51 protein-coding genes, 1 pseudogene and 2 riboswitches (1 of these 54 only partly in view) are annotated in these 56,574 nt (G+C 72.0%); of the genes and pseudogenes, 32 read left to right on the top strand and 20 right to left on the bottom strand.

The window, feature by feature from the left end; genetic code table 11:
* Window positions 1–150 precede the first annotated feature (150 nt).
* The 3 genes from ACFWP3_RS12640 to ACFWP3_RS12650 are packed head-to-tail and all read right to left on the bottom strand — an operon-like array spanning window position 151 to window position 4,306.
* Window positions 151–1,365 carry a hypothetical protein gene (locus tag ACFWP3_RS12640; protein WP_384219470.1) on the bottom strand — a complete coding sequence of 405 codons (1,215 nt, stop codon included), beginning with the start codon at window positions 1,363–1,365 and terminating at the stop codon, window positions 151–153.
* Complete coding sequence (locus tag ACFWP3_RS12645; protein WP_384219471.1) at window positions 1,362–3,101, bottom strand: lipopolysaccharide biosynthesis protein; 1,740 nt, start codon at window positions 3,099–3,101, stop codon at window positions 1,362–1,364. Before ACFWP3_RS12645 ends, ACFWP3_RS12640 begins: the two co-directional genes overlap by 4 nt.
* Complete coding sequence (locus ACFWP3_RS12650) at window positions 3,098–4,306, bottom strand: glycosyltransferase family 4 protein (RefSeq protein ID WP_384219637.1); 1,209 nt, start codon at window positions 4,304–4,306, stop codon at window positions 3,098–3,100. The genes ACFWP3_RS12645 and ACFWP3_RS12650 overlap by 4 nt, the downstream gene beginning before the upstream one ends.
* A 172-nt stretch (window positions 4,307–4,478) precedes the next feature.
* Between ACFWP3_RS12650 and ACFWP3_RS12655 the strand changes: the two genes are divergently transcribed.
* Window positions 4,479–4,967: an adenylyltransferase/cytidyltransferase family protein gene (locus ACFWP3_RS12655; RefSeq protein WP_384219473.1), complete on the top strand. Its 489-nt coding sequence runs from the start codon at window positions 4,479–4,481 to the stop codon at window positions 4,965–4,967.
* Here the strand turns inward: ACFWP3_RS12655 and ACFWP3_RS12660 are convergent.
* Together ACFWP3_RS12660 and ACFWP3_RS12665 are read right to left on the bottom strand one after the other, a co-directional pair.
* A complete protein-coding gene (locus ACFWP3_RS12660; RefSeq protein ID WP_384219475.1) occupies window positions 4,948–5,670 on the bottom strand; it encodes a CDP-alcohol phosphatidyltransferase family protein in 723 nt (240 codons plus the stop codon). The two genes, ACFWP3_RS12655 and ACFWP3_RS12660, sit on opposite strands and share 20 nt — an antisense overlap.
* A gap of 32 nt (window positions 5,671–5,702) precedes the next feature.
* On the bottom strand, window positions 5,703–6,902 hold the full coding sequence (locus tag ACFWP3_RS12665; protein WP_384219477.1) for an MFS transporter: 1,200 nt from the start codon (window positions 6,900–6,902) through the stop codon (window positions 5,703–5,705).
* 72 nt (window positions 6,903–6,974) lie between these two features.
* On the opposite strand from ACFWP3_RS12665, the gene ACFWP3_RS12670 reads away from it, so the two are divergent.
* Entirely contained in the window at window positions 6,975–7,469 is a 495-nt protein-coding gene (locus tag ACFWP3_RS12670) for a MarR family winged helix-turn-helix transcriptional regulator (RefSeq protein WP_384219479.1), read from the top strand.
* A 25-nt stretch (window positions 7,470–7,494) separates the two neighbouring features.
* Here ACFWP3_RS12670 and glgX read toward each other — a convergent pair whose 3' ends face one another.
* Complete coding sequence (glgX, locus tag ACFWP3_RS12675) at window positions 7,495–9,816, bottom strand: glycogen debranching protein GlgX (RefSeq protein WP_384219482.1); 2,322 nt, start codon at window positions 9,814–9,816, stop codon at window positions 7,495–7,497.
* 179 nt (window positions 9,817–9,995) lie between these two features.
* On the opposite strand from glgX, the gene ACFWP3_RS12680 reads away from it, so the two are divergent.
* The 8 genes and pseudogenes from ACFWP3_RS12680 to ACFWP3_RS12715 all read left to right on the top strand — a co-directional run bounded on the left by ACFWP3_RS12680 (window position 9,996) and on the right by ACFWP3_RS12715 (window position 19,710).
* Complete coding sequence (locus tag ACFWP3_RS12680; RefSeq protein ID WP_384219639.1) at window positions 9,996–11,216, top strand: Ig-like domain-containing protein; 1,221 nt, start codon at window positions 9,996–9,998, stop codon at window positions 11,214–11,216.
* Window positions 11,217–11,342: 126 nt separating this feature from the next.
* Window positions 11,343–13,553, top strand: a complete 2,211-nt coding sequence (locus ACFWP3_RS12685) for a choice-of-anchor A family protein (protein ID WP_384219484.1) — start codon at window positions 11,343–11,345, stop codon at window positions 13,551–13,553.
* Between the two features lie 442 nt (window positions 13,554–13,995).
* Window positions 13,996–14,400: pseudogene (locus ACFWP3_RS12690) on the top strand (L,D-transpeptidase); the annotation flags it as partial.
* 141 nt (window positions 14,401–14,541) lie between these two features.
* Entirely contained in the window at window positions 14,542–15,771 is a 1,230-nt protein-coding gene (locus ACFWP3_RS12695; protein ID WP_384219487.1) for an Ig-like domain-containing protein, read from the top strand.
* A gap of 86 nt (window positions 15,772–15,857) precedes the next feature.
* Complete coding sequence (locus ACFWP3_RS12700) at window positions 15,858–16,625, top strand: enoyl-CoA hydratase/isomerase family protein (RefSeq protein ID WP_384219490.1); 768 nt, start codon at window positions 15,858–15,860, stop codon at window positions 16,623–16,625.
* A gap of 226 nt (window positions 16,626–16,851) precedes the next feature.
* On the top strand, window positions 16,852–17,364 hold the full coding sequence (locus ACFWP3_RS12705; protein WP_384219492.1) for an ATP-binding protein: 513 nt from the start codon (window positions 16,852–16,854) through the stop codon (window positions 17,362–17,364).
* Between the two features lie 364 nt (window positions 17,365–17,728).
* The gene (locus ACFWP3_RS12710; protein WP_384219494.1) at window positions 17,729–18,526 is read left to right on the top strand and encodes a polysaccharide deacetylase family protein; all 798 of its coding nucleotides are present in this window, start codon (window positions 17,729–17,731) and stop codon (window positions 18,524–18,526) included.
* Window positions 18,523–19,710, top strand: coding sequence for a YncE family protein (locus tag ACFWP3_RS12715; RefSeq protein ID WP_384219496.1), 1,188 nt, complete (start codon window positions 18,523–18,525; stop codon window positions 19,708–19,710). The genes ACFWP3_RS12710 and ACFWP3_RS12715 overlap by 4 nt, the downstream gene beginning before the upstream one ends.
* Here the strand turns inward: ACFWP3_RS12715 and ACFWP3_RS12720 are convergent.
* A complete protein-coding gene (locus tag ACFWP3_RS12720) occupies window positions 19,707–19,904 on the bottom strand; it encodes a hypothetical protein (RefSeq protein ID WP_384219498.1) in 198 nt (65 codons plus the stop codon). The genes ACFWP3_RS12715 and ACFWP3_RS12720 overlap by 4 nt on opposite strands.
* 207 nt (window positions 19,905–20,111) lie before the next feature.
* On the opposite strand from ACFWP3_RS12720, the gene ACFWP3_RS12725 reads away from it, so the two are divergent.
* Window positions 20,112–20,324: an EF-hand domain-containing protein gene (locus ACFWP3_RS12725; RefSeq protein WP_069922031.1), complete on the top strand. Its 213-nt coding sequence runs from the start codon at window positions 20,112–20,114 to the stop codon at window positions 20,322–20,324.
* 43 nt (window positions 20,325–20,367) lie between these two features.
* Here ACFWP3_RS12725 and ACFWP3_RS12730 read toward each other — a convergent pair whose 3' ends face one another.
* The 6 genes from ACFWP3_RS12730 to ACFWP3_RS12755 all read right to left on the bottom strand — a co-directional run bounded on the left by ACFWP3_RS12730 (window position 20,368) and on the right by ACFWP3_RS12755 (window position 24,508).
* Window positions 20,368–20,928 (bottom strand): PadR family transcriptional regulator, encoded by a 561-nt coding sequence (locus ACFWP3_RS12730; RefSeq protein ID WP_384219500.1) that lies wholly within the window; start codon window positions 20,926–20,928, stop codon window positions 20,368–20,370.
* A 55-nt stretch (window positions 20,929–20,983) separates the two neighbouring features.
* Window positions 20,984–21,805 carry an energy-coupling factor ABC transporter ATP-binding protein gene (locus tag ACFWP3_RS12735; RefSeq protein ID WP_384219503.1) on the bottom strand — a complete coding sequence of 274 codons (822 nt, stop codon included), beginning with the start codon at window positions 21,803–21,805 and terminating at the stop codon, window positions 20,984–20,986.
* Window positions 21,802–22,551 (bottom strand): cobalt ECF transporter T component CbiQ, encoded by a 750-nt coding sequence (gene cbiQ / locus ACFWP3_RS12740; RefSeq protein WP_384219505.1) that lies wholly within the window; start codon window positions 22,549–22,551, stop codon window positions 21,802–21,804. Before cbiQ ends, ACFWP3_RS12735 begins: the two co-directional genes overlap by 4 nt.
* Before the next feature lie 3 nt (window positions 22,552–22,554).
* On the bottom strand, window positions 22,555–22,920 hold the full coding sequence (locus tag ACFWP3_RS12745) for an energy-coupling factor ABC transporter substrate-binding protein (RefSeq protein ID WP_384219507.1): 366 nt from the start codon (window positions 22,918–22,920) through the stop codon (window positions 22,555–22,557).
* Window positions 22,920–23,615: an energy-coupling factor ABC transporter permease gene (locus ACFWP3_RS12750; protein ID WP_384219510.1), complete on the bottom strand. Its 696-nt coding sequence runs from the start codon at window positions 23,613–23,615 to the stop codon at window positions 22,920–22,922. Before ACFWP3_RS12750 ends, ACFWP3_RS12745 begins: the two co-directional genes overlap by 1 nt.
* A 28-nt stretch (window positions 23,616–23,643) precedes the next feature.
* Window positions 23,644–23,871, bottom strand: a riboswitch (cobalamin riboswitch).
* A 109-nt stretch (window positions 23,872–23,980) separates the two neighbouring features.
* Window positions 23,981–24,508 (bottom strand): hypothetical protein, encoded by a 528-nt coding sequence (locus tag ACFWP3_RS12755; RefSeq protein WP_384219512.1) that lies wholly within the window; start codon window positions 24,506–24,508, stop codon window positions 23,981–23,983.
* A gap of 171 nt (window positions 24,509–24,679) precedes the next feature.
* Here ACFWP3_RS12755 and ACFWP3_RS12760 point away from each other — a divergent pair, with 171 nt between their 5' ends.
* Entirely contained in the window at window positions 24,680–25,306 is a 627-nt protein-coding gene (locus ACFWP3_RS12760; RefSeq protein ID WP_384219515.1) for a hypothetical protein, read from the top strand.
* Window positions 25,307–25,411: 105 nt separating this feature from the next.
* Here ACFWP3_RS12760 and ACFWP3_RS12765 read toward each other — a convergent pair whose 3' ends face one another.
* The 5 genes from ACFWP3_RS12765 to gcvT all read right to left on the bottom strand — a co-directional run bounded on the left by ACFWP3_RS12765 (window position 25,412) and on the right by gcvT (window position 31,618).
* On the bottom strand, window positions 25,412–26,794 hold the full coding sequence (locus tag ACFWP3_RS12765; protein WP_384219517.1) for an L-serine ammonia-lyase: 1,383 nt from the start codon (window positions 26,792–26,794) through the stop codon (window positions 25,412–25,414).
* 140 nt (window positions 26,795–26,934) lie between these two features.
* Window positions 26,935–28,596, bottom strand: a complete 1,662-nt coding sequence (locus tag ACFWP3_RS12770) for an APC family permease (protein WP_384219519.1) — start codon at window positions 28,594–28,596, stop codon at window positions 26,935–26,937.
* A 168-nt stretch (window positions 28,597–28,764) separates the two neighbouring features.
* Window positions 28,765–30,021, bottom strand: a complete 1,257-nt coding sequence (gene glyA, locus ACFWP3_RS12775; protein WP_384219521.1) for a serine hydroxymethyltransferase — start codon at window positions 30,019–30,021, stop codon at window positions 28,765–28,767.
* 14 nt (window positions 30,022–30,035) lie between these two features.
* Window positions 30,036–30,416 (bottom strand): glycine cleavage system protein GcvH, encoded by a 381-nt coding sequence (gcvH, locus tag ACFWP3_RS12780; RefSeq protein WP_384219523.1) that lies wholly within the window; start codon window positions 30,414–30,416, stop codon window positions 30,036–30,038.
* An 86-nt stretch (window positions 30,417–30,502) separates the two neighbouring features.
* Window positions 30,503–31,618: a glycine cleavage system aminomethyltransferase GcvT gene (gcvT, locus tag ACFWP3_RS12785; protein WP_384219525.1), complete on the bottom strand. Its 1,116-nt coding sequence runs from the start codon at window positions 31,616–31,618 to the stop codon at window positions 30,503–30,505.
* Between the two features lie 161 nt (window positions 31,619–31,779).
* A riboswitch (glycine riboswitch) is annotated at window positions 31,780–31,883 on the bottom strand.
* A gap of 223 nt (window positions 31,884–32,106) precedes the next feature.
* Here gcvT and ACFWP3_RS12790 point away from each other — a divergent pair.
* The 11 genes from ACFWP3_RS12790 to ACFWP3_RS12840 all read left to right on the top strand — a co-directional run bounded on the left by ACFWP3_RS12790 (window position 32,107) and on the right by ACFWP3_RS12840 (window position 44,271).
* Window positions 32,107–32,763 carry an AAA family ATPase gene (locus ACFWP3_RS12790; protein WP_384219642.1) on the top strand — a complete coding sequence of 219 codons (657 nt, stop codon included), beginning with the start codon at window positions 32,107–32,109 and terminating at the stop codon, window positions 32,761–32,763.
* A 363-nt stretch (window positions 32,764–33,126) separates the two neighbouring features.
* Window positions 33,127–33,873, top strand: a complete 747-nt coding sequence (locus ACFWP3_RS12795; protein ID WP_384219528.1) for an enhanced serine sensitivity protein SseB — start codon at window positions 33,127–33,129, stop codon at window positions 33,871–33,873.
* A 54-nt stretch (window positions 33,874–33,927) separates the two neighbouring features.
* On the top strand, window positions 33,928–34,668 hold the full coding sequence (locus ACFWP3_RS12800) for an enhanced serine sensitivity protein SseB C-terminal domain-containing protein (protein WP_384219530.1): 741 nt from the start codon (window positions 33,928–33,930) through the stop codon (window positions 34,666–34,668).
* A 453-nt stretch (window positions 34,669–35,121) separates the two neighbouring features.
* On the top strand, window positions 35,122–36,117 hold the full coding sequence (locus tag ACFWP3_RS12805) for an ABC transporter permease (protein WP_384219533.1): 996 nt from the start codon (window positions 35,122–35,124) through the stop codon (window positions 36,115–36,117).
* A 73-nt stretch (window positions 36,118–36,190) separates the two neighbouring features.
* Entirely contained in the window at window positions 36,191–37,966 is a 1,776-nt protein-coding gene (locus tag ACFWP3_RS12810; protein ID WP_384219535.1) for an ABC transporter substrate-binding protein, read from the top strand.
* Window positions 37,967–38,118: 152 nt separating this feature from the next.
* Entirely contained in the window at window positions 38,119–39,117 is a 999-nt protein-coding gene (locus ACFWP3_RS12815) for an ABC transporter permease (RefSeq protein ID WP_384219537.1), read from the top strand.
* Window positions 39,114–40,211, top strand: coding sequence for an ABC transporter ATP-binding protein (locus ACFWP3_RS12820; RefSeq protein WP_384219540.1), 1,098 nt, complete (start codon window positions 39,114–39,116; stop codon window positions 40,209–40,211). Before ACFWP3_RS12815 ends, ACFWP3_RS12820 begins: the two co-directional genes overlap by 4 nt.
* On the top strand, window positions 40,208–41,338 hold the full coding sequence (locus ACFWP3_RS12825) for an ABC transporter ATP-binding protein (protein ID WP_384219542.1): 1,131 nt from the start codon (window positions 40,208–40,210) through the stop codon (window positions 41,336–41,338). Before ACFWP3_RS12820 ends, ACFWP3_RS12825 begins: the two co-directional genes overlap by 4 nt.
* A 163-nt stretch (window positions 41,339–41,501) precedes the next feature.
* A complete protein-coding gene (locus ACFWP3_RS12830) occupies window positions 41,502–42,158 on the top strand; it encodes a trimeric intracellular cation channel family protein (protein WP_384219545.1) in 657 nt (218 codons plus the stop codon).
* 47 nt (window positions 42,159–42,205) lie between these two features.
* Entirely contained in the window at window positions 42,206–43,060 is an 855-nt protein-coding gene (locus ACFWP3_RS12835) for a thioesterase family protein (protein ID WP_384219547.1), read from the top strand.
* A gap of 47 nt (window positions 43,061–43,107) precedes the next feature.
* On the top strand, window positions 43,108–44,271 hold the full coding sequence (locus ACFWP3_RS12840) for a cysteine desulfurase family protein (RefSeq protein WP_384219549.1): 1,164 nt from the start codon (window positions 43,108–43,110) through the stop codon (window positions 44,269–44,271).
* Window positions 44,272–44,330: 59 nt separating this feature from the next.
* On the opposite strand, the gene ACFWP3_RS12845 is transcribed toward ACFWP3_RS12840, so the two are convergent.
* Window positions 44,331–45,002 (bottom strand): N-acetylmuramoyl-L-alanine amidase, encoded by a 672-nt coding sequence (locus ACFWP3_RS12845; RefSeq protein WP_384219552.1) that lies wholly within the window; start codon window positions 45,000–45,002, stop codon window positions 44,331–44,333.
* 68 nt (window positions 45,003–45,070) lie between these two features.
* Between ACFWP3_RS12845 and mnmA the strand changes: the two genes are divergently transcribed.
* Window positions 45,071–46,204, top strand: a complete 1,134-nt coding sequence (mnmA, locus tag ACFWP3_RS12850; RefSeq protein WP_384219554.1) for a tRNA 2-thiouridine(34) synthase MnmA — start codon at window positions 45,071–45,073, stop codon at window positions 46,202–46,204.
* Between the two features lie 35 nt (window positions 46,205–46,239).
* On the opposite strand, the gene ACFWP3_RS12855 is transcribed toward mnmA, so the two are convergent.
* Window positions 46,240–47,169, bottom strand: a complete 930-nt coding sequence (locus tag ACFWP3_RS12855) for an NADP-dependent oxidoreductase (RefSeq protein ID WP_384219556.1) — start codon at window positions 47,167–47,169, stop codon at window positions 46,240–46,242.
* A gap of 123 nt (window positions 47,170–47,292) precedes the next feature.
* Between ACFWP3_RS12855 and ACFWP3_RS12860 the strand changes: the two genes are divergently transcribed.
* The 8 genes from ACFWP3_RS12860 to gatA form a co-directional block, all read left to right on the top strand.
* Window positions 47,293–48,258, top strand: coding sequence for a GlxA family transcriptional regulator (locus ACFWP3_RS12860; protein WP_384219559.1), 966 nt, complete (start codon window positions 47,293–47,295; stop codon window positions 48,256–48,258).
* Between the two features lie 88 nt (window positions 48,259–48,346).
* The gene (locus ACFWP3_RS12865; protein ID WP_384219561.1) at window positions 48,347–48,691 is read left to right on the top strand and encodes a DUF1330 domain-containing protein; all 345 of its coding nucleotides are present in this window, start codon (window positions 48,347–48,349) and stop codon (window positions 48,689–48,691) included.
* A gap of 77 nt (window positions 48,692–48,768) precedes the next feature.
* On the top strand, window positions 48,769–49,458 hold the full coding sequence (locus tag ACFWP3_RS12870; RefSeq protein WP_384219563.1) for an SDR family oxidoreductase: 690 nt from the start codon (window positions 48,769–48,771) through the stop codon (window positions 49,456–49,458).
* A complete protein-coding gene (locus ACFWP3_RS12875; protein ID WP_384219566.1) occupies window positions 49,455–50,438 on the top strand; it encodes a methionine synthase in 984 nt (327 codons plus the stop codon). The genes ACFWP3_RS12870 and ACFWP3_RS12875 overlap by 4 nt, the downstream gene beginning before the upstream one ends.
* Before the next feature lie 30 nt (window positions 50,439–50,468).
* Window positions 50,469–52,670, top strand: coding sequence for an NAD-dependent DNA ligase LigA (gene ligA / locus ACFWP3_RS12880; protein WP_384219568.1), 2,202 nt, complete (start codon window positions 50,469–50,471; stop codon window positions 52,668–52,670).
* Between the two features lie 398 nt (window positions 52,671–53,068).
* Window positions 53,069–55,249 carry a putative bifunctional diguanylate cyclase/phosphodiesterase gene (locus ACFWP3_RS12885; RefSeq protein WP_384219570.1) on the top strand — a complete coding sequence of 727 codons (2,181 nt, stop codon included), beginning with the start codon at window positions 53,069–53,071 and terminating at the stop codon, window positions 55,247–55,249.
* A gap of 647 nt (window positions 55,250–55,896) precedes the next feature.
* Complete coding sequence (gatC, locus tag ACFWP3_RS12890; protein WP_030010586.1) at window positions 55,897–56,193, top strand: Asp-tRNA(Asn)/Glu-tRNA(Gln) amidotransferase subunit GatC; 297 nt, start codon at window positions 55,897–55,899, stop codon at window positions 56,191–56,193.
* Window positions 56,194–56,198: 5 nt separating this feature from the next.
* Window positions 56,199–56,574, top strand: partial view of an Asp-tRNA(Asn)/Glu-tRNA(Gln) amidotransferase subunit GatA gene (gene gatA, locus ACFWP3_RS12895; RefSeq protein ID WP_384219573.1) — the 5' end (the start) only. The gene runs 1,118 nt beyond the window's last position; only the first 376 of its 1,494 coding nucleotides appear in the window; its start codon is at window positions 56,199–56,201; its stop codon lies off the right edge, out of view.

Consider the following 56,574-nt stretch of genomic DNA (forward strand, 5'->3'; position numbering starts at 1 on the left):
GGGCTGGATTTGGCTGGTGCTGTCTGCCAGGTGCGAGTCGAAAACGCCCAAAGGGCCAAGGCCGAGCTCATCCCGCCTTGCCGGGCACACCCAGCCTCGCCGGCGTTTGAGGCGCGGGGTCTGGGGCGGAGCCCCAGGGGTTGTGGCGGGTCAGGCGGCCGGGACCGGGAGCGGGGTCGGGAGGGTGGCGGCTCGGTGCCAGGCGGCCGTGGCTTTGAGGGCTGAGCCGGCCGCGAGGCCCCAGGCCGCGCCGAGCGGGCCCCACACCGCGTACCCGCCGAGCAGCAAGGCCACGGACAGCAGAGAGAAGACCACCTGCACCGACAGCGTGGCCTTCGGGGCCAGGACGCGCAGCGTCAGCAGGCCGGCCGTGCCCAGGCCCATCACCGCGTACTGCGCCCCCGTCGCCGGCAGCAGCGCCGCCGCCGAGGCCCAGGTGTCGCCCAGCAGTTCGCGGCCCAGCCGGTCCGGCAGCAGGGCCAGGACCGTCGCCCAGCCCGCGCCGACCGCCGCCAGCAGCAGGCCCAGCGAGGCCGTTGCCCGTACCACCGCGCGCCGGCCCCCGCCGAGCCGCGACAGCACCGGCGGCGCGAACGAGTTCGCCGAGTTGAACAGCACGTTCAGCGGCCCGAACAGGGTCGTGGCCCCCCGCAGCGCGCCCACGGCCAGCGGCGTCGCGAAGACGCCGAGGCCCAGCACCGCGAGCTGGCTGGAGCCGTTGCCCACCGCGAACTCGACCACGAACCGCTGCCCCAGGTGCCCGCGCCGCAGGTAGGGCCGCAGGTCCGCCCGCGCGCCGCGTACGTACGGCCGCAGCAGCCACAGGCCCAGCCCCAGCGCGGGCAGCGCGGACAGGCCCCACACGAGCACCAGCCGCCCCGCCGAAGCCCCGGAAGGCTGCACCGCCAGCGCCGCGACCACGCACACCAGCCGCAGCGCGTCGGCGGCCAGCGCCCGCTCGGGGGCGCGCAGCGCCGAGAAGCAGTAGCGCAGCCCGTCCTGTACGAGCACCAACGGCAGTACGAGGCCCAGCGCGAGGAAGGCCGTACCGCCGGCCCCGCCGAGCAGCAGGCCCAGCACCGCGAGCACCGCGCCGACGGCCCCCGAGGCGGCCGCGGTGAAGCCCACGGCCGACCGGCAGGCCGCGCCGAGCCGTTCGCCGGCCTTCTCCAGGACCAGGCTCTGGCCGACGTAGGCCATGCTCAGTCCCAGCAGGACGGTGAACGTCACGTACACCATCGAGAAGGCGGCGAACCCGGCCGCCGACGACAGCCGGGCGGCCAGCACCAGCACCAGGATGTTGGTGGCGCTGGAGGCGGCCTGGTCCAGGACCGAGGAGACGGCGGCGAGTTTGCCCCGGCTCATCTCCGGCCCATGCGGACGGTGCGCAGTGCGACCGTGTCGGTGCCGTCGCCCGGGATGTGCTGTTCCGGCTCGGCCGCCTCGCGGGTCAGCGGCTGCGGTGCGGCCGGTGACGGAGCGGGTGCGGGCGAGGGGGCGGTGGCGCCCTTGCCCTTGCCGCGGCCGCGCTTCTCGCCGGGCAGCGGGGCGTGCAGCACCGCGCCGAGGACCGTCCCGCCGGCTCCGCTGATCAGTTCGCGGATCCGGGACAGGTCGGAGCGGTGGACGGCGCGCGGGTCGCAGACGACCAGGACGCCGTCCACGCGGTCGACGAGGGCGAGGGCGTCGGCGTACGAGAGCACCGGCGGCGCGAGCACGACGACGGTGGAGTTGGGGGAGTCGGCCTCGGAGATCAGCCGGGTGGCGCGGGCGGACGTCAGGGCGCGCGGCACGTTGCGCGCGCGCTCGCCCGGGATCAGGTCGAAGGAGCCGGACTCCCCGGCGTCCACGACGAGCTGGCGTCCGTCGGGCCACTCGGAGTCCGCGTGGCGCCCGCCGCCCTTCGGGCTGCCCGGGGTCTGGCTCCAGCGCGGCCGGCCGCCCGCGTCGGTCGGCAGCTGGCTGGCCAGTACGGGGGTGCGCAGGTCGGCCTCGATGAGCAGGACGTCCTTGCCGGTCTCCGCGAAGGAGGCGCCGAGGTTCACGGCCACCGCGGCGGCGGTCTCGCTGCTGCCGCGCGGGGCGACGACGAGCAGCCGGCGCCGGTCGGCGAAGCGGGCGTCGTAGGCGAGCCGGAAGGCCACCGACCGGTACTCCTCCGCGAGCCGCGGATCGGCCTCGCCCGCGGCGAGCAGCGGCCCGCCGCCGGTCCGGTCGCGGGGCAGGTAGCCGAGGACCGGCGCGCGCAGGGCCCGGGCCACGTCGCCCTCGGAGCGCGGCGCCGGGTCGAAGACGAGCCGGACCCAGGCGGCCAGCAGGCCGAGCGCGAGGCCCACGGCCGCGCCGAGCGCGAGCGACATCACGATGCCGGGGCCGTCGGCCCCGGGGGGCGCGGTCGCGGCGCTGGTGACCCGGCCCGGGGACATGTCCAGGGCCTCGAGCTTGGCGATGTTGCTGTTGAGCGTGTTGACCTTGCTCTGCAGGTCGGTCTTGGAGGAGTAGGCGGCGTCGCGGCCGGGGCCCGCCGGCATCGAGTTGATCTGCTTGACCAGCTCGTCGAGCTGCTTGGCCACCGGATCGCGCTGGTCCTGGTAGCCCTTGACCATCTTGTCGCGGGTGACGTCGAGGGCTTCCTGCCGCTTGAGCAGGTACGCCTCGGTCATCGCGTTGGCGCGCTTGGCGGCCTCCTTGGGGGAGGACGCGGTGTAGGTGAAGCGGAGCACCATCGACTGCGGCGGGTTGGTCACCTGGAGCCCGCTGCGCAGGGCGGCGAAGCCGGAGGCGGAGACACCGAGCTTCTTCGCCGCCTCGTTGGCTGTGGAGGAGCTGAGCGCGACCTGGCGCTCCGAGCCGATGTTGATCGCCTTGTCGGGGGCGAGGCTCGGGTTGAAGGGGTCGTCGGTGGGCGCGCGCAGCACCACGTCGGCCGTCGCGACGTAGGTGTCGGCGGTGGAGACGCCGAGGTAGACGCCGCCCAGCAGGCCTATCCCGATGCCCGCGCCGAGCAGCCGGCGGTAGCGCAGGAGCTGCCGGAACTGGTCGCGGAGGAGATCGGGTTCGTCCTCGGCCGGTGCCGCTGCCGGGCGGTTCGTCTCGATCACGGCCGGGGACCCCCAAGTGCTTCGTCCATCAGTGCGTCGATGCGGGCCAGGCCCGCTTCACGGCTCAGGTGCGCCGCCACGTGGCGGGGCCCGGCCGCTCCCAGTGCGTCCGCGCCCTCGGGGTCCTCGGCCAGGACCCGTACGGCCTTCAGCAGGGCTTCGGGGTCCTCGGGCTGTACGAGCACCCCTGCTCCCGAGCGCTCCACCTCCTGGGCGGTCCCGCCCTCCGCCGCCACGGAGGCGACGACGGGCCGGCCGGCCCGGAAGTAGGAGGTGAGCTTCGAGGGAACGCTCATGTCCATGACGGCGGCGTGCTGCGTGACCGCGAGTACGTCCGCCGCCGCGAGGATATCCGGGAACTCGCCGTCAGCGGCAGGGGGGATGATGTCCAGATTCGGTACATCGGCTGACAGTTCGGCGAGGGCCGAGCGCTGGCTGCCGTCACCCATCAGGACGAAGCGGACACGGGGGTCGAGCCGGGCGGCCGCCACGAGCACTTCGAGGCCCTGCTTGAGGCCCATGTTCCCGGAGTGCAGGACGACCGTCTGGTCCGGGGCCCAGCCGAGGTGGCGGCGGGTCTCGCCGCGCGGCTTGGTGGGCTCGGCCACGTGGGACCAGTTGGGGACCAGGCGGATCCTGGCCGGGTCCACGCCCATGCCGACGACCCGGTCCACGAAGGTCTCGTGGATGACTCCGACGAGGGTGGCCCGCTTCAGCGCGTACGCCTCGGCGCGGCCGGCGATCGCGGCCGCCTTGTCGCCGCCGCTGATCCCGCTCTGCGCGGCGGCGGCGCCCATCAGGTCCTGGACGACCGGGACGTACGGCACCTTCCAGCGGGCCGCGAGCCGGGCGGCCAGCACCCCGCCGGCCAGGCTGGGCATCTGGGCCATGACCGCGTCCGGCTTCGGCATCCGGGGCGGGGCCGCGGCGCCGTGCAGCAGAATCGATCCTTCGAACAGGGCCCGCTTCACGGCGGTCTGGACCTGCGGCACGGTGTGCGCACGCCGGTGCACGGTGACACCCGCGCGCTGTTCCGTGCGCCGGAGCGCCCCTTTGTACTCCGGCTCGAGCGACCACGCCGGGTAGTGTGGCATTCCCGCGAGGACATGGGTCTCGTGGCCGAGATCAGTCGCCCAGTGTTCCGCGATCTGGGTGGCGTACGGCCCGATTCCCGCGTGTTCGGGCGCGTAGTTGGTGGAGACCAGCAGCAGGCGCCGGTGACCGGATATGGACACTGAGCGTCCCCTTCTCCCCTGGATGATGCGCACGTCACCCTATTCGTTCACCCGCGTGCTGCGGAACGTGCACGCTATTGTCTGCTAATCCGCCACACCGGGGGGTGTGGCCGCTGGGGGGTAACAGATGACGGAGCGGGATATGTCCGAACTTGGCGCGCCCGCGCGCAGGCCGTACCGAGTCGGCTATGCGCCGGGTGCGTACGATCTGTTCCATATCGGTCATCTCAATATCCTTCGGCACGCCCGCAGTCAGTGCGACTACCTGGTGGCCGGAGTCGTCTCCGACGAGATGGCCGAACTGGCCAAGGGGCGCCGCCCGATGATCCCGCTCGTCGAACGGCTGGAGATCGTCCGCAGCGTGAAGTACGTCGACGCGGCCTTCGTCGAGACGGTCCCGGACAAGGTCGAGACGTGGAAGCAGGTGCGCTTCGACGTGATCTTCAAGGGCGACGACTGGCGGGGCACACCCAAGGGCGACAAGCTCGAGAAGGACTTCGCGACCCACGGCGTGGACGTCGTGTACTTCCCGTACACCGTGCACACCTCCAGCACCCAGCTGCGCCGGGCGCTGGACGCGCTCGCCGAACCCCTCGCGGCGGCGGAGCCGTTCACCGCCGAACGGCGCTGAGCTCCCGGAACCACTTCACGAGGAACGCCAGCAGGAACAGCCCGGCCACCGCTCCGAAGGCGGCGTACGCGCGAGCGAACAGCTCCCCGCCGCCGAGCAGTACGAACACCAGGCAGAACACCCCGTAGTCCACGGGGAGCAACGCCACCGCGCGGAGGGTCGACGGCGCGGCGGCGGGGCTGCCCGGAGCCGGCCGGGGCTTGAGCTTCTCGGTCAGCAGCCCGCCGAAGAAGGTCACGATCGCGGCGAACTGGAAGCCCAGCGGCACCAGCAGCCAGCCGTCCCCGCCCGTCCCGTAGGCCTCCGGGAAGCGGTAGAACGCGATCAGCACGCACGAGTGCAGCGCGGTCAGCTTGGCGCAGTCCACGACGTGGTCGAGCCACTCGCCCGCGGCGCTTCCGCTGCCCCGCAGCCGGGCCAGCTGGCCGTCGGCGGAGTCGAAGGCGAAGCCCACGGCGAGCGCGGCCCACACGGCGATCCCCAGCCCCCAGGAGGGCGCGCACAGCGCGACCGCCGCGGCGGCGGCGAAGCTGAAGGCGGCGCTGACCAGCGTCACCTGGTTCGGGGTGAGCCCGAGCGCGTACGACCCGGCGGCCAGGTACCGCCCGGTCGGCCGGTTCACGAACCGCGAGTAGAGCGACACCCCCTTCGCCGATTTCTGCGCCCCGCGCAGCTCCCGCAGCGCGAATCCGACTCTGCCCATGCACGGCCCCCTCAGCGACGATGTCGAACACATCATCGCAGGGCGAAAGCGGACTCCCGTCCGGGGCGTTCGCGCACGTCCGGGAGCAGCAGTACGGACAGGTTCGCGGCGGCGGTCAGCACGGCGGCGGCCAGCAGCGGGGCCGTGGTGCCGGCGACGGCGGCGAGCGGAGCGGCCGCCGCCAGGCCCAGCGGGCGGGCGGCGAAGGAGATCAGGGTGTCGAAGGAGCCGACCCGGCCCAGGGCTTCCAGCGGGATGCGGCGCTGCATCTCCGTCTCCCACAGCGGGCTCAGCACCCCCAGGCCGAACATCGAGCAGCAGAACGCGGCCGCGGTCACCGGGAGCGGCAGCCGCAGCGCGAACGCGGTGAGCGGCAGGGCCTGGACGGCGGCCCCGAAGGCCACCGCGTACAGCGGCCGGCGGACGGGCAGCCGGCCGGCGGCCCACACGCCGGCCAGCATCCCGACCGTGCCGACCTGGGCGATCACCACCCAGGAGGTCTCCCCGCCCAGGCTCTCCACGGCGATCAGCGGTCCCAGGGTGAGCAGCAGTCCGGCCGCCAGGTGCCAGGCCCCGTGGGCCAGCACGTTGGCGAGGAACCACGGGTGGCGCCGGGTCTCGGCCCAGCCCCCGCGCAGCTCCGCGCCGAAGGAGCCGCGCGGCGTGCTGCGCGGGACCGGGGTCACGGGCAGCCGGCCGAGGGTCAGCGCGGAGATCAGGAAGAGCACGCCGGTGAGCAGCGAGGACCAGCCCGCGCCGATGGCCAGCATCAGCACGCCGGCGGCGGCCGGCGCCGCGATCTGCGCGAGCCCGGTGGCCACGCCGAGCCGGGTGTTGACGCGCAGCCGCCCGTCCTCGGGGACCGCGGCGGCGACGAGCGTGCGCGCGGACGGGGTGCCGAAGGCCACGGCGGCCCCGGTCACGGCCGCGAGCACGGCCAGGCGGGGGACGTCCGCGGGGCCGGCCATCAGCACGTACCCGGTCGCCAGCTGGGCGGCCGCCCGTACGAGGTCGGCCACCAGGACCACCCGCCGCGCCGGGAACCGGTCGGCGGCCACCCCGGCGACGGGCAGCAGGAGCAGCATCGGCAGCAGCTCGCAGGCGAGCACGAGGCCGAGGTCCCCGGCGGAGCCGGTCCGTACGAGTGCCAGCGTCAGGGTGGTGGGGATGAGGGCGGTGGCGAAGGCCGCGAAGGTGCGCCCGGCCAGCAGCCGCCAGATGATCGGGGTCATGACAGGGGAGAATATTTCGCCAGCGAATCATTCGTCAACGAAATACATGGCCCCGGGTGCGATACTGCGGCCATGGACGCAGAGGACTCGGTCGACCGGCACATCGCCCGCTGGAGCGGCATCGTCCCCTTCGACGTCGGCACCGAAGAGGTCATCACCCGCATCCAGCTCCTCGCCAAGCACGTGGGCCACGCCAAGGACCGCGCCCTGGCCGAGACCGGCCTCCAGGCCTTCGAGTTCGAGACCCTGCACCGCCTCGCCTCCCGCGGCCCCGCCGCCCGGGCCACCCCGTCCGAACTCGCCGCCGAACTCCTCCTCTCGCCCGCCGGCATGACCGGCCGCCTCGACACCCTGGAGAAGTCCGGCCTGATCCGCCGCCTGCGCACGGCCGAGGACCGCCGCCGGGTCGACGTCGAACTCACCGACGAGGGCCGCACCCGCTGGGCGGCGGCGATGCGCCTGCGCGGGGTCGCCGAGCGGGCGATGCTCGCACCGTTCGCCCCCGCCGAACAGGCGGCCCTCTCCGCCCTCCTCAAGCGGATGCTGCTCCAGGTCGAAAACGGCTGAAACTGCTGAGAACGGCTGAGATTTCCTACCCCGCCACCCTCAGCAGCAGCACCGAACGGGCCGGCACCGTCAGGGTCTCACCGCCCCGGTGCCGGGTGAGCGGGGCCTCGGACTGCGCCTCGCGCGAGGTGTCCAGCACCAGTTCGTACACCTCGGCCCACGGCGGCCCCGGCAGCACCCACGGCACCGGCCGGTCCCCGGTGTGCAGCAGCGCCAGGAAGCTGTCGTCCGTCACCTGGCGGCCCCGCTCGTCACGGCCCGGGATGTCCCGCCCCGACAGGTACATCCCGAGCGCGGCGGCCGGCGCGTACCAGTCCCGCTCCGTCATCTCCGCCCCCGCGGGCGTGAACCAGGCCAAGTCCCGCAGCCCGTCCACCCCCTGCGGCCGGCCGGAGAAGAACGCCCGCCGCCGCAGCACCGGATGGGCCTGGCGCAGCGAGATCAGCCGCGCGGTCAGCGCGAACAGCTCCCGCCACGCGGGATCCTCCAGCAGGGACCAGTCCACCCAACCCGTCTCGTTGTCCTGGCAGTACGCGTTGTTGTTGCCGCCCTGGGTGCGCCCGAACTCGTCCCCCGCGACGAGCATCGGCACCCCCGTCGACAGCAGCAGGGTCGTGAGCAGGTTGCGCAGCTGCCGCCGCCGCAGCGCGGCGATCCGGGCGTCCGTGCCCTCCGGCGGATCGCCCTCCACCCCGCAGTTCCACGACCGGTTGTCGTTCGTCCCGTCCCGTCCCGCCTCCCCGTTCGCCTCGTTGTGCTTGCGCTCGTAGGACACCAGGTCCCGCAGCGTGAACCCGTCGTGCGCGGTCACGAAGTTCACCGAGGCGTACGGCCGCCGCCCGCCCCAGGCGTAGAGGTCGCTCGACCCCGACAGCCGGTACCCGAGGTCCCGTACGTCGGGCAGCGCACCCCGCCAGAAGTCCCGTACGGCATCCCGGTACCGGTCGTTCCACTCCGTCCACAGCGGAGGGAAGGCCCCCACCTGGTAGCCGCCCGCACCCACGTCCCAGGGCTCCGCGATCAGCTTGACCCGCCGCAGCACCGGGTCCTGGGCGATCACCGCCAGGAACGGCGACAGCATGTCCACGTCGTGCATCGAACGGGCCAGCGCCGCCGCCAGGTCGAAGCGGAAGCCGTCCACCCCCATCTCCGTCACCCAGTACCGCAGCGAGTCGGTGATCAGGCGCAGCACGTGCGGGCGCCCCGCGTGCAGGGTGTTCCCGCAGCCCGTGTAGTCGGCGTACCGGCGCTGGTCGGACTGGAGCCGGTAGTAGCCCCGGTTGTCGATCCCGCGCAGGGACAGCGTCGGACCGAGCTCGCCCGCCTCCGCCGTGTGGTTGTAGACCACGTCGAGGATGACCTCGATCCCCGCCGCGTGCAGGGCCCGCACCATCCGCTTGAACTCCCCGACCTGCTGGCCCGCCGTACCGCTCGACGAATAGCCCGCGTGCGGCGCGAAGTAGCCGACCGAGTTGTAGCCCCAGTAGTTGCGCAGCCCGCGCCGCAACAGGTGGTCCTCGTGCGCGAACTGGTGCACCGGCAGCAGCTCGACCGCCGTCACGCCCAGCTTCACCAGGTGCTCGACGGCCGCCGGATGGGCCAGGCCCGCGTACGTGCCGCGCAGTTCGGCGGGGATCCCGGGATGGCGCATCGTGAAGCCGCGCACGTGCAGCTCGTAGATCACCGAGTCCGCCCACGGGGTCTTCGGCCGGACGTCGTCCGCCCAGTCGTCGTCATCGTGGACGACGACCCCCTTGGGCACGGACGGCGCCGAGTCCCGGTCGTCGCGCACCGTGTCGGCGATGTACTGCTGCGGCCAGTCCCGGACGTGCCCGTACACCTCGGGCGGCAGGCCGAACTCACCGTCCACGGCCCGGGCGTACGGGTCCAGCAGCAGCTTCGACGGGTTGTAACGGGCGCCCGTCCACGGGTCCCAGCGCCCGTGCACCCGAAATCCGTACCGCTGCCCGGGGCGCACGCCCGGCACGAAGCCGTGCCAGATCTCGTGCGTGAGCTCCGTCAGGGCGCAGCGGGTCTCGGCCCCGCTCCCGTCGAACAGGCACACCTCCACCGCCTCCGCGCCCTGCGCCCACAGCGCGAAGTTGGTGCCCGCGGTCCCGTCCGGACCCTGGTGGAACCGGGCCCCCAGCGGATGCGAGGAACCGGGCCACACCGGCGGCCCCGGCCGCCCGGACGTCCGTAAAATCTGGCCCCTGACCTGCCCGTTCGGCACCGGCGCGGTCAGACCGCCGCCCCGGACCGCGCTCTCGGTGTCCACCGGATTCGCGGCGTCCACCACGTTCCCGACGGCTTCCACCGCCTCTTCCTGCTCGGCTGCGCTCGACACTGCCCGCCTCCACGGCTCCTGGGTACCTGCGGGGGAGGGGAGTGCGGCCCCGGCGTCCCGGCCCGGGCCCGTCCCCGTCTGGTCCTTCACACTGTTCTGCCCGGACTGTTGTGCCCGGAACGTCCGCGCCGCTCACGTTTCCCCCGGAGGGCCCCGGTCGTTGGAGGGGCGTGACACTTCTGACGAGGCGGGCAGGGGCGGGCTTGGCCGCCGTGGCGGCATGGGCGGGCCTGCTCGGCGGCCTGGCCGGATGCACCGAGGACGGCCGCTCCCCGGTCGAGATCGCACTGCCCGGCAAACCCCGCTCGCCGGACGAGGCCATCCGGATCACCCCCGACGACAACGCCAAGGGGGTGCCCGCCGACGGACGCCTCGGCGTGACCGTCCCCGAGGGCAGGCTGGAGCGCGTCGTGGTCACCAAGGTGGAGGACGCGCAGGAGGAGCGGGTTCCGGGCGCGATCGCCGAGGACGGGCTCAGCTGGAGCCCCGACCCGGAGTCCGCCCGGCTCTCGCTCGCGGCCAAGTACACCGTGGACGTCGTCGCACTCGACGGACACGACCGCCGCCAGGCCCGCCACACCACCTTCACCACCTACGTTCCCGAGGAGCGGTTCATCGGCTACTTCAAGCCGGAGAACCGCTCCACCGTCGGCACCGGCATGATCGTCTCCTTCAACTTCAGCCGGGCCGTCACACGACGCGCCGAGGTGGAGCGGGCCATCACCGTCACCTCGAACCCGCCCGTGGAGATCGTCGGCCACTGGTTCGGCAAGGAGCGGCTCGACTTCCGGCCCAAGACGTACTGGAAGGCCGGCACCGAGGTCACCGTGAAGATGGACCTGCGCGACATCGAGGGCGCGCCCGGCTCCTACGGCATCCAGGACAAGACGATCACCTTCACCGTGGGCCGCTCCCAGATCTCCACCGTGGACGCGGCCGAGCACACCATGGAGGTCCGCCGGGACGGCAAGCTGCTCCAGTCCCTGCCGATCACCGCCGGAGCGCCCAAGACCACCACCTACAACGGGAAGATGGTGGTGATGGAGCTCTTCGACGTCACCCGCATGAACGGCCAGACCGTCGGTTTCGGCGGGGAGTACGACATCCCCGACGTCCCGCACGCCATGCGGCTGACCTCCTCCGGGACCTTCCTGCACGGCAACTACTGGGTCAGCCCCGACACCTTCGGCTCGGCCAACGTGAGCCACGGGTGCGTGGGCCTGCGCGACGACAAGGGCGGCGGCTCGGACACCCCGGCCGGCTGGTTCTTCGACCGGACCCTCGTCGGGGACGTGGTGGAGGTCGTCAACTCGCAGGACAAGACGGTGGCCCCGAACAACGGCCTGGGCGGCTGGAACATGTCCTGGGCGGACTGGGTCGCCGGCTCCGCCATCGCCTGACCGCTGCACGGAAGAGTGATTCGTGTGATCGGAATGCCGTAGCGGGGAGTGTCCTCGCGGCGCCCGCCGACGCCTGCCTCCAGCCTGTCAGGGCACATCTGGGCAGCGCGTAACGGACGGAGCGTCATGTCAGCTAGGAAATGGGCCCTCGGGCTGGCGGTCGGGGCCGTACTGGCCTCGGCCGCGCCCACCGCCCTCGCGGCGGGTCCCGGGGGCGAACGACCGGCGGCGCCCGCCGCCCGGGCGCCGCTGCCCGACGGCCTGGGCCCCTGCGTCCCGGGGCGCTGCCCCGACCCGTACCCGCCCATCGGCACGGGCGGGATCCCGGTGGGCCGGGACAACGGCATCAACATCTTCGCCGGCGGCGACTTCCGGGTCAGGGGACGGGCCTCCGAGGCCGAGGGCCGCCTCGTCGTCCTCGGCGACTTCGACCAGGACAAGCTGGCGGGCGGCGACAGCCGCTACAACGTCGGGATCGTCGGGGCCGGCTCGCTCGTGCCGCCGCCCGACGGCGCCGACTTCCTCACCACCGGCGGGGACATCACCGTCGCGGCGGGCGAGCGGCTGCTCGCCGACGGCGGCCGGGTCCGGCACGCCGGCACCATCACGGGATTCGTCTCCGGGATCCTGACCCCGGACCCGGCCGCCGTCACCCCGTACGCGGGCCTGCGCGACCGGCTCAGCGCCGCCAGCCAGTGCTACGCCAGGGTCGACGGGCAACCGCGCCCGGCCACCGGCACGGTCCTCAACAGCGGCTTCGAGACGGTGTTCACCTCCGCGCTCCAGGTCTTCAACATCGACGCGAACCTCGTCGGCAACGGCGGCGGCCAGCAGGGCATCCGCTTCGCCCGCATCCCGGCCACGGCCACCGTCCTGGTGAACGTGCTGGGCGCCACCCGCACGATCAACACCTACAGCGGCGGCATCGAGGACACCGACCCGCTGAACGCCTACCGCGACCGGCTGCTGTGGAACTTCCCGGACGCCACCACCGTGAACCTGACCGGCGGCGGCCAGTTCCAGGGCAGTTTCCTGATGGGGCAGCAGAGCTCCGAGACCACGATCACCCTGCCCGGCATCAACGGCCGCTTCTTCACCACCGGCTCCGTCACCCACGGCAGCGACACCGTCGGGGGCGGCGGCCAGGAGTTCCACTCCTACCCCTTCAACGGCGACCTGCCCGAGTGCGGCGGCCCCGCCCCCGTCACCGGCTCGCTGTCCGTCCTCAAGCGGGACGCGGAGACCGGCGCGGCCCTCGCCGGGGCGCAGTTCGAGCTGTGGCGGGAGAGCAACGGCACCGACGGGCTCCAGACCTCCGCTCCGAACGCCGACACCCTGGTCACCGAGTGCACCACGCCGGCGAGCGGCATCTGCGAGCGGACCGCCGAGCTCGGCACGTACTACTGGCGGGAGACCGAGCCGCCCCTCGGCTACGACCTGCCGGCCGAGACCGTCCACGTGCTGACCCTGACGGCCGAGAACGCCGGGGCCGGGGTCCGGGTCCAGGCGGACAACCGGCGCACCCCCGAGCCGCCGGACGGCGCCCGGGTGGAACTGCGCAAGACCGACGCGGCCACCGGCCGCCCGCTGGCCGGCGCCGAGTTCGAGCTGTGGCGGGAAAGCAACGGCACGGACGGGCTCCAGACCGCCCAGCCGGGCGGTGACACCCGGCTCGACGGGGTGTGCGTGACCGGCCCGACCGGCATCTGCACGGTGGAGCTGCCGATCGGGCAGACCTACTACTGGCGCGAGACGGCCACCCCGCCCGGGTACGAGCCGCCCGCGAACCCGGTCACCCGCTTCGACCTCGACGCGGGCGACGTGGCGGACGGCATCGTCGTCACCGTCCCCAACACCCCGCAGCGCGAGGAGTACGAGGGCTCGATCCGCATCGTCAAGCAGGACGCCAAGACCGGCCGCCCGCTGCGCGGCGCGGTCTTCGAGGTCTGGCAGGAGACCAACAACACCGAGGGCCTCCAGACGATCGGCATCAACCCGGACCGCAGGGCCGCGGCCGGCTGCGCGACCGACCGGACCGGCGTCTGCGACTTCGGCCCGCTCCCCGAGGGCTGGTACTACCTGCTGGAGACGGCGGTCCCCGAGGGCTACGTGCTGCCCGCCGACCGGGTGACCGGCCCGCTGCGGCTGGATGCCACGACCCCGGACCGGCGCCTGGTGGTCACGCTCCAGAACAAGCGCGACGGCCACGGCAAGGGAGACCATGGCAAGGGCGGTCACGGCAAGGGGGACCACGGGAAGGGCGACCACGGCAAGGACAAGCCCAAGCACCCCCAGCACCCGAAGCACCCCAACGACGCCAAGGGCCCCCGGGCCTGACGCCGTCCCCGGCCGGTCCGGGCCGCCCCCGGGTGCGCCGGCGGAGTGAGGAGGTCACTCCGCCGGCGCACCCGCCGGGCCGGGCCCGCCCCGGCCGGGTTGGCTGGCCCCAGCGGCCCGGCCGGCCTTCCCCTGGACCTAGGCCCGCCGCTGAACCCGGCCGCCGCGTCAGGGGCTCCGCCCCCGAACCCTCCCCCAGACTCCGTCCGGGGGGACCCCCAGCGCCTCAAACGCCGGCGGGGCTGGATGATCCCGGCTGAGGCTGGATTGATTAGCTCGGGCCGGACTGTTCGCCGGTCAATCCAGCCGCACCTGGAGGCCGGCCGTAGCCAAATCCAGCCTCGCCGGCGTTTGAGGCGTGGGGGTCCCCCCGGACGGAGTCTGGGGGAGGGTCTGGGGCGGAGCCCCGGGACGCGTACCCGCACCGGCCCATCCACACCGGCCCGACCCGAACGCGGCGGGCGGCTGCCCCGTCCGCACCTACCGGGTGACCTGCGTGGACCTCGACCGGCAACTGCTCTGGGTCCAGCGCGACCGGCGCGTCCTCTTCGCGCCCGTACCCATCCGCACCGGCCGCGACGACCAGGAGACCCGCCCCGGCTGGCACGAGGTGTACTGGCGCAGCAAGGACCACGTCTCCACGCTCTACGACGACGCCCCCATGCCCTACGCGCAGTTCTTCGACGGGGGCCAGGCCCTGCACGGCCGCCCCGGGGACCTGTACGCGCACGGCGGTTCGGCCGGCTGCGTCAACCTCTCCGTGCCCGACGCCGCACGGCTGTGGGACCTGCTCACGGAAGGGGACGCCGTCTACGTCTGGGGCACCAAGCCGGGCACCGACGACTAGGCTGTCGCCGCAGGGCCGCTCGCCGTCCGGGCACTTGGGACGGAACGGTGACAAGACCGTGGCTTTTCGTGTTCTCCCCATGTGATTACCTGTCGGCAAGCGCGCGACTGCCCGCGCGCGGGGGACATGGGGAGAACAAGAGTGAACGTGCAGCCGATACGCGGCCGCGTCCGCACCGGCCTGCCGGCCCTTCTGCTGGGGGCCGCCCTGCTGCTGACCACCGCGTGCAGCGGCGGCGGCGGAGGCAACAACGGCAGCGGCAGCGGGAGCGACAACGCCGGGGGCGGTGGCAAGACCGGCACCGAAGCCTCCAAGGCCGTGGTCAGCGTGAAGCCGGACGACGGCTCCAAGGAGGTCGCGACCAGCGGCGTCCTGAAGATAACGAGCACCGGCGGCAAGCTCACCACGGTGACCGTCGCCGACACCAAGGGCAACGCGGTCGAGGGCAAGCTGGCCGACGACGGCGCGAGCTGGGAGCCCTCGCGCCACCTGGCCTCCGCCACCGAGTACAAGGTGCACGCGGTCGCCAAGGACGAGGCCGGCCGGGAGTCCGCCAAGGACACCACCTTCACCACCCTGACCCCGACGAACACCTTCATCGGGCACTACACGCCCGAGGACGGTTCGACCGTCGGCGTGGGCATGCCGGTGTCGATCAACTTCACCCGGGGCATCACCAACCCCGAGGCCGTCGAGAAGGCCATCACCGTGACGGCCGAGCCGGCCGTACCGGTCGAGGGCCACTGGTTCGGCAACGACCGCCTCGACTTCCGCCCCGAGAAGTACTGGGCCGCGGGCACCAAGGTCACCGTGAAGCTCGCCCTCGACGGGGTCGAAGGCCGCCCGGGCGTCTACGGCAAGCAGACCCGTACGGTCACCTTCACCATCGGCCGCTCGCAGGTCTCCACGGTCGACGCGAGCAGCAAGCAGATGCAGGTGGTCCGCGACGGCCAGGTCCTCAAGAACATCCCGATCACCGCGGGCGCCCCGTCGACGACCACCTACAACGGGCAGATGGTCATCAGCGAGAAGTACAAGGTCACGCGGATGAACGGCGCGACGGTCGGCTTCGGCGGGGAGTACGACATCCCCGACGTCCCGCACGCGATGCGGCTGTCGAACTCGGGCACCTTCGTGCACGGCAACTACTGGGCCTCCTCCGGCACGTTCGGCTCGGAGAACGTCAGCCACGGCTGCGTCGGCCTGCGCGACGTGCGCGGCGGCGGCAACGGCGACGTACCGGCCGCCTGGTTCTACAACGAGTCGCTGATCGGCGACGTGGTCGTCGTGAAGAACTCCAAGGACAAGCAGATCGCCCCGGACAACGGCCTCAACGGCTGGAACATGGACTGGGCGGAGTGGATCAAGTAGCCGTCCCCGCGTAGTACTCCGGTGGCCCGGTGCTGTGACACACAGCACCGGGCCACCGCGCGTTAGCCGCCGCTAACCTTCCCCGTATGACCATCTCTCTCGAAGTCTCCGAAGGCGTCGGCACCATCCGCCTGGACCGGCCGCCCATGAACGCCCTGGACATCGCCACCCAGGACCGGCTGCGCGAGCTCGCGGTGGAGGCCACCGACCGGGCCGACGTCCGCGCGGTGATCATCTACGGCGGCGAGAAGGTGTTCGCGGCGGGCGCGGACATCAAGGAGATGCAGGCGATGGACCACGCGGCGATGATCGCCCGGTCCCGTGCGCTGCAGGACGCCTTCACCGCGGTGGCCCGCATCCCCAAGCCCGTCGTGGCGGCTGTCACCGGCTATGCGCTGGGCGGCGGTTGCGAGCTCGCGCTCTGCGCCGACTACCGGATCGCCGCCGACAACGCGAAGCTCGGCCAGCCCGAGATCCTGCTCGGCCTGATCCCGGGCGCCGGCGGTACGCAGCGGCTGTCGCGGCTGATCGGCCCGTCCCGGGCCAAGGACCTCATCTTCACCGGGCGGATGGTCAAGGCCGACGAGGCGCTCGCGCTGGGCCTGGTCGACCGCGTGGTCCCCGCGGCCGAGGTGTACGAGCAGGCGCACGCCTGGGCCGCGAAGCTGGCCCAGGGCCCGGCGATCGCGCTGCGCGCCGCCAAGGAGTGCGTGGACGCGGGCCTGGAGGCCGACATCGACACCGGGCTCACCATCGAACGCAACTGGTTCGCGGGCCTGTTCGCCACGGAGGACCGTGAGCGCGGCATGCGCAGCTTCGTCGAAGAGGGTCCGGGCAAGGCGAAGTTCGTATGACCCCTGCGGGTGGATTAGCCAGGCCTTAAGGGAACCTTAAGCAGATTCGGTGATCCACCCACGGTGATCACTTCTGAGCACTGCGTCACCGCTGGTCAGGGTGGGTGCAACCGGCCTCCGCTTGCCTCTCGCATATGACAGGGCGCCCCTGCGGAATTGTTGATTCCGCAGGGGCTTTTCCCGTGGAACGGCCCGGAGGGGCAGGTCGGCCGTCCATGATGGGTGCATGGCGGGCCTGGAGGGTGTGGAACAGCCGCGGCAGCGCAGCAGCGCTTCGGCCGTGCGGCTCACGGCGGCACTTGAGGACGAACAGGGCCTCAAGGCACTGGAGTTGTACGGGAACCCGGCTGAGGCGGAAGTGATCCTGCCGTCCATGCCGGAGTCGGCCGGCACCGCCCGCAGGCTCACCCAGTGCGTGGTGATACGGCTCTGGGGGCTCTCGCCGCAGATCTCCGAACACGCCGTCCTGCTGGTCTCGGAACTCGTCGGCAACGCGGTCCGCCACACCGGGGCCCGCTCCTTCGGCTTACGCATGCTCCGGCGGCGCGGCTGGATCCGGGTGGAGGTGCGCGATCCCTCGCGCGGGCTGCCCTGCCTGATGCCGGTGCACGAGATGGACACGACCGGGCGGGGGCTCTTCCTCGTCGACAAGCTGTCCGACCGCTGGGGCGCCGACCTGCTGCCGCGCGGGAAGATCACCTGGTTCGAGATGCGCGTGGCCGACCGCCAGAACGCCTGAAGCCCCCTGGTCGCCGTGGTGGGGCGGTGCGGGGGCTTCATGGGTGCGCCGAGGATCGATTGGGGTGTGATCCTCGGCGTTGGGGCTTCGCTCGGGTCAATGGGAAGCCGTGGTTCCGACTATGGCAGACGCGGCCCCAAACACCAAAAGTCCCTAGTCGGACATAAGTGTGCAAATAGTGAGAGTTTCTAGCTAAATCCTAGGTGAGGTGGGCCACTCACCTCGTATTCGATGAATAACTATCGACCGCTCTGTGTAAATCGTTGATCACATAGCGGACAGGCCCCTGGTCGGACGACTTCGCCGAAGGTCCTGAATTGGGTCAATCATTACCTTAAGGTCCATCCGCCCCTTAAATGGGCAGGTGCTCTCACATCCAGGCCGCCGCGCGGTCCTGCGCGCGGGCGGTCTCGCCACGGCCGGCGCCGCCGTGGCCGGCCTCGCCGCCGCCTGCGGACCGGGCCGCCCCGCCGCGACACCCTCCGCCCCGCCCCCCGGTCCGGCCAGACCCGCCCGGCCCGCCGCACCGGCCGCGGCCCTCCCGCGCCGGTACGCCGGCCAGCCGGTCGAGATCGCCCACGGCCCGCGCGACCGCGCCCGGGTCGCCCTGACCTTCCACGGCAACGGGGACCCGGCCGTCGCCCGGGCGGTGCTGGCCTCGGCCGAGAAGGCGGGCGCGCGGGTCACCGTACTGGCGATCGGCAGCTGGCTCGACGCCCACCCGGACCTGGCCCGCCGGATCCTCGACGGCGGACACGAGCTCGGCAACCACACCCAGCGCCACCTCGCGATCAACGACCTCCCCGAGGCGGAGGCCTACGCCGAGATCACCGGCTGCGCCCAGCGGCTCAAGCGGCTCACCGGCTCCATCGGCACCTGGTTCCGGCCCTCCCAGACCCAGTACGCCACCCCGCTCGTCCAGAAGCTGGCCCAGCGGGCCGGCTACCCGCACGTCCTGTCGTACGACGTGGACTCCCTCGACTTCACCTCGCCCGGTGCCGCGGCCGTCATCCGCACCGTCACCGGGACGATCCGGCCCGGATCGGTGGTGAGCCTGCACTTCGGCTACGCGGACACGGTCGACGCGATGCCGCCCCTCCTCGAAGAACTCGCGCGCCGCAAGCTGCGCGCGGTGACCACCACGGAGCTGCTGACGCCATGAAGACCACCTGCCTTCCCCGGAAGGCCGCCGTGCTGCTGGCCGGTCTGGTCCTCGCCGCCCTGGCCGGCTGCGGATCGGCCGACAAGGGACCCGCCGAGGCGCTCGGTACCAAGGGTGCCGCCCAGCCCCCCAAGGCCGTCCCGGCCGTGCCGCCGGGCCTGCCCGGAATGCCCCCGCTCCTCGATCCGAACGACGTGTACGCGGCGGACCGGCCGAACAAACTCTCCCCGGTGGTCAAGGACTTCCCGTCCCGCGTCTACGTACCGAACACCAATTCCAACACGGTGTCGGTCATCGACCCGGAGACGTACCAGGTCATCGACACCATCCCCGTCGGTGTCCAGCCCCAGCACGTGGTGCCCTCCTGGGACATGAAGACCCTGTGGGTCAACAACAACCGCGGGCACACGCTCACCCCGATCAACCCGGCCACCGGGGAGGCCGGGAAGCCCGTCGAGGTGCACGACCCGTACAACCTGTACTTCACGCCGAACGGCAAGTACGCGATCGTCATGGCCTCGATGGACAAGGAGCTGGTCTTCCGCGACCCGCACACGATGGACCGGGTGAAGACCGTCCCGGTGAGCTGCTACGGCGTCAACCACGCGGACTTCTCCGCCGACGGCCGCTACTTCATCGTGAGCTGCGAGTTCTCCGGCGAACTCCTCAAGGTCGACACCGAGAAGATGGAGGTCATCGGCCAGCAGAAGCTGCCGTTCGAGGGCGCCATGCCCCAGGACGTCAAGGTCTCCCCGGACGGGAAGACCTTCTACATCGCGGACATGATGGCGCACGGCATGTGGGTGCTCGGCGGTGACGCGTTCGACGTCCCGAAGCTGCTGCCGACCGGCAAGGGCTGCCACGGCCTGTACGTGAGCCGCGACTCCAAGGAGATGTACGTCTCCAACCGCGGCGAGGGCACCATCTCCGTCTACGACTTCCCGCAGAAGAAGCTCACCAAGAAGTGGACGCTGCCCGACGGCGGCAGCCCGGACATGGGCGGCGTCTCCGCCGACGGCAAGGTGCTGTGGCTCTCGGGCCGCTACAACTCCGAGGTCTACGCGATCGACACGGTGACCGGCAAGCAGATCGCCCGGATCCCGGTGGGCGGCGGCCCGCACGGCCTCGCCGTGTACCCGCAGCCCGGCCGCTACTCGCTCGGCCACACCGGCATCTTCCGCTAGCGCGGACGCGGCGGTGCCCCGGGAGCCCGCACGGCTCCCGGGGCGCCTGCGTGCTGCGGGCGCTCCTCGGCGGCCCCGGCCTGCAACTGCCCGGCCGTGACGGCTTCACCTTCCGGCGACTTGGATCCGGCGAAGTGCAGCGCCATCTCCTCGCGGCCCTTGCGGAATTCGGCGTCGGTCGCCAGGAAATGCATTACGCGCCGGTGCGGTAGTTGGCGGACGGGATTCTCCTGGAACTCGGAGGGTGCTCTCACGCGGATTTCGGTCTGTGGGGATCCTGATTCCCCAACGGGAGGGCAATTGGACATCCATCCGCCGCCCGAACGGGCCCCGGAGCGGGGGCCGGTGCGCCGGGCGGCTACCCTGAGCCGGTCAACAAGCACCAAGAAGGGGTGGACCCAGTGGCGAGCATCGAGAGCGCGCGGGCGACGTTCGACAAGTTCGACGTGAACGGTGACGGCTTCATCACCGCCGACGAGTACAGCGCGGCCATGAAGGCCATGGGTGACGCCTACGTCACCGGCGCGGTCGCGGACGCGGTGCTCGCGGCCAAGGACGCCAACGGCGACGGCCTGCTGAGCTTCGACGAGTTCTGGGCCGCCCTCAACAAGTAGGCCCCTCCCCGCCCCCGTTCCGCCTGCCGGGACGGGGGCGCGGTCATGTCCCGGGGCCGGACCCGCCGGCCGTCATGTCCTCGACCTCGCCGAGGGCCTCCTCCAGCCAGTGCAGCCAGAACGTCTCCAGGGCGATCCCGCCGTGCAGCACCAGACGGCGCAGCCGGTCCTCCACGGCGTCGCGCTCCGGCGGGAAGTCCTTCTCCTCGATCGCCCCGTACTGCGCCAGCTGCCGCCGGTGCAGCTCCAGATGGCGCCGCAGCTCGGGCCCGAGCCCCTGCGGCCCGACCACGCCCGCCGCCCGGATGCGCAGCAGCAGCGGGTCGCGCATCGGCTTCGGGTCCTGGCTCTCGCCGACCCACCGCGCCAGTTCCGCGCTGCCCGCCGCCAGGACCTCGTACTCCTTCTTCTGCCCGCGCACCGGCACCTCGCTCGGCAGCTCCCGGATCAGCCCGGACTCCTCCAGCCGGCCGAGCTCGCGGTAGATCTGCTGGTGCGTCGCCGACCAGAAGTACCCGATCGACTTGTCGAACCGCCGGGTGAGCTCCAGCCCGGACGAGGGCTTCTCGAGCAGGGCGGTCAGGATGGCGTGGGGGAGCGACATGACGCCATCCTAGGGAGGCCCCGGCCCGCGCGGACCCGGGTCGGCGCCGAGGCCGCTACCGCCAGTCGGACAGCGCCTCCGGGGTGCGCGGCCCGGGGAGGCCGGCCGCCAGCAGGCCGTGGGCGCGCAGCAGGGCCGTCACCGCCGGGGACCAGGCCTGGCGCAGGCCCGCCTCCGCCAGCAGCGCCGGATCGGACAGCAGCTCCTGGGCCGGCCCCACACGGATCCCCGACGGGGTCAGGACCGCCGCGTCGTCGGCCCACCGCACGGCCAGGTCCACGTCGTGGGTGGCCATCACCACGGTGGTCCCCGAGGCGCGCAGCCCCGCCAGGACCTCCAGCAGCCGCTCCTGGCCGTCCGGGTCCAGTCCGGCCGTCGGCTCGTCCAGGATCAGCACCCGCGGAGCCATCGCCACCGCCCCCGCGATGGCCGCGCGCTTGCGCTGGCCGTACGACAGCAGGTGGGTCGGGCGGTCCCGCAGCGCCGTGATGTCCAGTGCGGCGAGGGCGGCATCGACCCGCTCGCGGACCTGCGCGACCGGCAGGCCCAGGTTCATCGGGCCGAAGGAGACGTCCTGTTCCACCGAGGCCGCGAACAGCTGGTCGTCCGGGTCCTGCACGACCAGCTGCACCGCCGTCCGCAGCCGGGTCAGACCCGCCCGGTTGTGGGCCACCACCGCGCCGTCGAGGTGCAGTGCGCCCGGGCCCGGCTTCAGGCCGCCGCTCAGCAGCCGCATCAGCGTGGTCTTGCCGCTGCCGTTGCGGCCGAGCAGGACCAGCGCCCGGCCCTCGGCGATCGCGAAGTCCACCCCGGAGAGCACGGCGGGCCCGTCCTCGTACGAGTAGCCCGCGCCCACCAGTTCCACCAACGGCCTCACAGGTACAGCTCCTTCAGCGTGAGAGTTGCGGCGACCAGCCCGGCCAGCAGTGCGCCGGACCAGGCCAGGAACCGCCAGGACAGCGGGGACTCGGGGACCAGCACCCGCAGCGCGCCGTCGTAGCCCCGCCCGGCGAGGCCCGCCTGGAGCCGCGCCGCGCGGTCGAAGGCCCGTACGAACGCGGTCGCGGCGAGCCCGGCCACGGAACGCCACGCCGCCGCCCGGCCGGTGGTGCCCAGGCGGGCCGCCTGGGCCTGGCGGATCCGGGTGAGCGAGTCGAGCAGCAGGAACCCGATCCGGTACATGACCAGGGCCACGTCCACCACGGGCGCCGGCACCCCCGCCCGCACCAGCCGCGGCAGCACGTCCGAGACCGGGGTGGTGAAGGCGAACAGCAGTACGCCGAGCGAGGCCGCCGAGGTGCGCAGCAGCAGCTCGGCGGCCTGCCGGGGCCCGTCCGGGGCCAGCGAGACGAACCCGGCCGGCCCGCCCACCGCGACCAGCAGCGGCAGCGCCCCGGTGAAGCAGAAGCCGAGCGGGATCCGGAAGGCCCGCCACAGCTGCCGCCGGGCCACCCCGGCGGGGCCGAGCAGCACGCACAGGGTGGCCGCCCCGACCAGCGGCCCGCCGGGCCAGGGCGGCAGGCAGACCGCGGTGACCGTCAGCCCGATCCCCAGCAGCGCCTTCTCCAGCGGATGGCGATGGCGCCAGCGGCTCGCGTGCGCGGCCGCGTCGATCGGCAGCACCGCCTACGACTCCGCGGCGGGCGTCTCGGCGGGCGTTCCGGCGGGCACCGTGGCGGGCGTCGCGGCCGCGGCGGCAGCGCCCTGGCGGCGGCCCTTGCGGACCCCGAAGTAGTACGCGAGCACGCCCGCGCCCAGCGCCGCCTGGAGGGCGAACAGCGCTGACTCCACCTCCCCGGAGGGGGGTTCGTACAGCGGCGAGAACCACGGCTCGTAGTCGGGCCGGAGCTCGGTGATGGCCGCCTCCGCCTGTGCGTCGGCGCCCGCGAACGGCTCCTCCTTGCCGTCCCCCAGCCCCAGCGCGAGCGGGAGCACGGCCAGCGCCGCCACCAGGAGCAGCAGCAGGGTGTTGATCTTCGCGTTCCTGGTCATCAGACCGCCGCCTCCCGCTGCTTCTCGGATCCGGTGAGCTTGGCGACGCCGAGCCGGACCAGGTCCGACTTGCTGGACTGCATCAGCAGGCGCATCACGAGCACGGTCAGCAGCCCCTCGCTCACCGCGAGCGGGATCTGGGTGAGCGCGAAGATCTCCCCGAACTTCACCAGCGCGCCGGTGAATCCGCTCGCCGCGTCGGGGAAGGCCAGCGCCAGCTGGACCGAGGTCACGCAGTAGGTGACCAGGTCGGCGAAGAACGCGCCGAAGAACACCGCGACCATCAGCGGCAGGTCGAACGAGCGGAGCAGCCGGTAGACGGCGTAGCCCGCCCAGGGCCCGGCTATCGCCATCGAGAACACGTTGGCGCCCAGCGTGGTGAGCCCGCCGTGCGCGAGCAGCAGAGCCTGGAAGAGCAGGGTGATCGTGCCCAGCACCGCCATGATCGGCGGCCTGAACAGGATCGCCCCGAGCCCGGTACCGGTGGGGTGCGAGCAACTTCCCGTCACCGAAGGGATCTTCAGGGCGGAAAGGACGAAAGTGAATGCTCCGGACGCACCGAGCAGGAGCGTGCTCTCGGGATTGGCCTTCACCTCGCGGGTGAGGGCCCGGACGCCGTGGACGACGAACGGAGCGGACGCGGCGCCCCAGGCGACCGCGTGCAACGGGGGTAGGAACCCCTCGGCTATATGCATGAGTGGGGAGACCTCTCCAGCACCTCGTGGATGGACAACGCGCCCCGGCCGGTCTCCTGGCTCACGGGTGCTGATGCCCGGGCTCCGCCTTCCCGGGGCCGTGCGGTGTCCCGCGCGGTGTCCCAGTGGCTTCCCGCTGGGGGTCCCCCCGACGGAGGCAGGGGGAGAGAGTGGAGCCGGACTTCCCCGATCACAGTGGCGAGGGCCGCACCGGTTTCCCACCGGTTTCCCGAACACCAAGGCCCGCTGACCTTAGTCGGCCGCGCGCGCCGACAACAACCCGGCCCCGTGCGGGCGCGGCAGGGCGGCGGCCGGCCCGTACGGCCGCCCGGGCTGCCGTACGGGCCGGTGGGGCCGGCGCCGGGTCAGTGCGCGATGTCCACGACCAGCCGCTCCGGTGCGTGCAGGGCGAAGACGCGGTAGTAGGGCAGGGTGTCGAAAGCGGCCCCGAAGGTCACGTACCCCTCGTAGTCGCCGGTCAGGGCCAGGCCCTTGAGCTTGCCGAGCTGGATCTTCTGGAGCTTGGGACCGCGGTAGACGCTCTGACCCGCGTCGTTGTGCGCGGCGGCGGGGTTGAGGCGGATCTCCAGGAAGTGCTTCCCGGCCAGCGGCACGGGCTTGCCGGACCCGTCGTAGGTCAGCCGCGCGACGGGAGTGACGGTTGCCCCGGGGACGTACCCCTGCAGGTCGATGACGATCCGGTCGTATGTGGCGTGCCCGGCCCAGCGGGCGTTGACGACGAGCGGGGTCTGGCTCTGGGGCTGGGTGGCGGAGGTGGCTGCGGCGTTGGTGGCGGAGGTGGCGGCCGAGGCAGGAGCGGCGAAGGAGAGGCAGGCGACGAGCAGAGCGCCGGATGCCAGGGCCGTGAGCTGCCGGAAACGTGGGTGGATCATGACGTCCCCTCGATTCTCGAGAGACGGGGACTGCTGGCACGGCGTAAGACGCCGGGTGGGATCCCGTAGTTCCGGTTCCGTTCCGATTTTCTCCCGGTGAGCAACTCCCTTTGATGGCAGGCTGGTTGGGTGAGCCGACCCGCCCGGCCCCGCCCGACAGGAGAGAACCGGATGCGCCGTTTCCGCTTTCCCCGCCACGCGGTGCTCGCCGTGGCCCTCGTCCTGGCAGCCGCCGCCTGCGGCGACGCGGACCCCGAGGTCGAGCAGGAGGGCAAGGGCGGCTACCGGTGGAAGGCCACGGACGAGATCTGCAACGTGCTCCCGTACGGCGAGCTCGCCGATCCGCTCGGTGCCCGCGAGGAGGCCGCGGACCGGAGCGAACGGGCCGGCCGGGGCGCGCCGGGCGTCGCGTGCGTCCAGCCGCTCGTCGAGTCCGGCCCGGCGAAGTACGCGAACGTGAAGGTCGAGCTGGACCTCGCCTACACGGAGAGCGTCGACTTCGCCAAGGACGTCTTCGCCAGGGGCAAGGAGAACACGCGCAAGGACCAGCCGGACGGCGGCCTCACCGATGCCCAGGGCATCGGCAGGGAGGCCTACCGGTTCGGATTCAACAAGCCGGACGAGCGGCGCCAGGTGCGCGAGCTGCGGCTGCGGGACAGCAATCTGATGATCGACATCACCGTCACGGCCGAGGCGCGCTCGGCGCCCACCCCCGAGAGCCTCAGGGCCTTCGACGCGTCCGTGGACGACTTCGCCAAGGCCTGCCTCAAGGCCCTGCGCGCGAAGACGAAGTCCTAGCCCGAGGACGAGGGGGCGCGAAGGCGCGAGGGGGCCCGGCGCGCAGCTTCGCGCGCCGGGCCCCCTCGCGTCAGCCTCGGCCGTCTGGGCTCCCGCCCTCGCGGGTCAGCACTCGATGACGTTGACCGCGAGACCGCCGCGGGCGGTCTCCTTGTACTTCACCTTCATATCCGCGCCGGTCTCCTTCATGGTCTTGATGACCTTGTCGAGGGAGACCTTGTGGCTGCCGTCGCCGCGCATCGCCATCTTCGCCGCGGTGACCGCCTTGACCGCCGCCATGCCGTTGCGCTCGATGCACGGGATCTGGACCAGGCCGCCGACCGGGTCGCAGGTCAGGCCCAGGTTGTGCTCCATGCCGATCTCGGCCGCGTTCTCGACCTGCTCCGGGGTGCCGCCCAGGACCTCGGCGAGGGCGCCGGCCGCCATCGAGCAGGCCGAGCCGACCTCGCCCTGGCAGCCGACCTCGGCGCCGGAGATCGAGGCGTTCTCCTTGAACAGCATGCCGATCGCCCCCGCCGCGAGGAGGAAGCGGACCACGCCGTCCTCGTCCGCACCCGGCACGAAGTTCGTGTAGTAGTGCAGGACCGCAGGCAGCACGCCCGCCGCGCCGTTGGTCGGGGCCGTCACGACCCGGCCGCCCGCCGCGTTCTCCTCGTTGACCGCCATCGCGTAGATCGTCGTCCACTCGCTGCGGTGCATCATCGGGTCGCCCTCGGTGCGCAGCTGGCGCGCCGTGGACGCGGCCCGGCGCTTGACGCGCAGGCCGCCGGGGAGGATGCCCTCGCGGGACATGCCGCGCGCGACGCAGGACTGCATGACGCGCCAGATCTCCAGCAGGCCCTCGCGGATCTCCTCCTCGGTGCGCCAGGCCTTCTCGTTCTCCAGCATCAGGGAGGAGATCGACAGGCCCGTCTCGTTGGCCAGGCGCAGCATCTCGTCGCCGGAGCGGAAGGGGTACTTCAGCACCGTGTCGTCGAGCTTGATCCGGTCCTCGCCGACCGCGTCCTCGTCCACGACGAAACCGCCGCCGACCGAGTAGTAGGTCTTCTCCAGCAGCGGGGCGCCGGACTCGTCGTACGCGAAGAGCGTCATGCCGTTCGCGTGGTACGGCAGCGAGCGGCGGCGGTGCAGGATCAGCTGGTTCGGCTCGTCGAAGGCGATCTCGTGGCCATCGCCTATTTCCGCGCCGAGCAGGCGCAGCCGGCCGCTCTTGCGGATGCGCTCCACCTCGTCGTCCGCCGTCTCCACGTTCACGGTGCGGGGGGAGTGGCCCTCCAGGCCCAGCAGCACCGCCTTGGGCGTGCCGTGGCCGTGGCCGGTCGCGCCGAGGGAGCCGAACAGCTCGGCGCGCACGGACGCCGTCTGGGCGAGCACGCCGTCCTTCTTCAGGCGCGTCACGAACATGCGCGCGGCGCGCATCGGGCCGACGGTGTGGGAGGAGGACGGGCCGATGCCGATGGAGAAGAGGTCGAAGACGGAGATGGCCACTGGCGGACTCCCTTGTCTGCTCGTGGGGTGGGAGGGGGCAGGAGAGGCGGATTGATCGGATTTTGTCCGGCAGACGAGCTTATCGCGGTGAAATGAACGGTTCGGCTGCCGGACGAGGTGGTGTGGATTACGTGGACGGGTCAGGCGGGTGTCAGCTCACGCTCCGGAGCCGTACGGTCGTCCGGCGCGGTCGCGGCCGCCTCGGCGTCCAGGACCGGGTCGGGGCCCGGCAGGCCCGCGTGGTGGGCCTCGACGCCCGACCGTACGGCCCAGAAGTACGTACCGAGGGCCATGGCCGCCACCAGGGCGATGTCCACGCCGCCCGGGATGGTGCCGCGGCCGCCGAAGTCGGTGGAGCCGAGCCAGGAGAGCAGGGACAGGGCGCCGAGGAAGAAGACGATCCACCAGGCGGGCGCGAACTGCCGCAGGAGGTTCTTCTCACCCTTGCGGGAGAGCACCAGCGCCGCGATCGGGGCGGCCAGCAGGGTCAGGGCGGTGACGATGCCGGTGTTCGGCCACTTCGACCAGTACAGGGCGCAGGCGGCGAAGACGAAGGTCAGCGGGCACAGGATCGAGGCCGCGGGGAGGCGGAAGGGGCGGGGGAGGTCAGGCTTGGTGCGGCGGAAGACGCCGACCGCGATCGGGCCGATGAGATAGGAGATGACCATGGCGGCCGAGATGATCGGGGCGAGGGTCTTCCAGCTGTGGCCGACGGTGACCAGCAGCAGGACGGAGAAGCCGAGGTTCATCCACATCGCCGGCCGGGCGGTGCCGTAGACGGGGTGGGTCTGGGCCAGCTTCTTCGGGAAGAAGCCGGTCTCGGAGAGGTTCTGGACCATGTAGGCGGCCGAGGCCACGTTGGCGATGTTGGAGCCCGCGGGGGAGATGAAGGCGCCGAACTGGAGCATCACCACGACCCAGTGGATCATCAGCAGCTTGGCGAGCTCGGCGAACGGCGAGTTGAAGTTCACGCCCGACCAGCCGCCGGCCTGCGCCAGGTGCTCCGGCGGTACGGAGCCCAGGAAGGCCGTCTGGAGGGCGAGGTAGATCACCAGGCCCAGGGAGAGCGCGCCGACCAGGGCGATCGGGATGGCCCGGCCGGGGTTCTTGGCGGCGCCCCCGAGGTTCACGACGGCCTGGAAGCCGTTGAAGGCGAAGACCACGCCGGAGGTGGTGACGGCGGTCAGGACGGCCGTCCAGCCGTTGGGGGCGAATCCGCCGTGGGCGGTGAAGTTGTCGGTGTGGAAGCCGGAGGCGATCAGCGCGACGACCGCCAGCACGGGGATGGCGAACTTCACGAGGGTGAGAAGGGAGTTGATCTTCGCGAGGAGCTGGACCGACCAGTAGCAGGACAGCCACAGCAGGATGGTGAGCAGCAGGGCCACGCCCATGCCGAAGGCGGTCAGCTGGTGGGACTGGGCGTCCACCAGGTCCTTGGCCCAGCCGAAGCTCCAAGAGGACATGTACTGGGTCGCCGCGATCGATTCGATCGGGATCAGCGAGGCGACCGCGATCCACACCGCCCAGCCGGTGATGAAGCCGAGGACCGGGCCGTGCGAGATGGAGCCGTAGCGGGCCATGCCGCCGGGGATCGGGTAGGCCGCGCCGACCTCGGCGTAGGACATGGCGATCATGCCGATGAAGACCGCGCCGATCACCCAGGCGACGAGCGCCGCCGGACCCGCGACCTGGGCGGCCGTACCGGCTCCGAAGAGCCAGCCCGATCCGAAGATCGAGCCTATGCCGATCATGACCAGCGCGAAGAGACTGAGTCCCTTCTTGTTGGCTGCGCTCATGTCCATGGGTGCGTGTCCGTCCTGCCAGGGGATGCGGTGATTCCTTTATTCGGAGCCTATTTGCCGCTTCTTGAACGATTCAGTGGCAATGGGCCGCATCCGCCTGGGGCTTTGGTCATGAAAAGGGCCCGGCCCTGTGCAGAAACAAGGCCGGGCCCCTTCCGAGCCCGTGAGCTAGAGCGACGGGTAGAGCGGGAACTTCGCGGCGAGCGCGGAGACGCGGGCCTTGAGGGACTCGCTGTCGTACGCGGGCTTCAGCGCGGCCGCGATGATCTCCGCGACCTCCGTGAAGTCCTCGGCGCCGAAGCCGCGGGTGGCGAGCGCCGGCGTACCGATGCGCAGACCCGAGGTGACCATCGGCGGGCGCGGGTCGTTCGGGATCGCGTTCCGGTTGACCGTGATGCCGATCTCGTGGAGCCGGTCCTCGGCCTGCTGGCCGTCGAGCTCGGAGTTGCGCAGGTCGACCAGGACCAGGTGCACGTCCGTACCGCCGGAGAGGACGGAGACGCCGACCTCGGTGACGTCCGGCTGCACCAGGCGCTCGGCGATGATCTTCGCGCCCTCCAGGGTGCGCACCTGGCGCTCCTTGAAGTCCTCCGAGGCCGCGACCTTGAAGGAGACCGCCTTGGCGGCGATCACGTGCTCCAGCGGGCCGCCCTGCTGACCGGGGAAGACCGCGGAGTTGATCTTCTTGGCCAGCTCCTGCGTCGACAGGATGACACCGCCGCGCGGACCGCCGAGGGTCTTGTGCGTGGTGGTGGTGACGACGTGGGCGTGCGGCACCGGGTTCGGGTGCAGGCCCGCGGCGACCAGGCCGGCGAAGTGCGCCATGTCGACCATCAGGTACGCGCCGACCTCGTCCGCGATGCGGCGGAAGGCGGCGAAGTCCAGCTGGCGCGGGTAGGCGGACCAGCCCGCGACGATCAGCTGCGGCTTGGACTCCTTGGCGAGGCGCTCGACCTCGGCCATGTCGACCTGGCCCGACTCGTCGACGTGGTACGGGACCACGTTGTAGAGCTTGCCGGAGAAGTTGATCTTCATGCCGTGGGTCAGGTGACCGCCGTGGGCCAGGTTCAGGCCCATGATCGTGTCGCCCGGCTTGAGCAGCGCGAACATCGCGGCGGCGTTGGCCTGCGCACCGGAGTGCGGCTGGACGTTCGCGGCCTCGGCGCCGAACAGCGCCTTGATGCGGTCGATCGCGATCTGCTCGACCACGTCGACGTGCTCGCAGCCGCCGTAGTAGCGGCGGCCGGGGTAGCCCTCGGCGTACTTGTTGGTCAGGACCGAGCCCTGGGCCTCCATGACGGCGACCGGAGCGAAGTTCTCCGACGCGATCATTTCCAGGGTCGACTGCTGGCGCACGAGCTCGGCGTCGACGGCGGCGGCGACGTCGGGGTCGAGTTCGTGGAGAGGGGTGTTCAGTACGGACATCAGGATCCCCTGGGTCAGTTACCGGCGGTGAGCTTGGCGTACTCGTCGGCGGAGAGCAGGTCGTCCGGCTGCTCCGCGACGCGTACCTTGAACAGCCAGCCGCCCTCGAACGGGTCCGTGTTCACGAGCGCCGGGTTGTCGACGACGTCCTGGTTGGACTCGACGACCTCGCCGGAGACGGGGGAGTACAGGTCGCTGACCGACTTGGTCGACTCCAGCTCGCCGCAGGTCTCGCCCGCGGTCACGGTGTCGCCGACCTCGGGAAGCTGGGCGTAGACGACGTCACCGAGCGCGTTGGCCGCGAACTCCGTGATGCCGACCGTCGCGACGCCGCCCTCGGCGTCCGACAGCCACTCGTGCTCCTTGCTGTAACGCAGCTGCTGGGGGTTGCTCATGGCCTGATTCTCCTGGATGCGGGGGAGTGGATACGAACAGCGGTCTTGGGTACTGAGACGGCGGTACTGCGAGGTGCCGTACGGGGCTACTTCTGCCGCTTGTAGAACGGCAGGGCCACGACCTCGTACGGCTCATGCGTACCGCGAATGTCCACGCCGACGCCGGAGGTGCCGGGCGCGGCGTGTGCCGCGTCGACGTACGCGATCGCGATCGGCTTGCCCAGCGTGGGCGACGGGGCGCCCGAGGTGACCTCGCCGACGACCTGGCCGCCGGACACCACGCAGAAGCCGGCGCGCGGGACGCGGCGGCCCTCGGCGATCAGGCCGACCAGCTTGCGCGGCGGGTTCGCGGCGGCGCGCTCGGCGGCGGCCTCCAGCGCGGCGCGGCCGACGAAGTCCCCCTCCTTCTCGAACTTCACGACCCGGCCCAGCCCCGCGTCGAACGGGGTCAGCGAGGTGGTCAGCTCGTGCCCGTACAGCGGCATGCCCGCCTCCAGGCGCAGGGTGTCGCGGCAGGACAGGCCGGCCGGGACCAGGCCGACGCCCTCGCCCGCCTTCGTCAGCGCCTGCCACAGCTCCACGGCGTGCTCGGGGGCGACGAACAGCTCGAAGCCGTCCTCGCCGGTGTAGCCCGTACGGGCGATCAGCGCGGGCACTCCGGCCACCGTGCCCGGCAGGCCGGCGTAGTACTTGAGCCCGTCCAGGTCGGCGTCGGTGAGCGAGGCGAGGATGCCGGGGGACTCCGGGCCCTGGACGGCGATCAGCGCGTACGCGTCGCGGTCGTCGCGGACCTCGGCGTCGAAGCCGGCGGCGCGCTCGGTCAGGGCGTCCAGGACGACCTGGGCGTTGGAGGCGTTGGCGACGACCATGAACTCGGTCTCGCCGAGGCGGTAGACGATCAGGTCGTCGAGGATCCCGCCGTCCTCCTGGCAGATGTGCGTGTAGCGGGCGCGGCCGACGCCGACCGTGGAGATGTTGCCGACCAGCGCGTAGTCCAGGACCTTGACGGCCTCCGGGCCGGTCAGGGTGATCTCGCCCATGTGGGACAGATCGAAGAGGCCGGCCTTGGTGCGCACGGCGTTGTGCTCGTCGCGCTCGCTGCCGTACCGCAGCGGCATGTCCCAGCCCGCGAAGTCGGTCATGGTCGCACCGAGCGAGCGGTGCAGCGCATCGAGTGCGGTCAGGCGGGGGGCGTTGCTCATGGGTGTGGCTCCCGGGTCCCAGGGCATGACATGACGAGGAAGGTCCTCCCCATCTGTCATCGGAACCTGAGAGGTTCGCCGAGAGTTCCCCCACTGCCGGGGACGGTCGGCTTGCACCTTGGGTGGAGCCGCCCGTCGGACGGCTCGCTTTTCAGATCTGCCTCATCCACGCGGTACGGGGCCTGAGAGATTCAAGGGAGGTTCTTGCTCCTTCGGCGCCCGTGCACGGCCTCGCGGCGTGCCGGGACTCTCCCGCGCGGATTCAAGCGGCCGGTATGCAGTTGGTCCAGATGGCGCACATCATTGCACGCCGCTGTGGTGATCGGGCGTGGGGGCCCCGAAAGTTCGTACGGGGCGGGAAGGCTGGAACGGAACCGGTGCTCCCGGATTACCGTCTCTTTACACTCAGTGGGAAAGGGTCCTGGTGACCCGATTCGGGGGAGGCGAACACTGTGCGGCGATTCGGAGTAGTGGCGGCTGTGGGAACCGTGGACGCGGTGCCGGCGCAGCGCGGCGGCGGTGCGGGTGCCGGCGCGGGCGCCGGTGCGGCGTGCGCGGGCGCGGGCGCCGGACGGGTACGGGACCTTCGCGGGGCCGGGGCGCGGGGGGCGCGCCGGCTCGGCTTCGCCGCGGGCGACATCGTGGTGGTGTCCGGACTGCCGGGCGGCGGCAAGAGCACGCTGATCAAGAGGGCGGCCGCCGAGGGCGGCGCGATCGACTCCCAGGACACCCGCGAGCGCTGGGAGCGGCGGATGCCGGCGGGGCTGCCGTACGGGGCCTACCGGCCGCTGGTGCGGGCCGCGCACTACTGGGGGCTGTGGCGGACCCTGCGCTCCGGAGCCTCGGTGGTCGTGCACGACTGCGGCACCCAGGCGTGGGTACGGGGCCTGCTCGCGGCCGTCGCGCGGCGGCGGGGCCGGGCGCTGCACCTGCTGCTCCTGGACAGCAGCCCGGAGGAGGCGCTGTCCGGGCAGGCGGCGCGGGGGCGGCGGGTCTCGGCGTACGCCTTCGCCCGTCACCGGGGCGCGGTGACGAGGCTCCTGCGCGATGCCGAGGCCGGGCGTCCGCCGGCGGGCTGTGCGTCGGTCACCCTCCTGGACCGCCCGTCGGCTGCCGCCGTCTCCCACATAACCTTCCACCCCTAGCCCGGGCCCCGCCGAACCAGGGCTCCGCCCGCGCGGCCCAGCCTCCGCCACTGGGGCTCCGCCCCAGACCCCGCGCCTCAAACGCCGGCGGGGCTGGATTGTGCCGGCGTAGTCCTGCGAAGCGCGCGCAGTGGCGCTCTCGGGCAACCCCCTCCCCCCTGCCGGCGAGCCGGAGCCAAATCCAGCCCCTCCGGCGTTTGAGGAGCGGGGGTACGGGGGCGGAGCCCCCGCAGCGGTGCCGCGGCACAAGACAGCCCCTCCGGCGACTGAGGAGCGGGTTGCCCCGGCGGAGCCCCCGGCGCGGGCGCAGCGGATAATCTCGCCACGACGTTCGGCGGGACCACAGACGGAGGCAAGCGGCACATGCAAGGCAGCGCGAGCGGCACCGGCTGGCCGGGGAATGAGCTGGAGCAGGTGCTCGGCGCGGCGCTCGGGCAGCCGGACGCCGGGGCCCGGATCCTGGAGGTGCTGGGCCGCAGCCAGGTCTGGGTGCCCCTGCCCGGCGGCGGCGCACCCGACGCCCCGAGCCTCGACCTGCCCACCATGGACATCGGCGGGGCCGCGTACGTCCCCGTCTACAGTTCCGAGGCCCAGTTCCGCTACTGCGTCGGCCCCGGCATGGACTTCGCCGTGGCCCCCGCCGTGGAGTTCGCCCGCGGCCTGCCCCCGCAGCTCGGCATCGCCCTCAATCCCGAGGGCGCCGTCGGCGTGCCCCTGCCCCCGCCCGCCGTGGCGGAGCTGTGCCGTACCGGGCGGACCCCGCTCGACGGGCCGTCCACCGGCGGTCGGGTCCGGCTCTACGAGCCCGACTGGCAGGAGGACCCGGTGGACTTCCTGGCCGCCGCCGCCGAGGAGTTCCGCACCACCGGCGTGGTCGCCGCCGCCCACCGCTGCCTCGCCAGCGTCGAGGGCGGGGAGCCGGAACTGTTCATCGGTGTCCGACTGGTGGGATGGGAGCCGGAGACGCGCGGCGCCCCGCTGGAGGCCCTCGGCCGGGCCCTGACCCGCGTCCCGGCGCCCTGGCCGGTGCAGTTGATCCTCCTCGACGCCGTGCAGGACCCGGTCACGGACTGGATTCGTGAGCGCGTACGCCCCTTCTACCTTCCGTAGGGCCGCTTAAGCTGGGGTACGCGTGGACGACGGGCGGACGAAGAGGGGTACCGGGTGAGTGCGTCAGGCACGGCCGCGGCCGGGCAGGTCGAGCACATGCTGCGCCAGGTGACTCCCGGGCGCTATGAGGGCTACGAGTCACTTCTGCACGCCCTCGCCGAGGGCCGGGTGTGGATGCTGCTGTGGCAGGGGCAGCCGGGTTCCCCGGACGCCCAGTACGGCGGCATGGAGGTCGAGAGCCTCGGCTACGCCCCGTGCGTGACCTCCCCGCAGGAGCTGGCCGCCAGCGGCTGGAACCGGGGCTACGAGGTGGTCACCGGGCGGGACATCGCCCGCGCGCTCTACCCGGACCGCTGGGGCCTGTGGCTCAACCCGCACGCCCAGGGCGGCGGGCTCGGCGTCCCGTGGGCCGACCTGCGCCGGATCGCGACCGGCCTGGACCGGATGCCGGCCGGGCCGCTGCGGCTGTCCGAGCCCTCCCTGGAGCTGCCGCAGTTCTACGGGCTGCTGACCCAGCACGCGCACCGCACCCCGGCCGTCCGGTCGCTGCGCCGCGCCTGGGTGCAGCCCGCGCTCGGGTCCCCCTACCTGGCGGTCGGGCTCGACCTGTACGACGCCTCCGCGCCCGCGCTGGAATCCGTACGGGAGATGATGCGCCAGTCGGTCGGCGTGGTCCCCGAGGGCGTCCCGGTGTGCACGGTCGCGCTGGCGGACGAGCACGACCCCGTCGCGATGTGGCTGCGCGCGCAGACCCGCCCCTTCTACGACCGCGAGGGCCAGGCGCCCGCGTACTGACAGGGGAATTCCGGCCGTACACCGCCCGGTTTCCAGACATCCGCATACCGAGACATCCGTCTCGAAGGCCGCACCGGTCCCATCGGTGCGGCCTTCGCCATATCCACCGAATGTGCCCAGGATCCGGGCCCGAAACGGTAGTTGGGCCGGATGTCCGTTCCGCGCCGAACGGGCGGTGTTTCACCGCTCAACAGAGCGCGTGGTTCGGATAACGGAAGGTGGCGGTGCAGATCACGGTTGCGCATCACATCCCCGGCAGGTCTGGCGGCCGATTGAGAGGGCGTTGAAGACTCCCCCCACCGAAGGCCGGTCAATCTGACAACCACCAGCCCTTCACGTGCACTTCAGGCGCATTTCGCGCCAATCGCACCATCACGCGACGCCGAAAGAAACAAGCCGCCACAGCGGCGGGCATGGGCCGGCCACCGTCGGCCGAGAGGGGTCCCCACCACGATGACGGCACCACTGCACGACACCACCGCGGCCGAGCCCGCAGCCGTGGCCGCCCCCGGAGTTCCCCTGAAGGCGATCGAGGGACGTTCGCCGTGGAAGATCGCCTGGCTGCGCCTCAAGCGCGACAAGGTCGCCCTGGCCGGCGGTGTCGTCGTGCTCCTGCTGATCCTCGTCGCGATCTTCGCGCCGTTGATCGTCAAGGCCTTCGGCCACCCGCCGGAGGAGCTGCACGAGGACATGCTGGACCCGCTGCTCGGCCTGCCGGCCGGCGACTGGGGCGGCATCAGTAGCGACTTCCTGCTGGGCGTCGAACCGGTCAACGGGCGCGACGTGTTCAGCCGGATCGTCTACGGCGCCCGGATCTCGCTGCTGGTCGCCTTCCTGTCCGCCTTCGTGGCGGTCTCGCTGGGCACCTTCTTCGGCATCGTCGCGGGCTACTTCGGCGGCTGGGTCGACGCGGCGATCAGCCGCGTGATGGACCTGCTGCTGGCCTTCCCGCAGCTGCTGTTCATCATCGCGCTGATCTCCGTCGTCCCCGGCAAGCTGTGGGGCTTCGAGGGATCGGGCCTGCGGATCGCCGTACTGGTGCTGGTCATCGGATTCTTCGGCTGGCCCTACATCGGCCGCATCGTGCGCGGACAGACCCTGTCGCTGCGCGAGCGCGAGTACGTCGAGGCCGCGCGCAGCCTCGGCGCGGGCCGCTTCTACATCCTCTTCCGCGAACTGCTCCCGAACCTGGTGGCGCCCATCACCGTCTACTCGACGCTGATGATCCCCACCAACGTGCTGACCGAGGCAGCCCTCAGCTTCCTCGGCGTCGGCGTCAAGCCGCCCACACCGTCCTGGGGGGAAACCCTCTCCACGGCCGTGCGGACCTACGAGGACGATCCGCTCTTCATGATCTTCCCCGGCGTAGCGATCTTCATCACCGTGCTGGCCTTCAACCTCTTCGGCGACGGCGTCCGTGACGCCCTCGACCCGAAGGGCTCCCGCTAGCCATCGCAGGGCACACCAGGAACCGGCTTCGAGCCGTACGTACACCGTAACTACAACGGAGGTTGCGAGCATCGTGACTACCCATCGCACGTCGAAGCGCAGGCTTGCCGCTGGCACAGCCGCCGTGCTCGCGGTCATGCTGACCGCGACCGCCTGTGGCGGAAACGAGAAGAAGGAAGACAAGCCGGCTGCCGGCGGCGGCTTCAACGCCGGTATCGGCAAGATCGCCAACGCGTCGGACAAGAAGGGCGGCGAGCTCAAGTTCGTCGGCACCCAGGAGGCCGACTCGTGGGACCCGCAGCGCGGTTACTACGGCTTCATGTGGGACTTCTCCCGCTACTACACGCGTCAGCTGGTCAGCTTCAAGGCGGCCCCGGGTGAGCAGAGCACCGAGCTCGTCCCCGACCTCGCTACTGCCAACGCCGAGATCAGCGACGGCGGCAAGACGTACAAGTACACCCTCAAGGACAATGTGACCTGGGAGGATGGCACGCCCATCACGGCCCAGGACATCAAGTACGGCATCCAGCGCACCTGGGCCCAGGACGTCATCTCCGGCGGCCCGGTCTACCTGATGCAGGTCCTCGACCCGAAGACCGAGTACCCGGGCCCGTACAAGGACACCGCGCCCGACAAGCTCGGCCTCAAGGCGATCGAGACCCCGGACGCGAAGACCATCATCTTCAAGCTCCCGGTACCCAACGGCGACTTCGAGAACATGCTGGCCATGCCGGCGGCGAGCCCGGTCAAGCAGGAGAAGGACACGGCGGCCAAGTACGGCCTGAAGCCCTTCTCGAGCGGCCCGTACAAGATCGACTCGTACGAGCCCAACAAGAGCATGAAGCTCTCGCGCAACGAGAACTGGAAGCCCGAGTCGGACACCATCCGCAAGGCGCTCCCGGACTCCATCTCGGTCACCTTCATGTCGAACGCGGACGACATGGACAAGCGCCTGATGAACGGCGAGTTCGACCTGGACATCAACGCGACCGGCATCGGCCAGGCGGCCCGCGCCACCGCGCTGAAGGACCACAAGGACAACCTGGACAACGGCCAGACCGGCTTCATCCGGTACGCCGTCTTCCCGCAGACCGTCGCGCCGTTCGACAACATCGAGTGCCGCAAGGCCGTCATCTACGCGGCCGACAAGAAGTCCCTGCAGACCGCCCGCGGCGGCCCGCAGGCCGGTGGCGACATCGCCCCCAACATGCTCCCGCTGGGCATCAAGGGCTCCGACGGCAAGTACGACCCCTACGAGGTCCTGAAGAACGACGGCAAGCCGAACCTCGAGAAGGCCAAGGAGGCCCTCAAGGCGTGCGGCAAGGAGTCCGGCTTCAAGACCACCATCGCGGTCCGCAACAACAAGCCGGTCGAGGTCGCCACGGCCGTCTCCCTGCAGAACGCCCTGAAGCAGGTCGGCATCGAGGCCGACGTCGACCAGTTCGACGGCGCCCAGACCTCCGGCATCATCGGTTCGCCGAAGGTCGTCAAGGAGAAGGGCTACGGCATCATCATCATGGGCTGGGGCGCCGACTTCCCGAGCGGGCAGGGCTTCTCCCAGCCGCTGGTCGACGGCCGCTACATCCTGCAGAGCGGCAACAACAACTTCTCCGAGCTGAACGACCCGGCGATCAACAAGCTGTTCGACGACGCCATCGCGGAGACCGACCCCACCAAGGCCGGCGACATCTACAAGCAGATGAACCAGAAGGTCTCCGAGGCCGCGGTCTACCTGCCCTTCGTCTACGACAAGACGATCACCTGGCGCAGCTCCCGCCTGACCAACGCGTACACCTCCGACGCCTACAACGGCCGGTACGACTACGCGTCGCTCGGTGTCGTGAAGTAACGGTTCGTCCGTCAGGCAGTCAGCCAGGCAGTCCAGTTCCAGTGTTCCAGTGCCACACCCGCTAGGCACGAAGGGCAGGTGATGGCCGCGGTTTCGGCCTGGGGGCGCTCTCCAGAAGGGGGCGCCCCCGGGCCGCAGCCAGGCCGAGCGCAGTGCTTGCATATCTCATCCGACGGATCTTCGCCGTCATCGTCATGCTGTTGGTCATCTCGCTGGTGACCTTCGGAATCTTCTTCCTCTTCCCGAAGCTGATCGGGACGGATCCGGCGCTGTACTTCGTCGGCAAGCAGTCCGACCCCGCGGCCATCGAGGGCATCCGGCAGAAGATGGGTCTCGACGACCCGATCCTCGTCCAGTTCGGCAAGTTCGTCGTCGGGCTGGTGGCGGGTCGTACGTACGCCAACGGCTCCGACGTCACGCAATGCGCCGCGCCCTGCTTCGGCTACTCCTTCAAGACCGAGCAGGAGGTCTGGCCGCTGCTGCTGGACTGGCTGCCGGTCACCCTGGCCCTCGCGGCCGGTGCCGTCGTGATCTGGGTCATCGGCGGTGTCGCCACCGGCGTCATCTCCGCCCTCAAGCGCGGGACGGTCCTGGACCGTTCGGCGATGGGTGTCGCCCTCGCCGGCGTCTCCCTCCCCATCTACTTCACGGGCATGCTGTTCATCGCCTTCTTCTCCGACCAGCTCGGCTGGTTCGGGCGTCCCGAGGCGACGTTCGCCGACGATCCGGGCAAGTGGTTCAACGGCATGATCCTGCCGTGGGTCTCGCTCGCCTTCCTCTACGCGGCGATGTACGCGCGGCTCACCCGCGCGACCATGCTCGAAGTCCTGGGCGAGGACTACATCCGCACCGCCCGCGCCAAGGGCCTGACCGAGCCCGTCGTCATCGGCAAGCACGCCATGCGCTCCACGATGACGCCGATCCTGACCGTCCTCGGCCTGGACCTCGGCGCCCTGATGGGCGGCGCGGTGCTGACCGAGTCCACCTTCTCGCTGCACGGCCTCGGCTACAACGCGGTCCGCGCCATCAGCGACCACGACCTGCCGGTCATCCTGGGCATCACCCTGATCTCCGCGTTCTTCGTCGTCGCCGCGAACCTCATCGTCGACCTCCTGTACGCGGTGATCGACCCCCGAGTGAGGCTGTCATGACCGATCTCACCAAGACCGGAGCTCTGCACGAGCCCGTCGACGGCACGCGGCCCCCCACCGCCTTCCTCGAGGTCCGCGACCTCAAGGTGCACTTCCCGACCGAGGACGGACTGGTCAAGTCGGTCGACGGGCTCTCCTTCACCCTGGAGAAGGGCAAGACCCTCGGCATCGTGGGCGAGTCCGGCTCCGGCAAGTCGGTCACCTCGCTCGGCATCATGGGCCTGCACCGCGTCGGCCAGTACGGCCGCCAGCGGGCCCGGATCTCCGGCGAGATCTGGCTGGACGGCAAGGAGCTGCTCTCCGCCGACGAGGACGAGGTGCGCAGGCTGCGCGGCCGGGAGATCGCGATGATCTTCCAGGACCCGCTGTCCGCGATGCACCCGTACTTCACCATCGGCAAGCAGATCGCCGAGGCCTACCGGGTGCACAACAAGGTCGACAAGAAGGCCGCGCGCAAGCGCGCCGTCGACCTCCTCGACCGCGTGGGCATCCCCGAGCCGCACAAGCGGGTCGACAGCTACCCGCACGAGTTCTCCGGCGGCATGCGCCAGCGCGCCATGATCGCGATGGCGCTGGTCAACAACCCCGAGCTGCTCATCGCGGACGAGCCGACGACCGCCCTGGACGTCACCGTCCAGGCGCAGATCCTCGACCTCATCCGGGACCTCCAGCAGGAGTTCGGCTCGGCGGTCATCATGATCACGCACGACCTGGGCGTGGTCGCCGAGATGGCCGACGAACTCCTCGTGATGTACGGCGGCCGGTGCGTCGAGCGCGGCACGGCCGAGAAGGTCTTCTACGAGCCCCGGCACCCGTACACCTGGGGCCTGCTGGGCTCGATGCCGCGCATCGACCGCGAACAGACCGAGCGCCTCATCCCGGTCAAGGGCTCGCCGCCCAGCCTGATCAACATCCCGAGCGGCTGTGCCTTCAACCCGCGCTGCCCGTACGCCGACGTGCCCAAGGGCAACGTGACCCGCACGGTGCGGCCGGAGCTGGTCGAGGAGGACGGCAGCCGCCACTGGTCCGCCTGCCACATGTCGCAGGAGGAGCGGACCCGGATCTGGACCGAAGAGATTGCGCCGAAGCTGTGACCGACATCAAGAAGACGGACCCGGCCGTCATTCCCGAGCAGGCCACGGACTCGCCCGACGCTTCCGCCGCCGCTCCGGCTCCCGAGGTGCTCCTCAAGGTCAGCGGCCTGACCAAGCACTTCCCCATCACCAAGGGGCTGCTGCGCCGGCAGGCGGGCGCGGTCAAGGCCGTCGACGGCATCGACTTCGACGTCCGGCGCGGTGAGACCCTGGGCGTCGTCGGCGAGTCCGGCTGCGGCAAGTCGACCATGGGCCGGCTGATCACGCGGCTGCTCGAACCGAGCGGCGGCACCGTCGAGTTCGAGGGCAAGGACATCACACACCTCGGCGTCGCCGGGATGCGGCCGATGCGCCGCGACATCCAGATGATCTTCCAGGACCCGTACGGCTCGCTGAACCCCCGGCACACGGTGGGCACGATCGTCAGCGCGCCGTTCAAGCTCCAGGGCGTGCAGCCGGAGGGCGGCCTCAAGGCGGAGGTGCAGCGCCTGCTGTCCCTCGTCGGCCTCAACCCCGAGCACTACAACCGCTACCCGCACGAGTTCTCGGGCGGTCAGCGCCAGCGCATCGGCATCGCGCGGGCCCTGGCGCTGAAGCCGAAGCTGGTCGTGGCGGACGAGCCCGTCTCGGCGCTCGACGTCTCCATCCAGGCCCAGGTGGTCAACCTGCTGGACGACCTCCAGCAGGAGCTCGGCCTCACGTACGTGATCATCGCGCACGACCTCTCGGTCATCCGGCACGTGTCGGACCGGATCGCGGTGATGTACCTCGGCAAGATCGTCGAGCTGGCGGACAACAAGTCGCTGTACGAGGCGCCGATGCACCCGTACACCACGGCGCTGATGTCGGCGGTGCCGGTGCCGGACCCGCGGCGGCGCGGCGCCAAGAGCGGCCGCATCCTGCTCAAGGGCGACGTGCCCTCGCCGATCTCCCCGCCCAGCGGCTGCCGCTTCCACACCCGGTGCTGGAAGGCGACGCAGATCTGCACGACGCAGGAGCCGCCGCTGCTGGCCCTGAAGACCGGCCACCAGGTGGCCTGCCACCACCCCGAGAACGCCCCCGACCAGGCACCGGGCGACAAGCCCCTGCCGGGCGCGGCGGACGCGGTGGTCACGGTTTCGGAGTAGCGGCCGAAACCGCGGGCGGGGCTGGATCCCCATCCAGCCCCGCCGGCGCATCGTGCCCGGCGGCCCGCGCGGCGCCGGGGCCCCCGGACCACCTCCCATACGACCCCCGGACGGCCTCCGGGGGAGGGTCGGGGCCGGGCCCGCCACAGGCGACAATGAGCCGGTGCTCCACGATCTCTTCCCGCCAGGGGTTCAGCATGCACTGGACCTCGCCGGCATCTTCGTCTTCGCCACCGCGGGCGCCCTGCTCGCCGTACGCAAGAACTTCGACGTCTTCGGCATCTGCGTCCTCGCGCTGGTCACCGCCCTCGGCGGCGGCCTCTTCCGCGACCTGGTCATCGGCGCGGTCCCCCCGGCCGCCTTCGGCGAGCTCAGCTTCTTCGTGACCCCGCTGATCGCCGCCGCGCTCGTCTTCTTCCTGCACCCCGAGGTCCAGCGGATCAACCGCGCCATCAACGTCTTCGACGCGGCCGGCCTCGCCCTCTTCTGCGTGACGGGCACGACCAAGGCCTACGAGTACGGCCTCGGGCTCACCGCGTCCGCCGCCCTGGGACTGGCCACGGCCGTCGGCGGCGGCGTACTGCGCGACGTACTCGCCAACGAGGTGCCGTCCCTGCTGCGCGACCGCGAGATGTACGCCGTGCCCGCCGTCGTCGGCGCCGCGATGGTCGCCGTGGCCATCGGTTTCGAGGCGCTCAACGCCGTGACCACCGCCCTCGCGATCGTCACCACCTTCGTCCTGCGCCTGCTCGCCATGCGCTACCACTGGCGCGCGCCGCTGGCCTGGAACCGCCGCTCGTCGGTGGCCGAAGAGCCGTAACAAAAGAAAGCTACCGCTTAGTAGGAAGCCGGTGTACCGTCGGTTTCATGTCACACGCAGCTGCCCAGGCAACCATCGGCGACAGCGAGTTCGACCGCGACACCACCGTCACCGCGCGCGCGGACGAGTCCGGGGTGTACGACGCGGAGCTCTCCGCCGGCTGGACGATCATCAGCGCCGTCAACGGCGGATACCTGCTGGCCCTCGTCGGCCGGGCCCTGGCGGCCGCCCTGCCGCACCCGGACCCGTTCACCGTCTCCGCGCACTACCTGACCTCCTCCGTGCCCGGCCCCGCCGTGATCCGCACCCAGGTCGTCCGGGTCGGCCGCACCCTCTCCACCGGCCAGGCCTCGCTGTTCCAGTACGACGAGAGCGGCGCCGAGGTCGAGCGCATCCGCGTCCTCGCCTCCTACGGCGACCTCTCCGCCCTGTCCGACGAGGTGCGGACCACGGCCCTGCCGCCCGTCATGCCGGCCTACGAGGACTGCATCGGCCCCGAGGCCGGCCCCGCGCCGATCCCCGGGAGCTCCGCGATCGTCGACCGGCTGCGGCTGCGGCTGGACCCCGCGACCGCGGGCTGGGCGCTGGGCGCACCCTCGGGCAAGGGCGAGATGCGGGCCTGGTTCGAGCTGGCCGACGGCCGCGACGCCGACCCGCTGTCCATGCTGCTGGCGGTGGACGCGCTGCCCCCGACCGCCTTCGACCTCGGCCTGATGGGCTGGACCCCGACCGTGGAGCTCACCACCCACGTCCGGCGCCGCCCGGCCCCCGGCCCGCTGCGGATCGCCATCACCACCCGCAACCTGGCGGGCGGCTTCCTCGAAGAGGACGCCGAGGTCTGGGACTCGGCCGGCCACCTGGTCGCCCAGTCCCGCCAGCTCGCCCGAGCCCCCCGGACCTGACGGGCCGGGCGAGGGGCGGCCCGGCGGGCTCGTAGAATCGGGGGATCATGGCCTACCTCGACCACGCCGCCACCACCCCGATGCTGCCGGAGGCCGCCGCGGCGATGTCCGCGCAGTTCGCCGCCACGGGGAACGCGTCCTCCCTGCACGCCGCCGGCCGCCGGGCGCGCCGAACCGTCGAGGAGGCCCGCGAGGCCTTCGCCGACGCGATCGGCGCCCGCCCCAGCGAGGTGGTCTTCACCGCCGGCGGCACGGAGGCCGACAACCTCGCCGTCAAGGGCCTCTACTGGGCCCGCCGGGACGCCGACCCGGCCAGAACCCGGGTGCTGGCCAGCCCCGTCGAGCACCACGCCGTGCTCGACGCCGTGCACTGGCTGGCCGAGCACGAGGGCGCCCAGGTCGAGTACCTGCCCGTGGACCGCTACGGGCGGGTGCACGCGGACGCCTTCCGGGAGGCGGTCGAGCGCAACCCCGACGACGTGGCCCTGGCCACCGTCATGTGGGCCAACAACGAGATCGGCACCGTCATGCCGGTGCGCGAACTGGCCGCCGTCGCCCGCGAGCACGGCATCCCCCTGCACTCCGACGCCGTCCAGGCCTTCGGACAGCTCGACGTCTCCTTCGGCGACAGCGGCCTCGCCGCCATGACCGTCAGCGGCCACAAGGTCGGCGGCCCGTACGGGATCGGCGCCCTGCTGCTGGGCCGCGACCAGAGCCCCGTCCCCGTCCTGCACGGCGGCGGGCAGGAGCGGCACGTGCGCTCCGGCACCCTCGACGTACCGGCCATCGCCGCCTTCGCGGTGGCCGCGGTCCTCGCCGCCGAGCGGCGCGAGCGCTTCGCCACCGAGATCGGCGGGCTGCGCGACGAGCTGGTCGCCGCCGTCCGTGCGGCCGTTCCGGACGCGGTGCTCGGCGGAGACCCCGACGACCGGCTCCCGGCCAACGCGCACTTCAGCTTCCCCGGCTGCGAGGGCGACTCGCTGCTGCTGCTGCTCGACGCGCAGGGCATCGAGTGCTCCACGGGCTCGGCCTGCACCGCGGGCGTCGCCCAGCCGAGCCACGTCCTGCTGGCCACCGGCACCGACCCCCAGCTGGCCCGCGGCACCCTGCGCTTCTCCCTGGGCCACACCTCCACCAAGGACGACGTCGCCGCCCTGGCCGCGGCCATCGGCCCGGCCGTCGAACGCGCCCGCACGGCCGGCCTCAGCTAGGGCCGCGACCGGCCGCGACGAGCCGCGGCCGGACGTGGACGGCCGTGACCGACCCGGCCTTACGCGGCCGCCAGGGCCTCGCCGACCATGCGTACGTAGCGGTCCCAGTCCCAGTGGGGGCCCGGGTCCGTGTGGTCGGCGCCCGGGACCTCCGAGTGGCCGACGATGTGCCCCCGGTCCGCCGGTATCCCGTACCTCCGGCAGATGTCGGCCGCCAGCCGGGCCGACGCCGCGTACATCGCGTCCGTGAAGTCCCGCGGCCGGTCGACGAAGCCCACGTGCTCGATGCCGACACTGCGCTCGTTCATGGAGCGGTTCCCCGCGTGGAACGCCACGTCCAGCTCGCGCACCATCTGCTCTATGTGGCCGTCCCCGCGCACGATGTAGTGCGCGGACGCCTTGTGCCAGGGGTTCTTGAACGCGTCCACGGAGGAGGCGAAGCCGCCCTGGGTGACATGCACGACGATCCGGTCCACCCGGTAGTCGTCGGGCCGGTCCGCCAGCCGCCAGTTCGCCGGCGAGGCCGCCGTCCAGCTCGCGCCGGCGTGGTCCAGCTCGCCGTCCTTGCGCGGCTTGCTCACCCCCGGCATCAGCCACCAGGCCCGCCCGATCTCCTCCCGCCCGGCGATCGCCGCGGCCGTGAAGATCCCGAGCCCGCCGAAGAGCACCGCCCTGCGCGTCCTGCGCGGTGCCTTCGACGCCTTCGGCGCCCGCTTTCCCTGCTCCACCATGTGATCCACCCCCCACAGCCGATAACGCGCTGTGACCCCGCGCGGTTCCCCGTACCCTGGTGGGTGCTATGACTGAGAACCTGCCGCGCACCGCCCGCCCCCTTCGCGTCCTGGCCGCCATGTCCGGCGGCGTGGACTCCGCCGTCGCCGCCGCCCGCGCGGTCGAAGCCGGGCACGACGTGACCGGCGTCCACCTCGCGCTCTCCGCGAACCCGCAGTCCTTCCGGACCGGGGCCCGCGGCTGCTGCACCATCGAGGACTCCCGCGACGCCCGCCGCGCCGCGGACGTCATCGGCATCCCCTTCTACGTCTGGGACCTCGCCGAGCGCTTCCGCGAGGACGTGGTCGAGGACTTCATCTCCGAGTACGAGGCCGGCCGCACCCCGAACCCCTGCCTGCGCTGCAACGAGAAGATCAAGTTCGCGGCGCTGCTCGACAAGGCCCTCGCCCTCGGCTTCGACGCCGTCTGCACCGGCCACTACGCGACCGTCGTCCTGAACGAGGACGGCTCCCGCGAGCTGCACCGCGCCTCCGACATGGCCAAGGACCAGTCGTACGTCCTCGGCGTCCTCGACGAGAAGCAGCTCGCCCACGCGCTCTTCCCGCTCGGCGACACCCTCACCACCAAGGAAGAGATCCGCGCCGAGGCCGAGTCGCGCGGCCTGGCCGTGGCCAAGAAGCCCGACAGCCACGACATCTGCTTCATCGCCGACGGCGACACCCAGGGCTTCCTCGCGAACCGCCTCGGCAAGGCCGAGGGCGACATCGTCGACGAGGCGACCGGCGAGAAGGTCGGCACCCACGAGGGCGCCTTCGGCTTCACCATCGGCCAGCGCAAGGGCCTGCGCATCGGCCACCCCGCCGCCGACGGCAAGCCGCGCTACGTCCTGGACATCTCCCCGGTGAACAACACCGTCACCGTCGGCCCCGTCGAGGCCCTCGACGTCACCGCGCTCACCGCGATCCGCCCGCGCTGGTGCGGCTCCACGGCCGCCGCCCCGGGCACGTACACCGCCCAGCTGCGCGCCCACGGCGGCGAGACCGAGGTCTTCGCCGAGCTCGTGGACGGCGAGCTGCGCGTCTCCTTCACCGAGCCGGTCCGCGGCGTGGCCCCCGGCCAGGCGATCGTGCTCTACGACGGCACCCGCGTGGTCGGCTCCGCCACCATCGCCACGACCCGGCGGGCCGCCGCCTCCGTATAACGGCAGCGGCAGCGACAGCGACAGCGGGCCTGGGCCTAGGCCTGGGCCACCGTCAGGACGATCTTGCCGGTGGTCCGGCCCAGCTCGCCGATCTCGTGGGCCTTCGCGGCCTGCTCCAGCGGCAGCACGGTGTCGACCAGCGGCTTCAGCAGGCCCCGCTCGACCAGGGCCGCGATCTCCTCCAGGCCCTTCAGGTCCGGCTCCACGAGGACCCAGGCGGCCCGCACGCCCCGGGTGTCGGCCGGGATGCCGTCGGGCCCGGGCAGGGTCACGAGGTGGCCGCCCGGCTTCAGCACGCTCAGCGAGCGCTGCCCGTAGTCCCCGCCGATGGCGTCGATCACGACGTCCACGTCGGCGACGGCGTCCTCGAAGTCCGTGGTGCGGTAGTCGATCACCTCGTCGGCGCCGAGCCCGCGCAGCACGTCGTGCTTGCCCGCGCTCGCGGTGCCGATCACGTACGCGCCGAGGGCCTTGGCGATCTGCACGGCCAGGTGTCCGACCCCGCCGGCCGCGGCGTGCACCAGCACCCGCTGCCCGGCCGAGACCCCGGCGGTGTCCACCAGCGCCTGCCAGGCGGTCAGCGCCGCCAGCGGCAGCGCGGCCGCCTGCACGTGGTCCAGGGAGGCGGGCTTGCGGGCGAAGTGCCGGGCCGGTGCGGTCACGTACTCGGCGTACGCGCCGGCCTGCTGCGGGAAGCGGGGCATCCCGTACACCTCGTCGCCGACATGGTGGACGGTCACGCCCGGTCCGACGGCCTCGACCGTGCCGGACACGTCCCAGCCGACCTGCGGGACCGGGCCCCAGGGGATGAGGGCGCCGCTGGCCCGGGTCTTCCAGTCGACCGGGTTCACCCCGGCCGCGTGGACCCGTACCAGGATCTCGCCCATGGCCGGCTCCGGCCGCTCCAGCTCGGTCTCGGTCAGTACCTCGGGTCCGCCCCACTGGCTGACGACGATGGCGCGCATGTTGTTTCTCCTCGGGTTCCGCAGCCGTTCCCAGGTGTCTCCGGTGCTGCTCTGGAACCAGCCTCGGCGCGGGAAGCGGGTCATGGTATTGGCCAGACGGCCACCATGTGACAGGATCTGGCCATGCACCGCATCGCCGTACTCGCCCTCGAAGGAGCCCCGCCGTTCGAGCTCGGGATCCCCTCCCGCGTCTTCGGGAACGCCCAGGACGAGGCCGGGAACCCGCTCTACGAGCTGACCGTCTGCACCGCCGACGGACAGCCCGTGGCCAGCGACGCGGGCTTCACCGTCGTCGTCTCGGCGGGCCCCGAGGCGCTCGCCGCGGCCGACACCGTGATCGTCACGCCCACGCACTCCATGGACGACCTCGCGCACGGCGCACCCCTCCCGCAGGCGCTGGCCGACGCCCTCGCCGCGATCCGGCCCGGCACGCGGCTGGTCTCCCTGTGCACCGGCTCCGCCGTCCTCGCCGCGGCCGGGCTGCTCGACGGCCGGCCCGCCACCACGCACTGGAAGCACGCACCCGAGTTCCAGCGGGGCTTCCCGCACGTCCGGCTCGACGAGGAGGTCCTCTTCGTCGACGACGGCGACATCCTCACCTCGGCGGGCGTGGCCGCCGGCGTCGACCTCTGCCTCTACCTGATCCGCCAGGACCACGGCTCCGCCGTCGCCAACCGGGCCGCGCGCCTGTGCGTCGTCCCGCCCTGGCGCGACGGCGGCCAGGCCCAGTACATCGACCGCCCGGTCCCCGAACCCACCGTCGCCACGACCACCGCCACCCGCGCCTGGGCCCTGGAACGCCTCGCCGAGCCCATCACCCTGGCCGAACTCGCCGCCCACGCCCGGATGAGCCTGCGCACCTTCACCCGGCGGTTCCGCGACGAGGTCGGCATGACCCCCGTCCAATGGCTCACCACCCAACGCCTTGAGATCGCACGCCACTTGCTGGAATCCAGCGACCTGCCGGTCGACCTGGTCGCCCACCGGGCCGGCTTCGGATCCGCCAACTCCCTGCGCCAGCACATGCGGACCGCGCTCGGCGTCTCCCCGATCGCCTACCGGCGCACCTTCCAGCCCGCTCCGGCATGACCCCGCGGGTAATCGCGGCCCATGCCGCGCCCTGCCAGGATCGGATCAACGGCCCGCACCCGCAGGCCGATTGACAGGGGAGCAGACCGTGACCGCCTACGCCATCGCCCACATCCGCCCCGAGGCCGTCAACGAGGACATCCTCGAGTACATCGAGCGGATCCAGTCGACCATGGAGCCCTTCGAGGGCCGCTTCCTCGTGCACGGCACGGAGGTCGAGGTGCTGGAAGGGCCCTTCCCTGGCACGGTCGTCATGATCGGCTTCCCGGACCTGGCCCGCGCCCGCGCCTGGTACGCCTCACCCGCCTACCAGGCGCTCATCCCGCTGCGCACCCGCCACATCCCGGGCGAGGTCATCCTGGTCGAGGGCGTCCCGGCGGACTACGACGCCGGGAAGACCGCCGCCGCCCTGCGCGCGGCCGCGGGCCTCTGACGGCGGGCCACCGGGCCGTGCCGGCCGGGCCACCGGGCCGTGCCGGCCGATCGGGCCGGGGGTGCGAGCATGGCGGTATGGCTACTCACCTGATCACCGGTGCCGGGTCCGGCATCGGCGCCGCCGTCGCCGCCCGCCTGCACGCCCGCGGCGACGACCTCGTCCTCCTCGCCCGGGACGCCGCCCGCGGCAAGCAGCTCGTCGAGCGGTACCCGGGGGCGGGCGTGCTCGTCGGCGACCTCGCCGACCCCGACCGGCTCTCGTGGGCCTTCTCCAAGCAGGCCCTCCCCGAGCGCATCGACTCCCTGCTGCACGTCGCCGGGATCGTGGACCTCGGACCCGTCGGCGAACTGCGCCCCAAGACCTGGCACCAGCAGCTCAACGTGAACCTGGTCGCCCCCGCCGAGGTCACCCGGCTGCTGCTGCCCACCCTGCGCGCCTCGAAGGCCACCGTCGTCTTCGTGAACTCCGGCGCCGGCCTGAACGCCCACGCCGACTGGAGCGCCTACGCCGCCTCCAAGCACGGGCTGAAGGCCCTCGCCGACTCGCTGCGCGAGGAGGAGAAGGCGAACGGGATCCGCGTGACCTCCGTCTACCCGGGGCGCACCGCCAGCCCCATGCAGGCCAAGGTGCGCTCCCAGGAGGGCAAGGAGTACGACCCGGCCGACTGGATCGACCCCGAGTCCGTGGCCACCACCGTCGTCATGGCCGTCGACCTGCCGCGCGACGCCGAGGTCAACGACCTGACCGTGCGGCCGGGCCGATGAGCGCGAGCGCCACCGGCGTCGGTTCGCTGCCCGGCGGGGACGCCCGCGAGGCGGCCAAGACCGTGACGGGCTCCTTCGAGGAGTTCCCGTACCTCGCCGAACTGCCCGCCCGGGGCCCCGGCGCGGACATGATCGGCCGTTCCCTCGGGCTGCTGGTCGACATGTACGCGCACGTCGAGCCCAGCGGCTGGCGGGTGAGCGACCGCCCGGGACGCGACACCAAGCGCGCGCGGTCCTGGCTCGGCGAGGACCTCGACGCCCTGGAGGAGTTCACCCAGGGGTACACCGGCCGGCTCAAGGTCCAGGCCGTCGGGCCGTGGACGCTGGCCGCGGCCCTGGAACTGCACGGCGGCGAGGCCATGCTCCAGGACGCCGGCGCCTGCCGGGACCTGGCCGGATCGCTCGCCGAGGGCCTGCGCGGGCACCTGGCCGACGTACGCAGGCGGATCCCCGGCGCGGACGTCGTGCTCCAGTTCGACGAGCCGTCGCTGACCGCCGTACTGCTCGGGCGGGTGCGCTCCGCGAGCGGGTACCGGACGTACCGCGCCGTCGACCGGCAGGTCGTCGAGGGGACCCTGCGCGAGCTGTTCGCCGTCCACGACGGAGACGTGATCGTGCACTCCTGCGCCCCCGAAGTGCCCTTCGGACTGCTGCGGCGGGCCGGCGCCGCGGGCGTGTCGTTCGATTTCTCGTTGCTCACCGAGCGCGAGGACGACGCCATCGGCGAGGCCGTCGAAGACGGGACGAAACTCTTCGCCGGAGTGGTGCCCGGCACCGACGGCCCGTTGTCGGACCCTGCCGGTAGCGTCATGGGTGTCAGGAAGCTCTGGCGCAGGCTGGGGCTGGCCCCGGGGACTCTCGCGGAGTCCGTCGTGGTCACCCCGTCGTGCGGTCTGGCGGGCGCTTCGCCCGCCTACGCCCGCGCGGTGCAGGCGCATTGCGTCAGGGCGGCGAGGTCGCTCGCCGACAACCCTGAGTGACGGTCGAGACGGGCCACGGGAGGACACGGCATGGCAGCCGAACAGCAGGACACGGCAGTACCGGCGGCGGTGCGTGAGCAGCACGCGCTGCTGGCCGAACAGATCGAGGAGCACCGCTTCCGGTACTACGTGAACGACCAGCCGGTCGTGAGCGACGCCGAGTTCGACTCGCTGCTGCGCTCGCTGGAGGCACTGGAGGAGCAGTACCCGGAACTGCGCACGCCCGACTCGCCCACCCAGAAGGTGGCCGGGGCGTACGAGACGGACTTCGCCTCCGTCGAGCACCGGGAGCGCATGCTCTCCCTCGACAACGCCTTCGACGAGGAGGAACTGTCCGCCTGGGCCGACCGGGTGGCCCGGGACGTGAACACCCGGGACTACCACTACCTCTGCGAGCTGAAGGTGGACGGCCTCGCCGTCAACCTCACCTACGAGGACGGCCGGCTGACCCGCGCCGCCACCCGCGGCGACGGCCGCAGCGGTGAGGACATCACGCCCAACGTCCGCACCATCCGCGAGATCCCGGACCGGCTGAAGGGCGACCGGATCCCGGCCCTCGTCGAGATCCGCGGCGAGGTCTACTTCCCGATGGAGAAGTTCGAGGAGCTCAACGCCCGGCTCGTGGAGGCGGAGGGCAAGCCCTTCTCCAACCCGCGCAACGCGGCCTCCGGTTCGCTGCGCCAGAAGGACCCGAAGGTCACCGCGAGCCGTCCGCTCCACATGGTCGTGCACGGCATCGGCGCCCGCGAGGGCTTCGAGATCGAGCGGCAGTCGCAGGCCTACGACCTGCTGCGGGAGTGGGGCCTGCCCACCGCCCGGCACAACAAGGTGGTCTCCTCACTGGCCGAGGTGCGCGCGTTCATCACGGAGTTCGGCGAGAACCGGCACTCCGTGGAGCACGAGATCGACGGCGTCGTCGTCAAGCTCGACGAGATCGCGCTCCAGGGACGGCTCGGCTCCACGGCCCGCGCCCCGCGCTGGGCGATCGCCTGGAAGTACGCCCCCGAAGAGGTCAACACCAAGCTGATCGACATCAAGGTCGGCGTCGGCCGCACCGGGCGCGTCACTCCGTACGCGCAGGTGGAGCCCATCCACGTGGCGGGCTCCGAGGTCGAGTTCGCGACGCTGCACAACCAGGAGGTCGTCAAGGCCAAGGGCGTGCTCATCGGGGACACCGTCGTACTGCGCAAGGCGGGCGACGTCATCCCCGAGATCCTCGGGCCGGTGGTGGACCTGCGGGACGGCAGCGAGCGGGAGTTCGTGATGCCCGCCGACTGCCCCGCGTGCGGGACGGAGCTGCGGCCGATGAAGGAGGGGGACATCGACGTCCGGTGCCCCAACGCGCAGACCTGCCCCGCGCAGCTGCGCGAGCGCCTCTTCTACCTGGCCGGCCGGCAGTCCCTGGACATCGAGAACTTCGGCATGGTCGCGGCCGCCGCCCTCACCGGCCCGCTGGAGCCGGCCCGGCCGCCCCTGCTCGACGAGGGCGACCTCTTCGGCCTGACCATCGAGGACCTGCTGCCCATCAAGGCGTACGTCCTGGATCCGGACAGCGGACTGCCCAAGCGGGACCCGAAGACCGGCGAGGAGAAGATCGTCACGGTCTTCGCCAACCAGAAGGGCGAGCCGAAGAAGAACGCCCTGGCGATGCTGGAGAACATCGCGGCCGCCAAGGAGCGCCCGCTCGCCCGCGTCATCAACGGCCTGTCGATCCGTCACGTCGGACCGGTCGCCGCGGAGGCCCTCGCCCGCGAATTCCGGTCGATCGAGCGCATCGAGCAGGCCACCGAGGAGGAGCTGACGGCCACCGACGGGGTCGGCGCGATCATCGCGGCCTCCCTCAAGGAGTGGTTCGCCGTCGACTGGCACCAGGAGATCCTGCGCAAGTGGCGGGAGGCCGGGGTCCGGATGGAGGAGGAAGGTTCCGCCGAGGAGGAGGGGCCGCGCCCGCTGGAGGGGCTGACCGTCGTGGTCACCGGCACCCTGCAGAGCCACACCCGCGACGGCGCGAAGGAGGCCCTGCAGAGCCGCGGGGCCAAGGTCACCGGCTCGGTGTCGAAGAAGACCTCCTTCGTCGTGGTCGGCGACAACCCGGGCTCCAAGTACGACAAGGCCGTGCAGCTGAAGCTCGCCATCCTCGACGACGCCGGGTTCGAGGTCCTGCTGGAGCAGGGACCGGACGCGGCCCGCGAGGCCGCGCTTCCGGTGGACGGCGACGGCGGAGCGGAGTAGCGGCCGGAAGGCAATCGCCCGGACACATCCGCGGGTGAGTGGCGAAGGTGAACGGATGCGCGGCGTGCGGCCGTACGGGCGGGCGCACGCCAGGCGCGACGGACGGTGGTAAACGGCTGGTACAAGGCTGGTCGTAGGGCGGTGAGCTGTCGGATCATCGGACGGGTGACCGGGGGGTCCTGGTCCAAACTCACCCGTTCGGCGGATACCGTACTGATGAGGATGGCTGGGTCGCATTCGGGCAACCACCGCCGACCGCTGCCCCTGGGACCCTCCCGCGTCCTACTGTTGAGGGGTGCGCCTGTCGTGCACGGCTGCCGGACGCGATGTCAGCCGTGATGGCATGACATCGGGGCCATCGCGTGACATCGGCATCGCCGGCTGTGAGAGGGACGGGCATGAAACCCACCGAAAGCGCCGACCCGTCACCTGAATTCGGCGGGGACATCCCGTCCATGCGGGCGGGCCGGCTCGGTGTCCTCGGATCCAGGACACCGGAGACCCGGCCGCTCGGCACCGGCACGGAGGAGACCGGACGGCGCGGACTGCTGTCCTTCGCCGTCGTGGGCCTGGCCGTCGTGGCACTCGGAGCGGGGGTCGTCTCGGCGCTGAGCGGCCGTCACGCGCTGTTCCCCGGCGGCGCGGTGGGCTGGGCGCTCGCCCTGCTCACCGGCGTCATCGTCGGCCACCTCGTCGCACTGGGCCGCGACCGCTGGTGGGGCGGCACCGGTTCGGGCGCGGCGCTCACCCTCGGCGTGCTCCTCCTCTACGGATGGGTGCCCGCGGGACTCGTCTCGCTCGCCGTGGTCTCCCTGGTCGGCGCCGCACGCCGGCACCGCTGGCGGCAGGGCCTGCTGCACGGCTCCGCGGACATCCTCGGCATCGGCGCGGGAGCCCTCGTGCTCGCCGCCTTCGGCGAGGCGCCGTCCGTGGAGAACCCGTGGCGGCCCACCACCTGGGAGATCGACGCGGTACCCGAGATCGTCCTCGTGGCGGTCGCCTACCTGCTCGCCACCCGGGTCCTGCTGTGGATCGCGCTCGCCCCGCGCGGCGGCGGCCTGCCCACCGTCGCCCGTACGGCCCTGCTCCGGCAGGCCTTAGTGGCGGTCGCCCTGCTCGGGATCGCCCCGCTGATCTGCGTCGTCGCCGTCACACAGCCGGTCCTGCTGCCGCTGTTCGCCGTACCGCTGATCGCGCTGGACTCCACCCTGTGGATCGCCCGCGCCCGCGCCGAGGAACAGCTCCGGGACCCGCTGACCGGACTGCCGAACCGGCAGTGGCTGCTGGAGCGGGCCTGGTCCGCCCTGGACGAGGCTGAACGTTTGGGCACCCGGGCAGCTCTTGTGCTGATCGACCTGGACCGCTTCCGTGCGGTCAACGACACCCTCGGCCACCTGGCGGGCGACCGGCTGCTCCTGCAGATCGCCGACCGGCTGCGCCAGGCGCTGCCCGAGGACGCCGAGGCCGCCCGGCTCGGCGGAGACGAGTTCGCCGTCCTGCTGCCCGTCGCCGACTCCACCACCAGCGCCCAGCGGATCGCCCGCCACCTGGTCGCCGAGCTCAGCTCCCCGCTGGACCTGGACGGCCTCACGCTCGTCCTGGAGGCCAGCGCAGGCCTCGCCGTCTTCCCCGACCACGCCCTCGACGCCGAAGGGCTGCTGCGCCGCGCCGACGTCGCGATGTACCAGGCGAAGCGCGACCGCACGGGCGTGGAGGTGTACGAGTCCAAGCGCGACAGCAACACCCCCGACCGGCTCGGCCTCCTTGGCGATCTGCGCCGGGCCCTGGACGCGGGCGAAGTGGAACTCCACTACCAGCCGAAGGTCCGCTTCGACGGGCAGGTGGCCGGGCTCGAAGCCCTGGTGCGGTGGGTGCATCCGGAACGCGGCCGGGTGTCCCCGGACGAGTTCATCGCGATCGCCGAGACCTCCGGGCTGATGCCGCACCTGACCGAGTACGTCCTGGAGACGGCCCTCGCGCAGGTCGCGCGGTGGCGGGCCCAGGGCCTGAAGGTGCCCGTCGCCGTCAACGTCTCGCCGCGCGACGTCCACACCCCCGGCTTCGCGGGCGCGGTGGCCGCGCGGCTGGCCCGGCACGGGGTCCCGGCGAGCGGCCTCCAGCTGGAGATAACGGAACACGTGCTGCTCGAGGATCCGCAGCGGGCGGCGGACACCATGGCCGGGCTCACCGGCCACGGCGTGAAGATGTCCTTGGACGACTTCGGCACGGGCTACTCCTCCCTGGTCCACCTGCGCCGGCTGCCGGTCAGCGAGCTCAAGATCGACCGGTCCTTCGTGGGGCGGCTCGCGGTCGACGCGCAGGACGCGGAGATCGTCCGCTGCACGGTCGACCTCGCCCATTCGCTGGGGCTGCTCGTGGTCGCCGAGGGCGTGGAGGACGACGAGACGTGGGAGCGGCTGCGGGACCTGGGCTGCGACGCGGTACAGGGGTGGCTGGTCGCCGCCGCGATGCCGCCGCAGGAGGCCACCGCGTGGCTCCTCGCCCGGGGCGAACGCGGCTGGCGCCGCCCGGCCGACATCTCGGCGGAACTGGCCGCAGCCGAGGCCGACGCCCTCTGACCCCCGCCGGGGTGTCCGGCCCGCCGCCGCGGCTCCGCCAGCCCCCCGCCGAGGCTGGCCGCGGCCAGCCGCCGCTGCTGGGGCTCGGCCCGGCCCCCCGCCTCAAGCGCCGGCGGGGCTGGTTGAGCCGACCGGGCCGGCTAGCCGCCGCTGCTGGGGCTCCGCCCCAGACCCCACGCCTCAAACGCCGGCGGGGCTGTATATGCCTCGGCTGCGTCCGTAGGTGCGGCCTCCCTCCGGGGGCCATCCAGCCGCAGAAGGCCGACGACATCGGGCAAATCCAGCCCCGCCGGCGTTTGAGGCGCGGGGTGCGGGGCGGAGCCCCGGTCTTTGAGCCGCGCCCGACATCGGGGACGGGTGCGGGGCGGAGCCCCGGCTTGGGCCGCGCCCGAGATCGGGGGACGGGTGCGGGGCGGAGCCCCGGCTTGGGCCGCGCCGGAGATCGGGGGACGGGTGCGGGGCGGAGCCCCGGCTTGGGCCGCGCCCGAGATCGGGGGCGGGTTCGGGCGGAGCCTGGGAGGTCGCGCCCGGCGGCTTCGGGCCGGCCCCTTCGCGGCGCAAGGGCAAACCGTTTCGCAGCCCGGCCGCCCCGCCCCATAGGATTGGCTCCGAAACCACACATCCACCCACCCCCAGAGGATCGCTGCATGCCTGGCATTACGCGCGAGGAGGTCGTCCACCTCGCTCGGCTGGCGCGCCTTGAGCTGTCCAGCAACGAGCTGGATCACTTCGCCGGACAGCTCGGCGACATCATCGGCGCGGTCGCCCGCGTCTCCGAGGTCGCCGACCAAGACGTCCCGCCGACCTCCCACCCGCTGCCCCTGACGAACGTCATGCGCGCGGACGAGGTCCGTCCCTCGCTCACCCCCGAGCAGGCGCTCTCCGGCGCTCCCGCCCAGGAGCAGCAGCGATTCAAGGTGCCGCAGATCCTGGGGGAGGACTAACAGCCATGGTCGACATCATCAAGCTCACGGCGGCCCAGACCGCCGAGAAGATCGCCTCCGGCGAGCTCACGGCCGTCGAGGTCACCGAGGCCCACCTGGCCCGCATCGACGCGACCGACGAGAAGGTCCACGCCTTCCTGCACGTCGACCGCGAGGGCGCCCTCGCCCAGGCCCGCGCCGTCGACGCCAAGCGCGCGGCCGGCGAGAAGCTCGGCCCGCTGGCCGGCGTACCGCTCGCCCTCAAGGACATCTTCACCACCGTCGGGGTCCCGACCACCGTCGGTTCGAAGATCCTCGAAGGCTGGATCCCGCCCTACGACGCCACCCTGACGCGCAAGCTGAAGGAAGCCGACGTCGTGATCCTCGGCAAGACCAACATGG

Source organism: Streptomyces sp. NPDC058525 (genome assembly GCF_042719495.1).
Classification (GTDB): domain Bacteria; phylum Actinomycetota; class Actinomycetes; order Streptomycetales; family Streptomycetaceae; genus Streptomyces.

What these genes read in the sequence shown, in the direction of transcription:
- ACFWP3_RS12640 (WP_384219470.1), bottom strand. Translation starts at nt 1,365, where the DNA reads ATGAGCCGGGGCAAACTCGCCGCCGTCTCCTCGGTCCTGGACCAGGCC.
- ACFWP3_RS12655 (WP_384219473.1), top strand. Translation starts at nt 4,479, where the DNA reads ATGTCCGAACTTGGCGCGCCCGCGCGCAGGCCGTACCGAGTCGGCTAT.
- ACFWP3_RS12660 (WP_384219475.1), bottom strand. Translation starts at nt 5,670, where the DNA reads ATGGGCAGAGTCGGATTCGCGCTGCGGGAGCTGCGCGGGGCGCAGAAA.
- ACFWP3_RS12665 (WP_384219477.1), bottom strand. Translation starts at nt 6,902, where the DNA reads ATGACCCCGATCATCTGGCGGCTGCTGGCCGGGCGCACCTTCGCGGCC.
- ACFWP3_RS12670 (WP_384219479.1), top strand. Translation starts at nt 6,975, where the DNA reads ATGGACGCAGAGGACTCGGTCGACCGGCACATCGCCCGCTGGAGCGGC.
- ACFWP3_RS12685 (WP_384219484.1), top strand. Translation starts at nt 11,343, where the DNA reads ATGTCAGCTAGGAAATGGGCCCTCGGGCTGGCGGTCGGGGCCGTACTG.
- ACFWP3_RS12700 (WP_384219490.1), top strand. Translation starts at nt 15,858, where the DNA reads ATGACCATCTCTCTCGAAGTCTCCGAAGGCGTCGGCACCATCCGCCTG.
- ACFWP3_RS12705 (WP_384219492.1), top strand. Translation starts at nt 16,852, where the DNA reads ATGGCGGGCCTGGAGGGTGTGGAACAGCCGCGGCAGCGCAGCAGCGCT.
- ACFWP3_RS12715 (WP_384219496.1), top strand. Translation starts at nt 18,523, where the DNA reads ATGAAGACCACCTGCCTTCCCCGGAAGGCCGCCGTGCTGCTGGCCGGT.
- ACFWP3_RS12720 (WP_384219498.1), bottom strand. Translation starts at nt 19,904, where the DNA reads ATGCATTTCCTGGCGACCGACGCCGAATTCCGCAAGGGCCGCGAGGAG.
- ACFWP3_RS12730 (WP_384219500.1), bottom strand. Translation starts at nt 20,928, where the DNA reads ATGTCGCTCCCCCACGCCATCCTGACCGCCCTGCTCGAGAAGCCCTCG.
- ACFWP3_RS12745 (WP_384219507.1), bottom strand. Translation starts at nt 22,920, where the DNA reads ATGACCAGGAACGCGAAGATCAACACCCTGCTGCTGCTCCTGGTGGCG.
- ACFWP3_RS12750 (WP_384219510.1), bottom strand. Translation starts at nt 23,615, where the DNA reads ATGCATATAGCCGAGGGGTTCCTACCCCCGTTGCACGCGGTCGCCTGG.
- ACFWP3_RS12755 (WP_384219512.1), bottom strand. Translation starts at nt 24,508, where the DNA reads ATGATCCACCCACGTTTCCGGCAGCTCACGGCCCTGGCATCCGGCGCT.
- ACFWP3_RS12760 (WP_384219515.1), top strand. Translation starts at nt 24,680, where the DNA reads ATGCGCCGTTTCCGCTTTCCCCGCCACGCGGTGCTCGCCGTGGCCCTC.
- ACFWP3_RS12770 (WP_384219519.1), bottom strand. Translation starts at nt 28,596, where the DNA reads ATGGACATGAGCGCAGCCAACAAGAAGGGACTCAGTCTCTTCGCGCTG.
- glyA (WP_384219521.1), bottom strand. Translation starts at nt 30,021, where the DNA reads ATGTCCGTACTGAACACCCCTCTCCACGAACTCGACCCCGACGTCGCC.
- gcvH (WP_384219523.1), bottom strand. Translation starts at nt 30,416, where the DNA reads ATGAGCAACCCCCAGCAGCTGCGTTACAGCAAGGAGCACGAGTGGCTG.
- gcvT (WP_384219525.1), bottom strand. Translation starts at nt 31,618, where the DNA reads ATGAGCAACGCCCCCCGCCTGACCGCACTCGATGCGCTGCACCGCTCG.
- ACFWP3_RS12795 (WP_384219528.1), top strand. Translation starts at nt 33,127, where the DNA reads ATGCAAGGCAGCGCGAGCGGCACCGGCTGGCCGGGGAATGAGCTGGAG.
- ACFWP3_RS12805 (WP_384219533.1), top strand. Translation starts at nt 35,122, where the DNA reads ATGACGGCACCACTGCACGACACCACCGCGGCCGAGCCCGCAGCCGTG.
- ACFWP3_RS12820 (WP_384219540.1), top strand. Translation starts at nt 39,114, where the DNA reads ATGACCGATCTCACCAAGACCGGAGCTCTGCACGAGCCCGTCGACGGC.
- ACFWP3_RS12835 (WP_384219547.1), top strand. Translation starts at nt 42,206, where the DNA reads ATGTCACACGCAGCTGCCCAGGCAACCATCGGCGACAGCGAGTTCGAC.
- ACFWP3_RS12840 (WP_384219549.1), top strand. Translation starts at nt 43,108, where the DNA reads ATGGCCTACCTCGACCACGCCGCCACCACCCCGATGCTGCCGGAGGCC.
- ACFWP3_RS12845 (WP_384219552.1), bottom strand. Translation starts at nt 45,002, where the DNA reads ATGGTGGAGCAGGGAAAGCGGGCGCCGAAGGCGTCGAAGGCACCGCGC.
- mnmA (WP_384219554.1), top strand. Translation starts at nt 45,071, where the DNA reads ATGACTGAGAACCTGCCGCGCACCGCCCGCCCCCTTCGCGTCCTGGCC.
- ACFWP3_RS12855 (WP_384219556.1), bottom strand. Translation starts at nt 47,169, where the DNA reads ATGCGCGCCATCGTCGTCAGCCAGTGGGGCGGACCCGAGGTACTGACC.
- ACFWP3_RS12860 (WP_384219559.1), top strand. Translation starts at nt 47,293, where the DNA reads ATGCACCGCATCGCCGTACTCGCCCTCGAAGGAGCCCCGCCGTTCGAG.
- ACFWP3_RS12870 (WP_384219563.1), top strand. Translation starts at nt 48,769, where the DNA reads ATGGCTACTCACCTGATCACCGGTGCCGGGTCCGGCATCGGCGCCGCC.
- ACFWP3_RS12875 (WP_384219566.1), top strand. Translation starts at nt 49,455, where the DNA reads ATGAGCGCGAGCGCCACCGGCGTCGGTTCGCTGCCCGGCGGGGACGCC.
- ligA (WP_384219568.1), top strand. Translation starts at nt 50,469, where the DNA reads ATGGCAGCCGAACAGCAGGACACGGCAGTACCGGCGGCGGTGCGTGAG.
- ACFWP3_RS12885 (WP_384219570.1), top strand. Translation starts at nt 53,069, where the DNA reads ATGAAACCCACCGAAAGCGCCGACCCGTCACCTGAATTCGGCGGGGAC.
- gatC (WP_030010586.1), top strand. Translation starts at nt 55,897, where the DNA reads ATGCCTGGCATTACGCGCGAGGAGGTCGTCCACCTCGCTCGGCTGGCG.